This is a genomic window from Nonomuraea sp. B5E05 (assembly GCF_039880665.1).
Classification (GTDB): Bacteria; Actinomycetota; Actinomycetes; order Streptosporangiales; family Streptosporangiaceae; genus Nonomuraea.
Genome location: NZ_JBDPMJ010000008.1, coordinates 113,608 through 171,278, shown reverse-complemented (window position 1 = coordinate 171,278; position 57,671 = coordinate 113,608). Strand labels below are relative to the sequence as shown.

The window sequence follows — 57,671 nt, the reverse complement described above, 5'->3', positions numbered from 1 at the left end:
GGGTGGCCGCCGAACGTGTAGCCGTGCGCGAACATGGTGTCGCCGCCCTTGAACGGCTCGAACAGCCGCTCGTGCGCGATCATGGCGCCGATGGGCGAGTAGCCGCTGGTCAGGCCCTTGGCGCAGGTGATGATGTCCGGCACGTAGTCGAACTTCTGGCCGCCGAACATGGTGCCGAGCCGGCCGAACGCGCAGATGACCTCGTCGGAGACGAGCAGCACGTCGTACGCGTCGCAGATCTCGCGCAGGCGCTGGAAGTAGCCGGGGGCGGGAGGGAAGCAGCCGCCGGCGTTCTGCACGGGCTCCGCGAAGACGGCGGCCACCGTGTCGGGCCCCTCCATCTCGATGGCGCGGGCCACGCGCTCGGCGGCCCAGAAGCCGTACTCCTCGGGGGTCATGCCCTTGACGCCGGTGATCTCGTCGGCGCGGTAGTGGTTGGTGTTGGGCACCCTGATGGAGCCGGGCACGAGCGGCTCGAACATCTCCTTGAACGCCGGGATGCCGGTGATCGACAGGGCGCCCTGCGGGGTGCCGTGGTAGGCGATCTGGCGGCTGATGACCTTGTGCTTGAGCGGCTTGCCGACGAGCTTGAAGTACTGCTTGGCCAGCTTCCACGCGGATTCGACCGCTTCGCCGCCCCCGGTGGTGAAGAAGACGCGGTTGAGCTCGCCGGGGGTGTGGGAGGCCAGGCGCTGGGCCAGCTCCGCCGCCTTGGGGTGGGCGTAGGACCACAGCGGGAAGAACGCGAGCTCCTGGGCCTGCTTGGCGGCGGCCTCGGCGAGCTCCTGGCGCCCGTGCCCGGCCTGGACCACGAAAAGCCCGGCCAGACCGTCGAGATAGCGCTTGCCGTGGATGTCGTAGATGTAGGAGCCCTCACCGCGGACGATGGTCGGGATCTCGGACTGCTGGTAGGAGCTGTGCCTGGTGAAGTGCAACCACAGATGGTCTTGCGCGGCCTTGAGGACGTCGTTTTCCGGCTGCGTCATGGCTATCTTCCCTCGTGTCTGACTTCCCACAGTTTGCCTGTTCACTTGAGGCTTGCCAAGCGAATCGGTCGCGACACTCTGCAAGAAAATCGAGATCCGCAGAACCGCTCTGTAACGGCAACGAAATCCGCACGCCTGCCGCAGTGGCTCAGCGCGGTCAGCGTGTCACGGAACCTCGTATCCTCCTCCATGACGGCAAAGCGCCTGTCACCCTGTAGAACTGTTCGAGAATCTCTGTGAGAACGACCCCCGGGGGAACCGTCCGTGACTCCTGACCAGATCGAAAGCGCTGTCGCCGCCGCGATGCCCCAAGGCGTCGAGGAGCTCAAGCGGCTCGCGGCCATCCCCTCCGTGGCCTTCCCCGGGCATCCGGAGGAGCCGGTGCGCGCCGCCGCCGCGCTGACGGAGGAACTGCTGCGTTCCGCGGGTCTGCCGCGCGTCCAGCAGCTGCAGGTGGAGGGGAGCTTCCCCGCGGTCTACGGCGAGGCGCCCGCGCCGCCCGGCGCGCCCACCGTCCTGCTCTACGCGCACTACGACGTACAGCCCGCGGGCGACCTGAAGGCGTGGCGCACCCCGCCGTTCGAGCCCACCCTGATCGACGGCCGCCTGTACGGGCGCGGCTGCGCCGACGACAAGTCCGGCATCATCTCGCACGTCACCGCCCTGCGCGCCTTCCAGGGCCAGTTCCCGGTGGGCATCAAGGTCATCATCGAGGGCCAGGAGGAATACGCGGGCGAGCGCCTGGAGGCGTTCGTCGAGCAGAACCCCGAGCTGCTGCGGGCCGACGCCATCGTGGTGGCCGACACCGGCAACCCGCGCGTGGGCGACGCCGCGGTCACGACGTCGCTGCGCGGCATGGCCGCCTTCACCGTCGAGGTCCGCACGCTGCGCGAGGCTCTGCACAGCGGATCGTTCGGCGGCGCCGCCCCCGACGCGCTGGCGGCCCTGATGCGCATGCTGACCGCGCTGCACGGCGACAACGGCGACGTCCGGGTGCCGGGCCTGCCCAGGGGCAACTTCTTCGGCCAGGGGCCGTCGGAGGAGGAGTTCAGGCAGACCGCCGGGGTGCTCGACGGGGTCTCGCTGGTGGGCTCCGGCTCGCTGGCCGACCGCCTGTGGTCGTCCTACTCGATCACCGTGACCGGCATGGACGTGCCGACGGTGTCGGGCGCGGTCAACGCCGTGCAGCCGGTCGCCAGGGCCAGGGTGACGCTCCGTATCCCGCCGGCCGGCGACCCGAAGGCGACGGTCAGCGCGGTGACGGAGTTCCTGCGGCAGGTGGCGCCGTGGGGCGTGCAGGTGGCGTTCGGCGACGTCGTCGTGGGCTCCGGCTTCCAGGCCGACTCCGGCGGCAAGGCCAGGTCGGCGCTCAACCGGGCGATGGAGCGCGCCTTCGGCCGCCCGCCGCGCGACGTGGGCGCGGGCGGGTCGATCCCGCTGGTCAACACGCTGCTGAAGCAGTTCCCCGCGGCGGAGATCCTGCTGTTCGGCGCGGAGGACGAGGACGCCGCCATCCACGCGCCCAACGAGCGGGTCGACCTGGAGGAGCTCCGCCGCGTCGCCACCGCGGAGGCTCTGTTCCTGCACGAGCTGAGCCTCCCGTCGGCGCTCGGCGTCTAGGAGCGGTTCCCGCCGGTCGTTCCTAGGTCGGGGCGAACATGCGGGGGCGGGCGCGCAGGACCACGACGCTCGGCCCCGGCTCGGCCAGGGCGTCGGCGAGCTCCTGGGCCAGGGAGCCGGGCGTGGCGTCGCGGGCGGCGACCCCGAACGACGCGGCCAGGCCGGCGAAATCCGGCCTGGCCAGCTCCGTGCCGGTAGGCGTGCCGAACGCGCCGGTCATGTACTCCCGCAGGATGCCGTAGCCCCCGTCGTCGACGATCAGCCAGGTGACGTCCAGGCCGTGCTGGCGCATGGTGGCGAGTTCCGCCAGGCCGTACATCGCGCCGCCGTCGCCCGAGATCGCCAGCGTGCGCTGTCCCGAGGCCGCCGCGCCGACCGCGGCGGGCAGCGCGTACCCGAGGCCGCCCGCGCCCTGCGCCGACCACATGTGGCCGGGGAAGGCCGACCACGCCCAGTAGGTGAGGATGGTCATGTCCCAGAACGCCGGCACGCCGGACGGGATCGCCTCCAGCAGCGCGAACTCCCGCTCGTGGCCGGCGAGCCGGTCGCGCACCCGCCGCAGCACGTCCGCCACGGCCGCTTCCGCGCGCCCGTCGCCTTGCCTGGGCCGCACCGCCGCGGCGAGCGCGCCCAGCGTCGCCTTCGCGTCTCCGTGCACGGCGAGCGAGCCGCTCGTGTTGGCCTCCAGCTTTCCTGGATCGGCCTCGATGTGGACGACGCGCCCCCGAGGGCGCATCGTGTGGTAGTTGCTGGACAGCTCCCCCAGCCCCGAGCCCGCGACCAGCAGCACGTCCGCCTCCTCGAGGAACTCGGTGACGAAGCGGTCCTCCAGCCACGACTGCAGCGACAGCGGGTGCTCGCGGGGGAAGACACCTTTTGCGGCGAACGTGGTAGCCACCGGCGCGCGCAGCCGCTCGGCCAGGGCGAGGAGCTCCGGCCCTGCCCCTGACAGGTTGACCCCGCCGCCGGCCAGGATGACGGGGTTCGACGCGGAGTCGAGCGCCTGTACGGCCTGCCGTACCAGCTCGGCACGGGGCTGCGGCGTACGCGGGCACACGCTCAGGTCGGCCACCACCGGGACGTCCGTGGGCGCGAGCAGGACGTCCTGCGGGATCTCCACCCACGCGGGCCCCTGCGGCACGCTGAGCGCCGCCTCCCAGGCCTGGGCCAGGGCGGACGGGATCTGCGAGGGCGCCCGCACAATCTGGACCGACGTGGCCACGCCGCGGAAGGAGCCCGCCTGGTCGGGGAGCTCGTGGAGGTATCCCTTCCTGCGGCCGCCCAGCCCGTCGGACGGGATCTGGCTGGAGATCCCGACCACGGGGGCGCAGGCCAGGCGCGACTCCATCAGGGCGGGCAGGGTCGCCAGCGCACCGGGGCCGGTGGAGACCAGGAACGGGGTGACCGTCCCGGTGGCGCGGGCATGGCCGTCGGCGGCGAAGGCGACGCCCAGTTCGGTACGGCAGCCGACGTAGCGCAGCGGGGAACGGCGCAGGGCGTCGAACATGGCGAGCGCGTGCTGGCCCGGCTCGCCGAACACGGTGGTGGCGCCGAGCGCGGCCAGGGTCTCGGCGACCAGGTCTCCCCCGGTTCTCATGTCCGTCTCCCCAGCGCGAACAGGCTGATCAGGTCGTAGGCGACGTGCGCGGCGGCGACCGAGGTGATCTCGGCGTGGTCGTAGGCGGGGGCCACCTCCACGACGTCGGCGCCGACCAGGTTGCAGCCCGACAGCCCGCGCAGGATCTCCAGCAGTTCGCGGCTGGTCAGGCCGCCCGCCTCCGGGGTGCCCGTGCCCGGGGCGTGGGCGGGGTCGAGCGCGTCGATGTCGACGGAGATGTAGAGCGGCCGGTCGCCGATCCGCTGGCGCAGGGCGTCGGCGATCTCGTCGGGGCCGCGCCGCATGACGTCGGCCGCGGTGACGATGCCGAAGCCGAGCCTGCGGTCCTCGGCCAGGTCGGCCTTGCCGTACAGCGGTCCTCTGGTGCCGACGTGGCTGAGCGCCTCGGTGTCGAGAATGCCCTCCTCCACCGCGCGGCGGAACGGCGTGCCGTGCGTGTACTCGGCCCCGAAGTAGGTGTCCCAGGTGTCCAGGTGAGCGTCGAAGTGCAGCAGCGCCGGCGGCCCGTGCTTGCGGTGCACATCACGCAGGAGCGGCAGCGCGATGGTGTGGTCGCCCCCGATGGTGACCAGCTTGGCGTCGAACCCCCCGACGGCCTGCTCGATCGTGTCGATGGCCTGGCCGATGTCGAACGGGTTGCAGGCGATGTCCCCGGCGTCGGCGACCTGCAGGTCGGCGAACGGAGAGACGTCCAGCGCGGGGTTGTAGGGCCTGATCAGCTTGCTGCCCTGGCGTACCGCGGCCGGGCCGAAGCGGGCGCCGGAACGGTAGGAGACCCCGCTGTCGAACGGCACGCCCACGATCGCGACATCGGCCCGCTCCACCTGGTCGAGGCGGGGCAACCGGGCGTAGGTGTCGGGACCTGCGAAGCGTGGGACCTGCGAGGCGTCGACGGGTCCCTGAAACATGAAACTCCCTCGTTAACGGCATATTTCTGCTTAAGAGGTGCTATTGACACCCCTGGCAACGCAGACCACTATGTCGGAAAACTTCGTTTACCGGAAGGCAACCGCGTTGTCCGAACAGCTCTGGGGTGGACGCTTCCGCTCGCCCGCCGATCCGTCGCTGCTCGCTCTCTCCCGCGCGCCCGACAGCTACTTCCGCATGTCCGCCTACGATCTGGCGGGCTCGCGCTCCCACGTCCGTGAGCTGCTCAGAGCCGAGATCCTCGACGCCGCCGAGGCGGAGCGGCTGCTGGCGGAGATCGACACGCTGGACGAGGACGTACGCGCCGGGCGGGTCGGCCCGAACGGCTCCGACGAGGACGTGCACACCTTTCTGGAGCGGGTCCTCGTCGAGCGGCTGGGCGAGGTGGGCGGCAAGTTGCGCGCCGGTCGCTCGCGCAACGACCAGACGGCCAACGACCTGCGGCTGTACCTGCGCGATCATGCGAGGAAGCTGGTGCTGGCCCTGGCCGAGCTGCAGGACGGCCTTGTGCAGCAGGCCCGCGCGCACGTCCGCACCGCGGCGCCCGGCTTCACCCACCTGCAGCCCGCCCAGCCGATCGTGTTCGGGCACCAGCTGCTGGCCCACGCGCAGGCGTTCGCCCGCGACGCCGACCGGCTCGAGGACTGGGACCGGCGCACCGCCCGCTCCCCGCTGGGCTCGGCGGCGCTGGCCGGCTCGGCGATAGCCGTACACCCTGAGCTGTCGGCCGCGGAGCTGGGCTACGACGGGCCGTGCGAGAACTCCATCGACGCCGTCGCCGGTCGCGACCACGTGGCCGAGTTCCTGTTCGCCACCTCGATGCTGGGCGTGAACCTGTCGCGGCTGGCCGAGGAGATCTCCACCTGGGCCTCGCGCCAGTTCCGCTGGGTGGAGCTGCACGACTCCTTCGCCACCGGCAGCTCGATCATGCCGCAGAAGAAGAACCCCGACATCGCCGAGCTCACCAGGGGCAAGGCGGGCCGCCTGCTCGGCAATCTGGGCGGCCTGATGGCGACGCTGAAGGCGATGCCGCTGGCCTACAACAGGGATCTGTCCGAGGACAAGGCGGCCGTCTTCGACACCGTGGACACCCTGACGATCGTGCTGCCCGCGATGGCCGGGCTGGTGCGCACGCTGTCGGTGAACGTCGATGAGCTGCGCAGGCAGGCGACCGAGGGCTTCACGCTGGCCACCGAGGTGGCCGACTGGCTCTCGCGCCGCGGCGTGCCGTTCAGCGAGGCCCACGAGATCACCGGCGCGCTCGTGCGGATGTGCGAGGACAAGGGGCTGGACCTGCACGAGCTGCCGGACGAGGACCTGGCCGCGGTGGACGTGCGGCTGACCCCGGACGTGCGTCCGCACCTCACCGTCGAGGCGGCCCTCGCCGCGCGCACCGGCTACGGCGCCACCTCGCCGGACCGGGTCCTGGAGCAGATCGACCGCCTCACCGACCTGCTGGCGCGGCAGCGCGCCTGGGCCCGCGCCTACCGGGGACCCGAGACGTGATCTCGATCCCGGACTCCCCCAGCCTCGGACCGAGGGCCCGCGAACTGCGCCGCCGGAGCAGGCTCAGCCTGACCGAGACGGCCGAGCGGGCGGGACTCACCAAGGGTTTCCTATCCAGGTTCGAGCGCGGCCAGGTGTCCATCTCGGTCGCCTCGCTGCTGCGCCTGTGCAAGGCGCTCGACCTCGACGTGGCCGACCTGTTCGACGGCTCCAGCGGGCGGCTGGTCAGGTCGGAGAGCCGGGCCAGGCTCGAGTTCGGTGGCAGCGGCATGACCGAGTACCAGCTGACGCCGAAGGACGAGCGCAGGTTGCTGGTCCTGCTCAGCGAGATCGAGCCGGGCGGCGGGTCGGGCCACGAGCCGTACGCGCTTCCCGTCGACATCGAGTTCGTGCACATCCTCAAGGGGCTGTTCACGATCGAGGCCTCGGGCGAGCGGATCGAGATGCGCGAGGGCGACTCGTTCCTGTTCCCCGGCGACACTCCCCACACCTTCACCAACCCCGGCGACGAGATCACCCGAGTTCTGTGGGTGTTGTCACCCGCGCTGACCTCTCGCTCGTGAGGAGATCCACATGTCCACAGATGTCGCCCACCTGCCCCGGGTGGCGCGCAAGCACTACGGCCGCTACGTGGCGGCGATCGTCGTCGTGGCCGTCCTCGTGGCGATCGTCTCCTCGTTCGCCGGCGCGCAGATCGAGTGGAGCGTGGTCGGGCGGTATCTGACCGCGCAGGCCATCCTGACCGGCGTGGTCAACACGTTCGTCATGGCCGTGCTCGCCATGATCCTCGGGGTGGCCCTGGGCGTGTTGTTCGCGGTGATGCGGATGTCGCGGAACCCCGTCACCCGCGGCGTCTCGTACCTCTACACGTGGATCTTCCGCGGCACGCCGCAGCTGCTGCAGCTGTTCCTCTGGTTCAACCTGGCGCTGGTCTTCCCCTACGTCGTCATCCCCGGCATCGTCGAGGCGCGCATGGTCGATCTGATGACCCCGTTCGTGGCCGCGCTGCTCGGGCTGGGCATCTGCCAGGGCGCCTACACCTCCGAGGTGGTGCGCGGCGGCATCCTCTCGGTCGACCAGGGGCAGACCGAGGCCGCGCAGGCGGTCGGGATGACGCGCTTCCAGACGCTGCGCAGGATCGTGCTGCCGCAGGCCATGCGCGTCATCCTGCCTCCGATCGGCAACGAGTTCATCAGCATGGTCAAGCTCACGTCTCTGGCCAGCGCGATCCAGTACCAGGAGGTGCTGCACAGCTCCCAGAACATCTACTACGCCAACAACCGCGTCATGGAGCTGCTGTTCGTGGCGACGTTCTGGTACCTGATCGTGGTCACCATCCTCAGCCTGGGCCAGATGGTCATCGAGCGCCGCTTCTCCCGAGGGGTGAAGAAATGATCAAGGCAGTCGACGTCCACAAGCGCTTCGGCGCCAACCACGTGCTCAAGGGCATCTCGCTGGAGGTGGCCGCGGGTGAGGTGCTGTGCGTCATCGGGCCGTCCGGCTCGGGCAAGAGCACGTTCCTGCGCTGCGTCAACCAGTTGGAGACGATCGACGAGGGCGCCGTCTGGGTCGACGGCGAGCTGCTCGGCCACGTCGAGCGTGGCGGGAAGCTGCACCAGCTCAGCGACGCCCAGATCGCCCGGCAGCGGCGGCCGATCGGGATGGTGTTCCAGCGCTTCAACCTGTTCCCGCACATGACCGCGCTGGAGAACGTGATCGAGGGGCCGATCAGGGTGCTGCGCGAACCGCGCGACACCGCCAGGACGCAGGCGCTGGAGCTCCTGGAGCGGGTGGGGTTGAAGGACAAGGCCGGCGCCTACCCCACGACCCTGTCCGGCGGGCAGCAGCAGCGGGTCGCGATCGCCCGCGCGCTGGCGATGCGGCCGCGGCTCATGTTGTTCGACGAACCCACCTCGGCGCTCGACCCGGAGCTCGTCGGCGACGTGCTCGCGGTCATGCGCGACCTGGCCGCATCCGGCATGACCATGGTCGTCGTCACCCACGAGCTGGGCTTCGCCAAGGAGGTGGCGAACCAGGTCGTGTTCATGGACGACGGCCGCGTCATCGAGACGGGAACCCCCGACCAGGTCCTGGTCAACCCCTCCCACGAGCGTACGAAGACCTTTCTCTCAGCAGTTCTCTAGGAGTTCCGTTGTCCCGTCCCATGCTTCTGCTCACCTGCCTCGCCCTGGCCGCCACCGCCTGCACCGCGCAGGCGCCGAAGAACCTCGCGACCGCGTCGGACGGCGGGCTGCCCCCGAAGATCGCCGAGTCCAGGACCATCGTGGTCGGCAACGTCCCCAACTACCCGCCGCTGGAGTTCAAGGACCCCTCGACCAACCAGCTCACCGGCTTCGACATCGATCTCGGCAACGCCGTCGGCAAGCAGCTCGGAGTCACGGTCAAATGGCAGGAAACGTCCTTCGAACAGTTGCAGAGCGCGGTCACCACCGGGCGGATCGACATGATCCTTTCAGGGATGAGCGACCTGCCCGAGCGCCGCGAGACGCTCGACCTCGTCGGCTACCTGAGCTCGGGCGCGCAGTTCTTCTCCACGAGCAAGGTCGCCGATCCGAAGAGCCTGTGCGGCAAGGCCGTGGGGGCCAGCCGCCGCACCTCCTTCCCCGGCGAGATCAAGAAGTGGAGCAAGGAGAACTGCTCCGGCAAGCCGATCAAGGTCGTCGGCACGGAGGGCTCCGCGGACGCGCGTACCCAGCTCACCCAGGGCAGGGTCGACGCCGCCGTCCAGGGCAGCGAGACCCTCCCCTACATCTCTCAGCAGGACCCCGGCAAGTTCCACCTCATCGGCGAGCCGTTCACCAAGGTCAACCAGGCCATGGGATTCGCCAAGCAGGACCCGCGCCTGCGCGACGCGGTCGTCAAGGCACTGCGCGCCCTGCAGCAGGACGGCACCTACGCGAGCCTGCTCGACAAGTGGGGCCTCAAGGGCAACGCCATCAAGGAGGTCACCCTCAACGGGACCGCCGCCCCATGAGGACGCCGGCCGCCCACGTGACACCCCTTCGGGCGCTCGCCACCCTCGTCGCCGAGCCCCCGCCGCTGCCACGCGACGTGATCGAGCGGGCCAAGCGGCACCTCCTCGACACGCTGGGCGCCGCCCTGGCCGGCGCCTCCTCTCCCGCTCCCGGCCTGGCCGCTCCCGGGAACGCACCCGTCTGGGGGACCGGCCTGACCGTGGCGCCGCGCGACGCCGCACTGCTCAACGGCGTCGCGGCGCACGCGCTCGAACTCGACGACACCGGCGGCTGCGATCATTCCGGGGCCGTGGTGGTGCCCGCCGCGCTGGCCTGCCTGAGCCTCGCCGACCGCCCGGTCAGCGGCTCCGAGCTGCTGGAGGCGGTCGTGCTGGGGTATGACGTGGCCCGCCGTACGCTGGAGGCGTGTGGCGGGTACGCCGCGCACAACGAGGCCGGATGGCACTCGACGGGCACCTGCGGCACGTTCGGCGCGGCGGCGGCGAGCGCGAGGCTGCTGGGGTTGGACAGCGCGCGAGCCGCCCACGCGCTGGGGCTGGCGGCCGGCTTCTCCGGTGGCCTGTGGGCCTTCGTGCATGACGGCGCGGCGAGCAAGCGGCTGCACGCGGGCCGCGCCGCCGAGGGCGGGCTGACCGCCGCGCTGCTTGCCGCGTCCGGCACGAGCGGGCCCGGCCGGATCTTCGACGACGTGTGGGGCGGCTTCCTGCGGACCTACGCGGGCGCCGGCGCCGACCCCGGCGCCCTGACCCGCGGCCTCGGCACGGCGTGGCGGATCTCGCGCTGCTCCATCAAGCCGTACGCGTCCTGCCGCAGCACTCATTCCTCCATCGACGCGATCGGCGGCCTGGACCTGCATGTCAGCGAGATCGACCGCATCCACGTGCGCCTGAGCCCGCTCGTGGCCGGCATGTGCGGCGGCCGTGACGCCGCCACCCTGCCCCGCGCACAGCTGAGCCTGCCGTACGCCATCGCCGCCAGGATCCTGTACGGCGACGCCGACCTTGCCGCCTACTCTCCCGAACGACGCGGCGACCCCCGGGCGACCGAACTCATGGACCGCATCGACCTGGAGGTGGACCCGGAGATGGGCGGCATCGACGAGCCGGCCCTGACCGTCACCACGACCACGGGCGCAGTCCGGCGGGCAAGGGTGAGCGATCCGCTCGGCTCTCCCACCAACCCCCTCTCCGACGAGCGGCTGCTCGCCAAGTTCCACGGTCTCGCGCCGGGCCGGAGACGCCTGGCCGATCGGGTCATGGCCCTCGACACCGGCCCGGACGCGCGCGGCCTTCTCCCGCTCCTGTGACGATGTAGCCGCCCTGGAGCGGATGCGCCCGCGGCGAACGCCGGCCGCGCCGCCCTTGCTGCCGGGCCGCGTGTGCCGACGAGCCGACCAGCCGGCGAATGCCCGGCTTGAGCGGCCGGCCCTTGTACGTTGGGTACGTCACCTCAGCATCCGGCGTGACCGGGGCCGCGACCCCGATGCCGGGCACGCCCAAGAGGTCGACGTCCGGTGCCTCCCCGGCCGGCCACGTCCGTTAGCACTGTCTTGCCGCGCGGGCCACAGAGGGGTGTGGCGCCGAGTCCCTGGAGGGTCATGGAGAAGCCGGTGGAGCCGCGCGACAAGACGCCTGCGGTGCGGGTGCTGATCGCGCCCGTGGACGTCTGGCGCACCGGGCTCGGCATAGCGGCCGTCGTCGCCGTGGTGCTCTTCGTACGCTTTGTGCTCATTGACGCGGGGTCGCTGATCACCATGCTGGTGATCGCGTGGTTCCTCTCGCTGGCCATGGAACCCGCTGTGCGCCGCCTGTCGCGGCGAACCAGCCGCGGGAGGGCCACGCTGCTGATGATGACGCTGTTCATCCTGGCCGTGGTGATCTTTTTCGTCCTGTTCGGCAGCCTGTTCGTGCAGCAGGTCGCGGTACTGCTGCAGGCGCTGCCCGGGGTCATCACCGGCGTCGTGGAATGGCTCAACACCCGTCTCGGCACGCGCTATGACATCTCCGACATCCTCGCCTCCGTCAACCTGACCCCGCAGCAGGCGGCCGAGTACGCGCAGGGCGCGCTCAGCGGCGTGCTCGGCCTGCTGGGGACGGTGGTGGGGGCGGTGTTCAACATGTTCACCCTGCTGTTGCTGACGTTCTACTTCTCGGCCGACGGGCCTCGGCTGCGCCGATGGGTCGCACAGTTGCTGCCTGGCCGGTTCCAGGAGGTCTTCATCACCGTCTGGGACGTGTCCACGAGTAAGACCGGCGGGTACGTCTCTTCCCGGCTTGTCCTCGCCACCATCAACGGCACCGCCTCTGCCCTGGTGTTCCTGGCGCTCGGCATGCCGTCCTGGCTGGCGCTCGGGGCGTGGACGGGTCTGGTCGCCCAGTTGGTGCCCACCATCGGCACCTACATCTCCGTCGCCCTGCCGGTCGTGGTGGGGCTGGTCTCGCCCCGGCCCTGGATCGGCCTGGCGGCGCTGGGCTGGGGCCTGTTGTACCAGCAGGTGGAGAACCTGACGCTGGAGCCGAAGATCAGCTCACGGGCGGTGGACATCCATCCCGGGGTGTCGTTCGCGGCAGTGATCCTGGGGGCGTCGCTGTTCGGTGCGATCGGTGCGCTGCTGGCCGTGCCCCTGGTGGCGATGCTGCTCTCGCTGGTCGACACGTTCGTCACGCGCCAGGAGGTGCTGGAGGCCGCGGCGAAGAAGCCGCCCCCGCCGGCGGGCACGACAAAACCGGTGCCGCCGAAGTGACGCTGGGCACACCCGCGTCACTTCGGCGCTTGCACCGCGGAACTGCGGGCCCGGCGCGAAACCCCCTACAGGCCGCTTCTGTCGAAGGACTTCATCTCCCGGCCGTGGACCGCCAGCGCGTAGATGATGACGACGTCGAAGGCGATGACGATCATCGACCAGAACGGGTAGGCGGGGAACCAGGCGAAGTTGACGAGCGCCTGGAGGGAGGCGAGGACGATCCCGACCACCCGTCCCCAGGTCTTACCCGACATGATGGCGGCGCCGGCGAGGAGGACGACCACACCCATGATCAGGTGGAACCATCCCCAGGCCGTGTAGTTGACGGGAATCGCCAGGTTGTCGGCGGTGACGAGGTAGAAGTCCGTGTTGAAGATCCCTACCAGGCCCATCATCGCCTGGAAGCATCCCAGGATGATCATCCCGATGCCGGCGAAGATCACCCAGCCCACCCAACCGGTGGGCCGAGGCGCCTCTTCCGCGAGTGGCGTCTGCGTCCGGGCCGTCTCCGTGCGCGGCGGGGTCGCCTGCTCCGGAATCTGATCCCGGGATGGCTGCTGCGTGTGCGCGTGGCGCGGGTCTACCATGCTCGGCTCCCTCCGCACGGCGGAGCTTGGGAGGTGGTCCGCGTTCGCGGCCGCGCCTGCACGCCTGCTTCGTCCGTGCAATCTCCGAGAATGCGGCGGTCGAGTCGCTCAGGAGCACACTCGCCGCCGTTCTTTCGCCTCCTCTCTACCCCGCCTCGTCAGCACTCTCCGCGCGCTCTCTTAAAAGTGCGCAAATGAGGCGTGACCTCGCTTTGGGCCGACACGGCACGGGGCCCGTCCCGGGGGCGGTCCGCAGCCGCCCCACCATGCACGCAGAGCCAAGGACCCCGCGACTCCCTGTCATGGACCGCCCGGCGCTCCGCTCCGTAGGTTGATCAAACGTGACCGTTGCCGACCGCCGTCCGGTGGTGCGCCATTGATCGGCCCCGGCGCCGGCTGCGTCGTCGGAGGGCGGCGGCGCTCGTCGCATGGAAGTGATCGTCGTGACGCAATCTCTGTACTACGTGGGCGAACCCTCGCACCTGCGCTGGACCGAGCACGTGGGAACGCTGGACGTCGTACGGCCCGGCGAGCTGACCGCTGGGGCCCTCGCGGCGTGGCGGGCGATGCAGCGTGGCCGGCCGCAGCTGGACAACCCGTTCCTCAGCCCGGAGTTCGTCATCGCGGCGGGGAACGTCAGAGCCGACGTGCGGGTGGCGGTGCTCAGGGACGAGGCGGGCTTCGCCGCGTTCTTCCCGTTCGAGCGGGGCCGGGGCGGGGTCGGCAGCGCGGTCGCCCCGTGGGTGTCGCTCTGCCACGGAGTGGTGCACCGGCCGGAGGTTGGGGTCGACGCTGACAGGTTGCTGGCGGGCGCCGGCCTGCATGTATGGCGGTTCGGCTGCCTGACCGGCCGGCAGCCGTGGTTCTCCGGGTTCGCGGAGGCGCGGATGGAGACGGCGGCGATCGACCTGTCCGAAGGGTTTCCCGCCTATCTGGCGCAGCTGCGGGAAAGGGCTCCCAAGTTCCTCAAGTCGACCCTGTACAAGGAGCGGAAGCTGGGCCGGGATCTCGGCGTGGTGAGTCTCGATCTCGACGTGGCCGACGAGCAGCAGTTCAGCCTGCTGCGCCGGTGGAAGTCCGGGCAGTACCGGGCGAAGGGGCGTACCGACCGGTTCTCGAAGGCGTGGGTGGTCGAGCTCGTGGAGCAGCTGCACGCGGCCGGCGGCCCCGACTTCGCGGGACACCTGACGATGTTGTACGCCGGCGGCCGGCCGGTCGCCGGGCACTTCGGCATCCGTACGGCCACCACGCTGGTCGGCTGGTTCCCCGCGTACGACCCCGCCCTCGCCCGCTACTCCCCGGGCCTGATCCAGCACGTACGGATGGCCGAGGCCGCCGCGGCGGCCGGGGTGCGCACCATCGACCTCAGCGTGAAGGCGGACTCGGAGTACAAGGACGCGCTGAGCAACGCCACGGGCGCCATCGCGTCGGGGGCGGCGCGCCGCCCCACGGGCACCGCCCGCCTGCACCACCTGCGCGCCGCGCCGGCGAACCGGTTACGGCGGCTGGTCCTGGAGACACCCGCGCTGTATCGGCGGGCCGACCGGATGATGCGCTGGTTCGGCCGGTTGCGGGGTGCGGCGTGATGCTGCGGGCGGCGATGACCCGGCGGCTCGGCCAGCCGTGCGTGCACGTGCCCTCCGCCCGGCTCGGTCTCTACCTGGCGTTGCGCCACTGGACGCGGCCGGGCGACCGGGTCCTGATCGCGCCGACCAACTGCGAGACCGTGCTGTTCACCGCCCTGGCCGCCGGGCTGGAGCCGGTGATGGCCCCGATCAGCATCCGCGACGGCAACATCGACCCGGTCAGGGTCGACTACCGGGGGCTTGCCTGCGTCGTCACCACCCACCTGTACGGCCAGCCCGACCAGATCGCCGAGCTGGAGGCCGCCTGCAGGGAACGAGGCCTCGTGCTCGTCGACGACGCCGCCCACGCGCTGGGCGTACAGGTTGCGGGACGCCCGCTGGGCACCTTCGGCGACGTCGGGGTGCTGAGCCTGGCCAAGCACGGCCGCGCCATGTCGGGCGGCTTCCTGACCAGCACCGACACCGTCCGGCTCGCCGAGGCGGCCGGCACGCTGGACACGCTGCTGCGGCCAGGGACCTGGCACGGCCACCTGCGTGACCTGCTGCGGCCGATGGCCCGCGAAGCCGTCACCCGAGCCGGGCTCACCCGCCCCGTGTGGCAGGTGATGAAGGCGACCGGCCTGGCCCGGTGGGAGGGGCACCGCCTGGCCGCGCGCGAGCCCGAGCTGCGCGCCACGCTGGCCATGCCCTTGAGCGACGAGAACGCGCGGCTGTCGGCGCTCGACCGCTGGCTCCGCGTCGACCAGGCCGCCTGGCGTACGCGTCAGACCGCGGGGCTGCGCCGCTACCAGCTGACCCGCCTGCGCACGGCCGAACGTGAGCGCGGGCGCAGGATCGTCGGCGTCGAGAGGCTGCGGGCGACGCCCTGGGCCGCCGACGGCGTCAAGGAAGGGCTGGCCCTGCCCCTGCTCCGCGTCCCGCTGCTCGTCCGGCAGCGGGACGCGGTGGTGCGGGCGCTCGAACGGCGCGGAGTGGTGCCCGGCTACATCTACGACCCGCCGCTGAGCGACTATCTCGCCCTCGTGCGGCCGGGCCCCGCTCACGCGCACGCGCGCTGGTGGACCCGCCACGTCCTGCCCGTCGACCCCCTGCACGCCGAGCGCGTCGAAGCGCTGCTCACCGATCTCGGCGTGCACCCGGCCCCGGCGCTCCATGATGTCCTGGCGTGAGGCGGGCGCCGGTCAGGAGTGCGCGGGGCGGCGGTGCACGAGCCGCAGGCCCAGCTCGATCAGCACCCAGCCCAGGCGGATCTCCCAGCGGCGGGCGGCGTGGGCGGGTGTCCTGGCCAGGCGGCGGTGCTCTGCCTCGGCGCGCAGCTCAAGGGCGCGCACGCGCTCGACATACAGGAACAGGTCGGTGTTCATCGGCCCTCCCAGGGGTCGTTTCAGGCACGGAACGGGATCGCTTCAGGGCACGGAACGGGGTCGCTTCAGACGCGGAACGGGAAGCCGTTGACGTGCAGGGCGACATTTTCGCGGCCCTGCGTGTCGCCCGCCTCGCGGGCCGCCGTGCCGCGTTCGCGCCACTTCGCGACCAGCTCGCCGAGCTCACGGCCGAGGTCATGCAGCTCCTCTGCCGTGAGCGTCAGCAGGAATTCGGAGCTGAAGGCCGCGCCGCGCCAGTCGTCGGTCCAGGTCGGCTTGGTGTCGAGATATTCCTCGTACATCTCGATTCGCTGGCGGGCGTAGACGCGGGACACGGCATTGTGCACGGCGACCCGCTCGGGGGCGTCGCGCCAGTCCTCGTCTCTGGTGCTGACCACGGTGGAGACCGGCCGCCACCACCGCTCCCTGCCGTCGCCGCTGCCCGGCTCGGCCTCCTCGATGATGCCGTGCGCGGACAACTTGCGCAGGTGGTAGCTGACCAGCGACACGGCCTCGCCGACCCCGTCGGCCAGCTGCGAGGCCGTGGCCGTGCCCGCCATGTAGAGCGCGCGATAGAGCTTGATGCGCAGCGGGTGACCCAGCGCTTTGAGCGTGTCGATGTCCTTGACGCGGTGGTCCTTCTCGGCGGCCATGGCTCTACCGTAGAAGCGAAAGGAAATTTGCGCAATACAAGTTGCGCAAATTCCCTTTCCTATCCCGGGCGTGCCGGCCGTCGTTCCCCTACCGGACGGGCAGGGCGTAGACGCGGCGTACGCTGCTGCCGAGCCGGCTCACGTCGGCGCCGTACACGTGGAGCGACACCCCGACCTCGTCGCTGGTGTTGCGCACCATGTGGATGTCACCGGGCGGCGCGAACCCGCTGACCTCGCCAGGACGGTTGGCCGCGCGCCCGATCTCCACCAGGTGGTCGCCCATGTCGCGGTAGAGGGTTTCGTACTCGATGCCGCTGAGGATGCCGAACGTGCACCACGCCACATGGTCGTGGATCACCGTGAACTGGCCGGGCCGCCACACGACCGCCACCACCGAGAAGCGCTCCTGGGCGTGCAGCACGTGGGACACGTACCCGTCGGGTGAGCCCGCGCGCTCCTCCGGCGTGAGGATGTCGAGCCCGGGGAGGCCGTCGCGGAGCAGATCGGCGACGGCGTGCGCGGTGTCGCGGGGCGCCGGCTCGCGCGCCACGATCGCGGAGATGCCGGACACGAGCGAATCCAGCCCCGGACGGACGGCGGTGACGGTGCGCATGACGTACTCCCTGGAAAATCGCCTTCCCTTCTACCGTGTCCCACTTGGACCGATAGGTCCAACAGAAGTCTTCTGGTCTATCGATAGATACGATTAATAGATGCTCGACGTCACCCGGCTTCACGTCCTGGTCGCGGTCGCCCGCACGGGTTCGCTCACCGCTGCAGCCAGAGAACTCCACTACTCCCAGCCCTCGGTCAGCCATCACCTGGCCAAGCTGGAGGCGGAGACGGGGGCCAAGCTCATCCAGCGCGCCGGGCGCGGCATTCGGCTCACGGACGCCGGCCGGCTGCTCGCCGAGCGCGCCGCCGACATCATCGGCCGCCTCGACGCCACGTCCGAGGAACTCGCCGCCCACGTCGGGCTGCGCACCGGCCGCGTGCGGCTGGCCGCCTTCCCCTCCGCGCTCGGCACGTTCATCCCGAAGGCGGCCGGCCTGCTCGGCGCCGCCCACCCCGGGCTGCGCCTGGAGCTCATGGAGACCGAGCCGCCGGAGGCGCTCAGGCTGCTGCGGGCGGGCCGGGCGGACGTGGCGGTGATGTTCCGGTACGACGACACCGCGCCGGAGGACAACGGCCTGCACATGATCCACCTCTTCGACGACCTCAGCTACCTGGTGTCCAGCACCCCGGCCGGTGGGCTGGGGAGCGGGCTGGCCGAGTATGCCGGCTCGCCCTGGATCGCGGGCTGCGACCGGTGCCGCAGCCACCTGCTGGACATCTGCGACAAGGCCGGATTCACGCCGCGCATCTCGTTCACCAGCGACGACATCGTGGCCGTGCAGGCCCTCGTGGCGGCAGGGCTGGGCCTGACCCTGCTGCCCGGGCTGGCGCTCACCGCCCACCGCCACCCCGGCGTGCACGTGACCGAGGTGCCCGCCTCGACCCGGCACGTGTACGCCGCCGTCTACGGCGAACCACCCCACCCACCGGCCACGGAAGCACTCGTGAAGGCGCTGCGAGAAAGCCTTTGACGCCCTTCCTACGATGGCCGCATGCCAGACATCGCTACACTCGCTGTCTTCTGCGTGGCCGTCCTGGGGCTGCTGCTCGTGCCCGGACCGGCGGTCGTCTACATCGTCACCCGCAGCGTCGCGCAGGGCCGCGCCGCGGGCGTGATCTCCGTGCTCGGCGTGCACGCGGGCTCGCTGGTCCACATCGGCGCGGCGGCGCTGGGCATCAGCGCCCTGCTGGCGGCCTCGGCCACGGCGTTCACCGTGGTCAAATACGTGGGCGTGGCCTACCTTCTCTGGCTCGGCGTACGCAAGCTGATGCACGGGGAGGACGGCGCGGACACCGTCGAACTGCACGTGCAGTCGAAGCGGCGGCTGTTCTGGGAGGGGTTCGTGGTCAACGTGCTCAACCCGAAGACGGCCGTCTTCTTCGTGGCGTTCCTGCCGCAGTTCGCCGATCAGCAGGCCGGGCCGATCGGACCGCAGATCCTGCTGCTCGGCGCGATCTGGCTGGTGCTCGGGATGGCGTCGGACGGCACGTACGCGATGCTCTCCTCCGCGCTGGCCGGCCGGATCCGCGGGTCCGCCAGGGCGCGCCGGCGGCTCGACGTCGGGAGCGGCGTGGTCTATCTGGGTCTGGCGGCGTGGCTCACATCCGCGAAGGCATGACAAGAGCGGAAATTTCTTAGCCATAGTGCGATAGTTGAGATCACAGGCTCGTCGGGGGGACGACACGTCGCGACGTACCTAATGGGCGGACCCATGGACACGCCACCACACCGCCTCGCGCTCGAACGGGTCGTCGAGGTCTACTCCGGCCACGACGATCTCGTCGGCGTGACCGGATCCGGATACGTGATCGGCGCCGACCTGGTGCTGGCCTCCGGCCAGGTCGTCGGGCCCGACACGCCGTGCCAGGTGCGCGCGCCCTGGTCGGCCCGGTGGATCGCGGCCGAGCAGGTGTGGCGTGGACGCGGCGCGGCGAGCGCGGTGCTGCTGCGGGTGCCCGGCTCCCCGTGGGCCGAACTGCCCGGCATCGAACACGTGCGCTGGGCCAGGGCCGCCGCCCCCGGCCTACGGTGCCTGGCCAGAGGGTTTCCGCGCGCGGGGCAGCGGGCCGGGTTCCGCGACGCCGAGACGCTGGCCGGCGTGATGGACGCCCCGGCCGACGCGGCGTCGAAGGCGCTGACCGTCTCCGTGGGGAACCCCGGGAACCACGCGGTGCCGGGGTCGCTCTGGGGCGGCCTGCCGGGCGCCGCCCTGCTCGCCGAACCGGCCGGCCAGCTCATCGGCGTGATCACCTCGGGTACCGCCCCGCGGCTGGACGCCGTACCGGTGACCGCGCTGCTGAGCGACACGCGTTTTCGTGAGCTGGCCGGCGTGCCGCCCGGCCGGCTCGAGACCGTGACCGGCGACGAACCCTCCGTGCCACTCGCGGACCTGCTGGCGCCCGCCCGTGACGACCCGCCGCCGGACGGCCCCGGCTGGACGCTGCTGCCGGCCCGTCACGCCGTCGTGCCGTTCCTGGGGCGGGAGGAGGAGCTGGCTCGGCTGCGCGCCTGGGCCGCCGAACCGGCCCCGCTGTCGATCGCGGTGCTGACCGGCCGCGCGGGAACCGGCAAGTCACGCTTGGCCGGCGAGCTGTGCGCGGAGCTGGCGGGGTCCGGCTGGGACGCCGGCCTGCTCCCCCTGGACACGCTCCACGACCTGGACCCCGAACCGGACACGACCCCCCGGCCGAACGCGGATCCCGAACCGGACGTGGATGCCGGCTGCGCGGCGGTGGGCGGACGGGTCAGTGCCGCGCTGGATGCCGTCCGGCCGACGTTGCTCGTCGTCGAGCATCCCGAACCCTCCGCTCCCCTGGTGGGCGAGCTGATCCGGCGGCTGGCCAAGCATGGCCGCAACCCCCGCGTACGGCTCCTGCTCGTGGCCCGCGAGCCGGGCGAGCCCGGATGGTGGCGGCGCCTGGACACGGCGGCGGGCGGCTGGCTGCGTCGGCTGAACACCACGACGATCCAGCTCAACACCAGCCCGCTCACCCTGCCCGAGCGGACGGAGCACGCCCGCGCCGCCATGAAGGCGTTCGCCCCCAGCCGGGCCGCGCTGCCCGCCCCGCCCCATCTCGACGATCCCGAGTACGGCCTGCCGCTCCACGTCCACCTGGCCGCCCTGATGCGCCTGCGTGACGAGGGCGAGCACGCGCGCGGCGGGCTCCTGGAGCGGTTCGTCGCGCGGGAACTGGAGGAGTGGACACCGGCCTGGCCCGCCGGTCACCAGCAGGTGGACGGCGTGACGGCGCGCCAGGTTGTGACGGTGGACGCGGCGACCGCGCGCCAGGCCGTGGCGGTGGTCACGCTCACCGCGCCCGCACCCGTCGAACTGCCCGGCCTGCTCGCGGCCGTGCCGGGACTGCGCGACGCCGCGTCCAGCGGGCCCGGGCTCGACGGCCCCGTCCACGACGTGGTGGCCTGGCTCCGCCGGATACTCCCCGGCGGCGAACGGCTCGTCCCGCGGCTCGTTCCCCTGGGCCCTGACCTCGTGGCCGAACAACTCCTGTCCGGCACCGAGGACCTGGAATCGCTCGTGCTCGCCGTGCACGACCTCGACGGCCGGACGACCCGGCATCTCGTACGGATGCTGGACATCCTGCGGGTGTGCGCGGGTAGGGAGCGGGTCAGGTCGGCGCTGCGGACGCTCGTCACGGCCAGGGCCGGCGGCCTGGTCGAGGAGGCCGTGACCCATCCAGGGACGCGGCTCGGCGACCTGGTCAACGCCGTACTCGGGCTGTTTCCCGCCGAACCGGAGGTCATGGCCGGATTACCGGTACGGGCCGGGCGGGACCGGCTCGGCCTGCGGGCTCTCGACGTGACGCTCAGCGAACTGGCCGTGCACCGTCACCGGGCACGAGGCGAGCGGACCGCCCTGGCGGAGGCGCTGTCCACGGTGTCGGGCCGGCTGGCGGCCGCGGGGCGAGTGGGCGAGGCGGTCGCCGCGGCGGCCGAGGCCGTGGAGATCCACGCGGCCGCTCCCCCGTACGAGGAGGCGGCCGGACGGGCGGAAGCGCTGTTCGACCTGGGGGCCTGCCTGTTGCTGGCGGGCGAGGCCGGGAGCGCGCTCAAACCCACGCAGGAGGCGGCGGCCAGGTTCCGGCTTCTGGCCGAGCACGACCCCCGGCATGCGGATGAGGCCGCGCGGGCACACCACAACCTCGCGTGCGCGCTGCTGGAGACCGGGCGGCTGGGCGAGGCGGTCCGGGCGTACGGGGCGGCGGGCGGGGACGGCGAGTTCGCGGGGCACCTGGCTGCCCTCCTGTCCGTGCCCGCCGCACGTCACCCCGACACGACCGGGACGACCCGAGCAGGCACGGCGACGGACGCCGTCGCGGCACCCGCGCCGCTGATGCGGTTCGACGGGCCGGATCCCGCGGCGGTGCCCGAGCTGGCCGCCTGCCTGGCCAGGGCCGCCACCGCCGCCGTCGAGCACGTGGCCCCGGCGAGCAGGGACGTGGCCCACCGCCTCCGCCTTCTCGCCGCCTGGCTCGAAGCGCGGGACAAGCCGGCCGACGCCCTGGTCCCCGCGGGTGAGGCCGTCGTGCGGCTGCGCGGCCTGGCCGCCGAGGAGCCAGGGCTGCGGTCCATGCTGGCGGAGACCGCGAGCATGCTGGCCGGGCTCCATGCGCGGCTGGATGACCTGGACGCCGCCGCACGTTCCGCTGCGGAGGCCGTACGGAACCTGCGTGCCCTGGTCGCTCTCGACCCTGGCGGGCATCGCGCCCGCCTGGCCGGGCAGCTGCTGGTGCTGGGCGAGTTGCTGCTGGCGGACGATCGGCCCGAGGCGGCGCTCGGCCCGTTGCAGGAGGTCATGTGCGTGGCGGCGGAGCAGCACACCGCGACGCGGGCGAACGCCCGGCGGCTGCTCGGCCTCTGCCTGGACGAGCTCGGCAGGACCGCCGACGGCGCGGCGCAGCTGGAGGTCGCCGCCGAGCTGTACGACCTGGCCGGCGGCCACGCGCGGCAAGCGGCAGCGGTACGGGCGAGGCTGGAGCGGATGCGTACGGCGCCGGACGTTCGCGACGGCGAGCGGCCCTGGCTGCTGGCGATGGTCGCCCGCGATCCCGAGCAGGCCGTGGCCGGCGCGGAACAGCGCCTGGCGGAGTGCAGGCAGTCCTTCGAGAGCGCGGGCGTACCGGGGCTGGAGGAGATCCACGCCTACCTGGCCGCGCAGGCGACGCTCGCCCGCGCCTGGGCGGACGCCGGGCGGGCCGGGGACGGCCTCGCGCTCGCGATGCAGGCGGCCGAGCTGCTGCAGCGGTATCCCGTGCCGGATCGGCCGCACGCGATCGCCGTGGGCATGGTCGCGGCGGCGCTCGGGCGCTCGCTCGCCGGGCTCGGCCGCCACAAGGAGGCCCTTCCGCACCTGCGCACCGCGATCGAGTCCTACGAACCGCAGACCGGTACGAGCGCCGCCTTCCGTACGGAGCTGGCGGAGCTTGTCATCCTGGAGACCGTCGCGCTGTCCCGTGCCGGCCGCCCGTCGGACGCGGAGGCCGCCGCCGACCGGCTGGTCGGGCTGTACGAGGGGCTCGTGGCGGACGGGCTCCATGCTCCCCTGGCGCTCGCCGGGGCGCTGCGGCTCCAGGGCGGAATCCGCTTCGCCCGGCGAAACCCCGAGGGCGCGCTCCAGTCGGTCACCCGGGCACTCGACGTCACGGGAACGGCGTCCAGCGACGGGCTGCCGGCCGCCACCTGCCTGGAGCTGGGCGGGTTGTGCCTGGCCGAGCTCGGCCGGAGTGACGAGGCCAGGGCGAAGCTGGAGGAGGGGACGGTGTTGCCGGCGGAGCGTGTCCCGCCGGATCTCGTCGACGTGCACGTGCCGGCGCTGATCATGCTGGCCGGGCTGCGCGTGGCGGAGGAAGGGCCCGCCGCCGGCGTGGCTCTGTGGTCGCGGATTCTCGGCATGCGGCCGTTGCCGGGGGTGGACGTGCTGGAGGCCCTGGTCGAGTCCCTGGCCGGTTTCGTGGGCGACATATCGGATTTGGGGCCGGCGCTGGCGGCGTTCACCGACGCTCTGGAGCGGGAGGTGCCCCTGAGCGGCACCGGCGCCGAACTGCACGCGAAGTACGGGCGCTGCCTCGCGGGGTTCCGGGACACGGCAGCGCGGGCGGGAGACGACGGGACCACCCGCGTGCCCGCCGAACGCACCGCCGAACTGGCCGCCGAACCGGCCGCCGAACTGGCCGTCCGTGTCCACCGGAACCTCGCCGCCGCGTCAGGTGCGCACCGTACGGAGCTCGGCCTCGCGCTGGCCGCCCTGGCCAGGCTCGGCCACGCCGACGTCGCCGTCATGGAGCAGGCCATCGACCTCCTCACCGAACGACCGGACGACACACCCCACCGGCCCGGCGAACGACCGGACCACAGGCCCCGTTGGCCCGGCGAACGGCCGGACGACGCAACGGCCGCCACGCGACGCCGGCCCGGCGGCGTGCTGGTCGACGTGCTCGACCGTTATGCCGTCCGGCTGCTCGAAGAGGGCCGGGCCGTCGAGGCTCTCGCCCACTGCGAGCGCGCCGCCGATCTCTGCGACGAGCTGGACGACCCGGCCCTCGCCGCCGTCACCTACGCCCGGCTCGGCACCGGCCTGGCCGTGCTCGACCGTCCGCAGGCCGCGCTGGAGGCGATCACCTGGTCGCTGGCGGAGCTGGACCGGGCCGCGGCGGCCGGTCAGGAGCTGCCGCACGTGCGAGCCGAGGCCATCCGGGTGCGCGGGCAGGTGTTGCGGGCGTTCGGGAGGGAGCAGGAGGCGCTGGCGCATCTGGTGGAGGCGCTGGGACTGTTCGTCCGGCTGTCCGACGCGGCGGCCACCGCCGAGACCGCCGCGACGATCGCCGACGACCTGCTGGCGTCGGGTCGGGCCGAGGAGGCCGCCGGGTACGCCAGGACAGCCGCGACCGGGTACGCCCCCGGCACCGTCAAGCACGCGCTGGCCATCCAGCGGCAGGCCAGGTGCCACCTGGTGCTCGGCCGGCTCACCGAGGCCAACGCGCTCGTGGAACAGCTCATCCCGCTGGCCAGGCGTTCGCCGGACGACCTCACGCACCGGGCGATCCTCGCCGACTCGCTGGCGCAGAGCTCGGAGCTGCTGCCCCTGCTGGGGCTGGATGGCGGGACGGAGGCGGAGACGAGAGCGCGGGAGGCGATCGCGATCTACGACGAGCTGCTGACCGTGGGCATGGACGCGCAGGCTCTGCACACGGGCCGTGCGGGCGCCTGCCTGACGCTGGCCTCCGCGCTGAGGATGCGGGGCATGGCCGCCGACGCGATCCAGCCGCTGCGGGAGGCGGTCGCGGAGCTCGAACGCCACGGCCCCGGCCATCCCATGCTGCTGGGTCTGCTGTCCAGGGCGATGCTCATGCTGGGCGACGCCCTCATGGAGGCGGGCCGGGCGCTGGAGGCCGGGCTCGTCTTCCACCGGGCCACGCAGGTGACCCGGGACACGCTGTTCAGAGCCGTGGCGCACGCCAGGCTCGGCCTCTGCCAGGAGGAGCTGGCCAGGGACGACGCCGCCGACGCCGCGCTGCGGGTCTCCGCGGGGCTGCTGCGCGACCTGCTGGCCGACGGGCGCGGCGAGGGGCCGGCCGAGTTACTGCGTGACGTGCTGCACGGCCGGCTGCGGCTCATGGAGCGGGCCGGGCGGAACGACGAGGCGACGGCGATCCAGGACGAGTTACGCCGCCTCACCCGCGCGTAGGCGTGAGGGCCGGATCAGCCGGGCGATCCGCCCTCCGCGATCTCTCGTGCCCAGCGGTAGTCGGCCTTGCCTGCCGGTGAGCGCATCATCTCCGCCACGAAGGCGTACGAACGGGGCACCTTGTACCCCGACAGTAACGTCCTGCAGTGCGCGTCCAGCTCCTCCTCCGTGACCTCGACGCCCTCCCGAGGTTCGACCACGGCCGCCACCCTGCTCCCCCAGCGTTCGTCCGGCACCCCGGTCACCACCGCGTCGAACACCGCCGGATGCCCCTTGAGCACCGCCTCGACCTCTTCGGGGAACACCTTCTCCCCGCCGGTGTTGATGCACTGCGAGCCCCGGCCGAACACGTTCACCGTGCCGTCGGTCTCGACGGTCGCGAGGTCGCCGGTGAGCAGCCAGCGGGTGCCCTCCTCGTCGGTGACGAACGTGCGGACCGTCTTGGCGGGGTCGTTGTAGTAGCCGAACGCCACCCGGCCCGACCTGGCCACCGTCCCCATCTGCCCGGAGCCGGGCTCGACGGGCCTGAGCCGTTCGTCGAGCACGGCCAGCTTGACCACGGAGTTGGGCTGATAGCGCAGGCCCTTCTCCGGCGAGGAGCCGGCCACGCCCGACGCCGTGTAGCCGGACTCGGTGGAGCCGAAGTTGTCGAGGATCATGACGTTCGGGAGCAGCTCCTGCAGCCGATCGCGTACGGCGCCGGACAGGATGGCCCCGGTCGAGCTGACCACGATGAGCGAGGAGACGTCGTGGCCGCCGCCCTCCAGCGCGTCCGCCAGCGGCCTGGCCATGGCGTCGCCGGTGATGTTCAGGGTGAACACGCATTCCCGCTCGATCGTCCGCCACACCTCGGGGGCGTCGAACTTGCGCACGTACACCATGGCCGAGCCCATCCACCAGGCGATGAACGTGGCCATCTGCGCGGCCCCGTGCATGAGCGGGGGCGCGGCCATCATCACCATCGGGTTGGCCTTGACCGCCTCGTCGACGACCTCCTGCGGGGTGGCGCGCGGCTCGCCGTACGGATTGCCGCCGCCGAAGCCCATGAACAGGTCCTCGACGTGCCACATCGCGCCCTTGGGCAGTCCGGTGGTGCCGCCGGTGTAGATGATGTAGACGTCCTGGCCGGAGCGCGGCGGGAAGCCCCGTTCCGGCTTGCCGCGTTCGAGAGCCGTCGCGTACGGCACCGCCGAGCCGATCGACGACGGCCCGCCGACCGCGATCAGGTGCTCGAGCAACGGCGCCGCACCGGCCACCGCGCTCACCCTCGGGTCGAACTCCACGTCGTAGATCAGCGCCTTGATGTCGGAGTCGCGGTACAGGTAGAGCAGCTCGGCCTCGACGTAGCGGTAGTTGACGTTGATCGGCACGGCCCTGATCTTCAGCGTGGCCAGCATGCCCGCGACGTACGGGATGCCGTTGTAGAGCTGGATCCCGACGTGCTGGCCCGGCTGGACGCCCAGGTCCGCCAGGTAGTGGGCGAGCCGGTTGGCCTCGGCGTCGAGTTCGGCGTAGGTGCGCCGGTCCTGGCCGCAGACGACGGCCGTCCTGTCCCCGATCGTGTCCGCGAGCCCTTCGAACAGGTCAGCGTGGTTGAACTCCATGACGACCCTTCCTCTGTCCGGGGTATGCGGGGTGTCCCCGCAGGTCGGGGTATGCGGGGTGTCCCCGCAGGTCGGGGTGTCCCCGCAGGTTCAGGGCTTGTCGCGTCCGACGATCCACATCGCGAAGAACTGGGATCCTCCGCCGTAGGCGTGGCCGAGCGCCGTGCGGGCGCCGTCCACCTGGTGCTCGCCCGCCGTCCCGCGCACCTGCAGCGCGGCCTCGGCGAACCTGATCAGTCCGGACGCCCCGATCGGGTTGCTGGACAGCACGCCGCCCGAGGCGTTCCACGGGATGTCACCGTCGAGTGCCGTGGCGCCCGACTCGGTGAGCTTCCATCCCTCTCCTTCCGCCGCGAACCCCAGGTTCTCCAGCCACATCGGCTCGTACCAGGAGAACGGCACGTACACCTCGGCGACGTCGATGTCGCGGCGCGGGTCAGAGATGCCGGCCTGGCGGTAGACGTCGGCCGCGCAGTCCTTGCCCGCCTGCGGGCTGACCGTGTCGCGCCCGGCGCGGAAGATCGGCTCCGAGCGCATGGCCGTGCCGTGCACCCAGGCGGGAGTGCCGGTGGCCGCGGACTCGGACGACAGCACCATGGCGCAGGCGCCGTCGCTGGACGGGCAGGTCTCCAGGTAGCGGATGGGCTCCCAGAGCATGGGCGTGGACTCGACCATGGCCTGGTCGATGCCGGGGATCCTCAGGTGGGCGTACGGGTTCTTCAGCGCGTTCAGCCGGTCCTTGACCGCGACGAGCGTGCCGATGTGGCCGGGGGCGCCCGAGGTGCGCATGTACTCGCGGATGTGCGGCGCGAAGTAGCCGCCCGCGCCCACCACCAGCGACGCGCTGAACGGCAGGTGTGTGGACAGCGCCCAGGTGGCGTTGGACTCCGACTGTTTCTCGAACGCCACGACCAGCACCCGCTCGTGCACCCCGCCCTGGATGAGGGAGGCGCCGACGAGCGCCGTCGAGCCGCCGACGCTGCCCGCGGTGTGCACCCGCATCATCGGCTTGCCCGCCGCGCCGAGCGCGTCCGCCAGGTACGACTCGGGCATCATCACGCCCTCGAACAGGTCGGGCGCCTTGCCGATGACGACGGCGTCGATGTCCTTGAACGTCAGCCCGGCGTCCTCCAGCGCCCGCAGCGCCGCCTCGCGCACGAGCCCGGCGATCGACACGTCCGTGCGCCTGCTGCGGTAGCGCGTCTGCCCGATGCCGATGACAGCACAACGGTTTCCCATCACGCCTCCAACAGTGTGACGAGGTTCTGCTGCAGGCAGGGGCCGCTCGTGGCGTGCCCGACGGTGCGGCGGGCGGCGCCGTCGTGGATGCGCCGCGCGGCCTCGCCGATGCGGATGAGACCCGTGGCCATGACCGGGTTGGCGGCCAGCGGGCCGCCGGACGGGTTGATCTCGGTGTCGTCGTCCAGGCCGAGCGCCTCCCGCAGGATGATCTCCTCGTGCGGGAACTGGGCGTGCAGCTCCGCCACCTCGACGGGGCCCTTGCCGACCCCGGCGGCGCGTGCGGCGTCGGCGGCGGAGGCCGACCGCGCCAGGTCGCGCATGCCGAGGTAGTGGGGCTCCGTGCGGTGGGCGATGCCCCGGATGTAGGCGGGCCGGGGGCACAGCCGGCTCGCCAGGTCGCCCGCGGCGAGCACGATCGCGGCGGCGCCGTCCGTGATGGGCGGCACGTCGGTCGTCTTCAGCGGCCGGACGGCGACGTCCTCGCCTTCGGGGTCCGGCAGGTCGAGCGCGTACGGGTTGCGCCGCCCGTCGGCCCGGCTGCGCCTGACGATCTCGTCCAGCTCGGCCCGGTCGGCGCCGGCCGCGTTCGCCTGGAGCGCGGCGTAGGAGAGCTGGTCGAGCCCGAGCGGCGCCAGGTAGTACGGGTCGAGCTGGAGGGTCATGATCGTGCGCAGGTCGCCCAGCGACGACTTGCCGAAGCCGTAGACCAGGGCCGAGTCGATGTCGCCGTGCTGGAGGCGCACCCACGCTTCGTACAGGGCCCAGGCGCCGTCCATCTCCACGTGGCTTTCGGAGATGGGCGGCCAGGCGGCGATCGCGTCGAGGGCCGACACGAACGAGAAGGGGGCGCCCGCCAGGTAGTCGCAGCTGCCGGAGCAGGTGAAGCCGAACCGCTTGAGCCCGGTGCGCTCCTTGACCTCGCCGATCACGGGGCCGATGAGCTCGGGCTCGGTCAGTCCGGTGTCGTGGCCCGTGTGCCGCGTCTGGGCGAACGCGACGATCGCTACGTCTCTCATGGCCGCTCCACGTCGGGCTCGCCGGTGGGGGCGAACCAGCGGATGTTCGCCATGGACGCCGTCCGTTCGTGCTCGGGGACCCAGACGGCCCTGACGCGCATGCCCTGGCGTACCTCGTGTGCGGGTACGTCCCCGATCAGGGCGATCATGGGGATGTCGCTGCCGTCGAGCAGGATGTACGCCGACACGAACGGGACCTCGGGGGCCCGCGGGTCGGGCAGGTTGTTGATGGCGAACGTGGTGATCGTCCCGGTGTCGGGGAGTTCCAGCGTCTCCGGGATGGTGTCTCCGCATTCGGGGCAGGTCAGCCGGTACGGCACGTAGACCTTGGCGCAGGTGGCGCAGCGGCCGCCGAGGAAGACGCCGCGTTCGATGCCCTCCAGGAAGACGCGGAGGGCGCCGCCCGCCTGGAGGCGGTATTCGGTGCGTACGTTGGCCACGATGTCGGTGACCTCAGGAACGAAACACGAAATGTCGGTGATCTGGCCGGTGGGGTGGTCGTTCCAGACCGGCCACACCCGCATGCCCGCCCGCAGCCTCTTGGGATCACCCGCGTCCACGGCGTGCACGAGCGCGGTGTCCGCGCCGTCGAGCCTGATCAGCGCCCAGGCGAAGGGGCGGTCGAGCGGGTGGCCCGCGCCGGGCTCGGGCACGTAAGCCCATGTCGTCACCGTCCCCGCCGGGCCGACCTCGACGAACTCGCCGGTGACCGGTTCGCCGGTCGCGGGGTCGTACTCGAGGGGCGGCACGAGCACCTTGCCCTCTTTCGTGCGCACCCCGACGATGCGGCGGCCGCGTAATTCGCTGAGGAACCGGCCGATCACCGGGCCCGTGGTGCGCGTGTAACCGCCCGGGAACTCCAGAACGTGCTGGGCTACCAGCGGATCAGATGGCACGGTCGTGTCCCTCCCAGTACGGGTCGCGTAGCTTGCGTTTGAGCAGCTTGCCGTTGGGCTCGCGGGGCATCTCCGCGATGAAGTCGACGCTTCTGGGCCACTTCATCCTGGCCAGGCGGCCCTCCAGCGACGCGAGCAGCTCGGCGGCCAGCTCCGGCCCCGGCTCGATGCCGGGCGCGGGCTCGACCACGGCCTTGATCTGCTCGCCCCACTCCTCGTCCGGGATGCCGAACACGGCCACGTCCGCCACCTTGGGGTGGACCATGAGCTCGTTCTCGATCTCGGCCGGGTAGATGTTGGCGCCGCCCGAAATGATCATGTCGGCCTTGCGGTCGCAGAGGTAGAGGAAGCCCTCCTCGTCCAGGTATCCGATGTCCCCGACGGTGAAGAAGTCCTTGAGCCGGTTGGCGGCGGTCTTGGCGGGATCGCCCTTGTACTCGAACGGGACGCCCATCATCTTCATGTAGATCGTCCCTGGGGTGCCGGCCGGCACCGGCTCGCCCTGGTCGTCCACGATCAGCAGCTCGCTGATCGGCCAGGCCGAGCCCACCGTGCCCGGGTGCGCCTTCCATCCCTCGGGCGTGGCCAGGGTGCCGCCGCCCTCGGTGGCCGCGTAGTACTCGTACACGCAGTCGCCCCACCACTCGAACATCGCCCACTTCACCGGGACCGGGCAGGGAGCGGCGGCGTGGATCATCCACCGCAGCGAGGAGAGGTCGTACGCGTGCCTGGTCTCCTCAGGCAGTGCGAGGAGCCGCTTGAAGTGGGTCGGGACCATGTGGGAGCTGGTGACGCGGTGCCGCTCGCACAGCCGCAACATCTCCTCGGCGTCCCACCGGTCCATGTAGACGAGCGTGTGGCCCATGTGCAGGGCGGTCCCGCCGAACTGGGTGACCGCCGTGTGGTAGCCGGGCGAGGTCACCAGGTGGGCGTTGGGGCGGCCCGGCGTGATGCCGAACAACCCGAGCAGACCCGTCATCAGCTCGGCCGAGTCGTCGGGGTCGAGCCCGCTCAGGTGGCGCCTGACGCCCTTGGGCTTGCCGGTGGTGCCGGAGGTGTAGTGCATGGTGGCGCCGGCGGTGCGGTTCCCGGGCGCGGTGTCCGGCTGCCCGGCGGTCAGCTCGTCCACCGGGCGGAACCCGCCGGCCCGCTCGCCGAGCACGAACCGGCGCCCCGGCTCGATGGCCTCGGCGCCCCTCGCGCCCTCCTGGAGGAAGCGCGGGTGCACGAAGAACGCCTTCGCCTCGCTGTCGGAGACGATGTACGCGATCTCGGGGCCGGTCAGGTGCCAGTTGACCGGGGTGTAGTACCACCCGGCCTGCAGCGCGGCCAGGTAGAGCACGAGACCGTCGGCGCCGTTCGGAGCCAGCCCGCAGATGCCGTCGCCGGGCTCAAGCCCGAGGCCGCGCAGGCCGTGCACGAGCCGGTTCGAGCGGGCCAGCAGGTCGCCGGCGCGGTGCTCCGTACCGTCGGGATCCACGGCGGCGATCCACTCGGGGTCGGCCTGCGCGAGCCTCCAGAAACCGAGCGTGCCCATCTACTCCCCCTGCTCATGGCCTCCACTCCGTGGAGGCGGGTTCGGTCGCCCTTGATGCCGCCGCCTTCCCCGCTCTGGTCGCAAGGCTCCCGCCGCTCCTCCAGGCGACGGCGCTCCCTCACATCACGGGGGCCAGACAGGAACCTGTTCTCGTTTGATGGGGGGAGCGTATCCTGGGGCGAAAGTTCGTAGCAAGCGCTTGATTCAGCAATTCGGAGGCACCCGTGGAGCTCCTGCCGATCAGCACCCCCCACTGCCGGATCGAACGCGACGGCCACGTCCTGACCGTCACCATGAACCGGCCGGAGGCCCGCAACGCGCTCTCCTCCGACATGCTGGTCGGCCTGGCCTCGGCCTGGGCGTACGCGTCGGCGGAGCCGGAGATCCGGGTCGCGATCCTCACGGGCGCCGGGGGCACGTTCTGCTCCGGGGCCGACCTCAAGGCCATGGGCCAGCCGTCCACCGACCCCGAGGTCCAGGCCAGGGCCGCGCGGATTCCCAACTACCACTGGAAGGGGCTGCTGCGCGAGGACCTGCCCGCCAAGCCGGTCATCAGCGCGGTCGAGGGCTACGCGGTCGCGGGCGGCACGGAACTGCTGGTGGGCACCGACCTGAGGGTGGTGGCGGAGTCGGCCACGCTGGGCCTGTTCGAGGCCAGGCGCGCCCTGTTCCCCATGGGCGGCAGCGCCGTACGCCTGCCCCGGCAGATCCCGTACTGCCACGCCATGGACCTGCTGCTCACGGGCCGCGCGATCACGGCGGCCGAAGCGCTGTCCATGGGCCTGGTCAACCGGGTGGTCACCGACGGGCAGGCGCTCGCGACCGCCCGCGAGCTGGCCGAGGACGTCGCCGCCTCGGGCCCGCTGGCGGTCCAGGCGATCCTGCGCACCTACCGCGACACGCTCGGCCTGGCCGAGCCCGAGGCGCTGAAGGTCTCGGACGAGCTCGGCTGGCCGGTGATCGGCTCGGAGGACGCCAAGGAGGGCACCCGCGCCTTCCGCGAGAAACGCTCTCCCGTCTACCGCGCCCTCTAGTCGCCGGTGATGCGGCCGAGGCGTTCCAGCGCCTCGGCGTACTCCTCCACCAGCCCGAACACCACGTCCTTGGTCGACCTGACCTGGTTGGTGACGCCGATGATCTGACCGGCGGGGAACGTGGCCAGCTCCGACACGTCCGAGCGGCCGATGCGGCGCAGCGCGTCCGACACCAGCATGAACTGCAGCGGCATCGGCAGCGTCCCCGGCGACTCCTCCGACTCCCACGCCTCGGTCCACTCGTTCCTGAGCAGCCGCGCCGGCTTGCCGGTCCAGCTGCGCGAGCGCACCGTGTCGCGGGACGTGGCCGCCAGGATGCGCTGCTTGGCCATCTCCGGCGTGTCCGCCTCCTCGACCGTGAGCCACAGGGATCCGGTCCACACGCCCTCCGCCCCCAGCGCCATCCCCGCCGCCATCTGACGGCCGTTGCCGATGCCGCCCGCCGCCAGCACGGGCACGTCCACGGCGTCCACGACCTGCGGGATCAGCACCATCGTGGAGATCTCGCCGGTGTGCCCGCCGGCCTCCGTGCCCTGGGCGACGACGACGTCCACGCCCACCTCCACCTGCTTGAGCGCGTGGCGGGGCGTCGAGGCGAGCGCGGCGACCTTGACGCCCCGCGCGTGGGCGAGGTCCACCACGTCGGCGGGCGGCGGGCCGAGCGCGTTGGCCAGCAGCGCGATCGGGTGGCGCAGGGCCACCTCGACCTGCGGCCGGGCCGTGGCGTCCGTCCAGCCGAGCAGCACCCGCCCGGGGTCGGCGTCCGAGGACAACGCCGGCACTCCGTGCCTGGACAGCAGGTTCTCCACGAACGCGCGGTGCCCTTCGGGGATCATCGACTGGAGGCGGCCGACCAGCTCCTCGGGAGCGAAGTCCGCGCCCTCGTACGAGGCCGGCATGACGACGTCCACCCCGTACGGCCTGCCGTCCACGTGGTCGTCGATCCACTTGAGCTCCATCTCGAGCTCTTCCGGCGTGAAGTAGAGAGCCCCGAGCACCCCCATGCCGCCCGCGCGGCTGACGGCGGCCACCACGTCCCTGCAGTGGCTGAAGGCGAAGATCGGGAGCTCGATTCCGAACATGTCCGTGACCCGTGTCCGCATGGACTGACGATAAGTCCGGGAAAGCCACACTGCAACGCGTTCTACTCTAGAACGTTCGCTCGGTCAGCCTCATGGAATGCGTTCTAGCGAGGCAGCCTGCGCCAGAGGGGGCGGGGCAGCAGCCGCAGCAGGCCGAAGGCGGGCCCGAGCGCCCGCGGCACCCAGACGGAGGACGATCCGTCACGCAGCGCGGCCACCGTGGCCAGCGCCACCTGCCGCGGCGTCGAGGACATCGGCGCGGGCGCCAGCCCTTTCGTCATCCGCCCGATCACGAAGCCCGGCCGCACGATCAGCACCCTCGCGCCCGACCCGTGCAGGGCGTCGCCCAGCCCCTGCGCGAACCCGTCGAGCCCGGCCTTGGCCGAGCCGTACACGAAATTGGCCCTGCGCACGCGCGCGCCCGCCACCGACGACAGCACCACCAGCGTGCCGTGGCCCTGCTCGCGCAGCACCCTGGCCGCGTGCAGGCCCACCGACACGTGCGCGCCGTAGTTGACCGCCACGGCCTCGGCGGCGGCCACGGGATCGGCGTCGTAGCGCTCCTGGGTCCCCAGCACGCCGAACGCGGAGATCACCACGTCGAGATCGCCCACCAGCTCCGTCGCCCTGGCGAAGACGGCGCCGTGCCCGTGGACGTCCAGCGCGTCGAACGGCACGACGTGGACCTCCGCGCCGAGGTCAGGCGGGTCGAAGCCGCCCCGCGCGGCCAGCACCACCCGGCTCGCGCCCAGCCCTGCCAGCAGCCTGACGATCTCCAGCCCGATCTCGCTGCGCCCGCCGAGCAGCAGCACGGTGTCGACCCCGCCGAGAGCGTTCTTCACAACCGCAGCCTCCTGGCCAGGTCGGAGCGGAACAGCCCGGCGGGATCGGCCTCGTCCCTGATCCGCCGCCACCGCTCCAGCTCGGGATACATCTCCGCCATCATGGCAGCGCCCAGCCGCGCGTCCTTGGCGAGATAGACGCGCCCGCCCGCCTCGGCCACCCGCCGGTCGAAGCCGCGCAGCAGGCCGCTCAGCCCGCGCCCGCCGGCGGGCAGGTCCAGGGCCAGGGTCCAGCCGGGCATGGGGAACGACAGCAGGCCACCCGAGCCGGGCCCGAACCTCTTGAGCACCGTCAGGAACGACGGGCTGCCGTGCTCCGACAGGGTCGCGACGATGCCGCGCAGCGTCTCCTCCGCGCCGAAGGGCACCACGAACTGGTACTGGACGAACCCGCGCGGGCCGTACATGCGGTTCCAGCCCTCGACGCCGTCGAGCGGATGGAAGAACGGCGCGATGCCCTGCGTGAGGGTCCCGCGCCGCGGCGCCCTGCGGTACCAGACCTCGTTGAACGCGCGCAGGCTCAGCCCGTTGAGCAGCCCGCCGGGTACCCACGCGGGGGCCCGCGCCAGCGCGCCCGGCGCGAACGGCGGCGCCTGCTTCACCTCGGCGGCCGTCGCGTGGTCGCCCCTGGTGAGCACGCTGCGCCCCATCCGCCGGCCCCGGGCGAGCAGGTCGATCCAGGCCACCGAGTAGCGGCGGCGGTCGTCGGTGCCCGCCATGACCGCCATCGTCTCGTCCAGGTCCGCGGTGCGCTGGACGTCCACCCGCATCATGGACGTCTCGATCGGCACGCAGCCGAACGTGACCTCGGCGATCACCCCGGTCAGGCCCATGCCGCCGACCGTGGCCGAGAAGAGCGGGTGGCCGGGACGGAGGGTCAGGACCTCGCCGCCCGCGGCCACCAAGGTCAGCGAGCGGACGTGCGCGCCGAACGAGGAGTCGCGGTGGTGGTTCTTGCCGTGGACGTCGGCCGCGACGGCGCCGCCGACGGTGACGTGCCGCGTGCCGGGACTGACGGGGACGAACCAGCCCCTGGGGACGAGCGCCGTCATCAGCGTGTGCAGGCTCACCCCGCCGGAGGCGCTCACCAGGCCGCCGCCCTCGTCGAAGCGCCACGCGTCCAGGCCCGTGCAGTCGACGACAAGCCCGCCGGCGTTCTGCGCGGCGTCGCCGTACGAGCGGCCGAGGCCCCGCGCCACCACGCCCCGGCGCGGCGCGGAGGCGACCAGCTCGCGCAGCTGCCCGACGGTGCGGGGCCTGGCGAGCCGCGCGGGCGTGGGCGCCGTACGCCCCCAGCCGGTCAGGAACGTGGTCACGCGTAGATCCCCAGGCCGACGAGGACGACGAGCACGGCGGCGAAGAGCAGGGTCGGCCGGTCGCGCAGGGCGAGCTCCTCGGGCTCCTCACCTCCCCCGCGCTCGACCAGCAGGTTGTGCCGGAGCACGAGCAGCACGAAGGGGACGATGCTGAGCCCGTAGAACAGGTCGTCGTGCGCGTTGAGCGCCCACAGGCAGTACGTCACGATCATCGCGCCCGAGCACATGGTCCGCACCTGGGCGAGGTAGGCGGGCGAGTAGGCGGCCAGCGTCGCGCGTGTCCCCGTCGCCTCCACGAGCCGCAGCTCGGCCTCGCGCTTGCCCGCCACCAGTTGCAGCGCGGCCAGCGAGACGACCACCAGGAACCACCCGGTCACCGGCACGTCGACCGCCACGGCCCCGGCGTACGCCCTGATCACGTGGCACCCGGCGACCGCGATCAGGTCCACGACCTCCTGGTGCTTGAGCCACAGCGTGTACGACAGCGTCAGGACGAGGTAGCCGGCGACCACGGCGGGCGGCTTCCAGCTCCCGGTGAGCGCGGCGACGGCGGGCGCGAGGAGCAGCAGCACGACGCCGGTCACCCGGGCGGCCCGCACCGACACCGCCCCCGCCGCGACGGCCCGCCGCCGCTTGCGCGGATGCAGCCGGTCGGCCTCCACGTCGGAGGCGTCGTTGATCAGGTAGGAGCCGCTCGCGGCCAGGCAGAACGCGGCGAGCACCAGCAGCGCGGCGATCAGGTCGCGCGGCTCGCCCAGCACCCCGGCGGCCATGGGCGCGGCGAGGACGAGGACGTTCTTCAGCCATTGGCGGGGCCTGGCGGCCCTGACCAGCGCCAGCGCCGGCGTGGCCGCCCGGGGGCGAGCCACCACGCCCTGGCTCATGAGGTCCTGCGGCCGCGCAGGGTCAGCAGGAGGCCCGCCACGAACAGCACGACGCCCACCACGCCGAGCACGACGGGCAGCGTGACCCTGATCAGTTCGATCTGGCTCTTGCCCTCTCTCGCGTCCTTGACAAGCCCGTCGACGGTGTCGTCGGTCATCTTGGCCGTGGCCACGAACGCCTTGGAGCGCTCGACGCCGTCGTCGCTCTTGAGCACCTCGTCGCGCTGCTGCTCCTGGCGGACGGGGGCGCCGGTGGTGGGCTCGATCCAGAAGGTGTTGGTGCCGGAGTAGACGCGGTCGAGCTGCACGTCGCCCGACTCGCCCATGTCGAACCAGGCGGCGGGCGCGGTGAGCGTCTGCGTCTCGGTCTCGGGGACGACCTGCTCGAACTTGTACGTGTTCAGCCCGCCGACCTGCTCCTCGCCGACGAACTTGGCCTCGAACGCCTTGCCCGCCGTGGAGTTGAAGACCATGTAGCTCTTCTTCTCCACGTCGAACGGGAACTTGTAGATCTGCCCCTGCAGCTCCACCGGCTCCTTGTCGATGCTGACGCCGCAGCAGTTGAGCCCGACGCCGGAGCGCTTGTCGAAGGCGCTGCGCCGCTCGGTGAAGTCGATGCCGGGCTTGCCGTGGGTGACGTCGTTCACGGCGGTGAACTCGTCCCACACGACCCGGTCGCCGGACGCCTCCTTCACGTCGCCGCGCGTGGTGACGATGATGTCGAGGTCGGCGGTCAGCACCTTGCCGTCGGCGACGCTGAAGTATTGTGCGCCGGTCGCCCGGAGCTTGCTGATGCCGTACTGGTCGCCTGCGGCGCTCATGAGCGCGGGCGCCACCTGGAAGCGCACCAGGGGAGCCAGAACCACGAGGAATGCCCCGACGGCGATGAGGACGCTGCCAACGACGACCCGGTTCATCGACCCTCCATGTGCCAGGTGCACGGACGCCTGTCTGGGTGGTTAAGTACTGAAACCAAGTTTCTACTCGCCGGTATGTTATTGCGGGGAGTGACCATCGTCACCAGGGATGCGGAAACGTGACCGAAACAGGTTCTACATCGGCGCGGCTGCCGGTGATCTCCGGCCGCCAGGCCCCGCTCGACGGCATCCGCGCCGTGGCCGCCTTCTCCGTGCTGCTCTTCCACGTCGCGATGGAGGCGGGAACGGCGCTGGAGCCGGGGTTCCTGGGCGGTGTGCTGTCGAGGGGCGAGATCGGGGTGCCGATCTTCTTCACGCTCTCCGGCCTGCTGCTCTACCGCCCGTGGGCGGCGGAGGTGCTGACCGGCGAGCGGGCCCCTGACACGCGCCGCTACCTGTGGCGGCGCTTCTTCCGCATCATCCCCGCCTACTGGCTGGTGGTGGCCGTGGCCCTCCTGCTGTGGGGCGGGGCCCACCGGTCCGACCCGTGGACGTGGGCGCAGCTGGCCTTCCTCGTGCACATCTACGACCTGACCCCGTGGTGGTACGGCCTCGGGCCCAAGGGCCTCGGCCAGATGTGGAGCCTCGCGGTCGAGCTGACCTTCTACCTCACGCTCCCGCTGATGGCGGCGGCGCTGCGCTGGTTCGCGCTGCGCGCGGGAGCCGACCTGCGAGCCAGGGCCAGGCGCCTGCTGATCGGGCTGGCCGCCTTCGGCGCCCTGTCGTACGTCTACACGATCTTCGAGTACTTCCCCGAGTACCGCCCCTGGATGAACGTGTGGTTGCCGCGCTCGTGGACGTTCTTCGTGCCCGGCATGGCCCTCGCGGTCCTGACCGTCTGGGCCAGGGCGGAGGACGGGCGGGTGCGCCGCCTGTGCGCGGCCCTGGCCGGCTCGTGGGGCACGCTGTGGCTGATCGCCGGGCTCGCCTACCTGATCGCCTCCACCCCGGTGACCGGGCCGCGCTTCGTCGGCCTGGGCGGCATCTGGACGGCCTTCTCCGAGCAGGCGCTCTACACGCTCGTCGCGTTCTGTCTCGTCGCGCCCGCGGCGCTGGAGGCCCGGCGGCCCACCCGGCTGGGCGAGCTGCTCGGCGGCCGGTTCATGAGCTATCTCGGCCGCATCTCGTACGGGGTCTTCCTCTGGCAGTTCGTGGTCATCTACCTCTGGTACGACTTCACGGGCCAGCGCCCGTGGACCGGCAACCTCTTCCTCAACCTCGTCGCGATCAGCGCCCTGACCGTCGCCCTCGCCGGGCTCACGCACCGTTACGTGGAGGAGCCCGCCCGGCGGCTGATCCGGTTCGTCCCTCACGCGGCAGGCGGGGCGGGCCCCGGCTCCCCGAAGGCCGCGGCCCTCAGGCAGAACGCCTGACCCTGGCCGCCCGCCGCGCTGATCCGCATGCCCTTGCCGGCCCCGTCGTGCGGCACGTAGTAGAGCGCGCCCGTCTCCCCGGTCGCCGGCAGCGTGGCCGCCCGCTCGGTGCCGCCGAGATCCACCACCACGTGCACCTGCCGGGGGCTGGTGTAGGCCAGGGCCACCACCATGCCGGGGCCGCCGGGGGACTCGACGGGGAAGACCTTGTCCTTCGCGTAGCACTTCTCACCCTTCATCGCGTCGAAGAACGGCGCCACCCGGCCCACCGGGACGAGCTTGCCCGTGGAGTCGAAGACGTACGGCTTCGCCGAGGGCCGCGGGTCGCGCATACGCTGCCGGAGGCCGGGATCGGCCAGCGGCGCGAGCACGTACGACGTCAGCCTGCGGGCGCCGTTCCACGGCAGGACGACCTCCGGCGGCACGGGACGCGGGTAGACGTCGGTCTCCGGCGCGGCGGTGGCCAGCGAGGCCCGCGCGTTGTCCAGATATTTCCTGACCTTGTCGCCGCTGAGGGTGTCGCCGTAGGCGTTGATCGAGACCAGCGACGCGGCGAGCACGGCCACGGTCAGCACGCTCGCGGCCATGGACAGGCCGCCGCCCACCGGCCGGCGGCGGGCGTCCCGCTCGCCCTCGACCGGATGCCAGGCCAGCGCCAGGCAGAGGGCGAACACCACCGCGGCGTCGGCGACGTACCGGGTCTCCGCGCCGACGAGGTCCCAGGCGGTCGCCCGCGCGATCGTGGTGGGGATCGCGTCGGCCACGATGACGTACGCGGCCAGGATCGCCCACGCCCGCCACGCCCGCCTGCGGTACACGCACGTGACCACGACCAGCAGCGCGAGCAGCACCCATGCCGCGATCACGGTGGCCTGGACCGGATCGGCCAGCCCGCCGGTGGAGGTCAGCCCGCCCCAGCGCAGCGGGCCGCCGACGGCGCCCGTGGGAAAGGTCTCCCCCAGTAATCTGCGCAGCAGCCCCGGCACCACCTCGGCCTTCGGCCCGGTCAGCGCGTCGGAGCCGGCGGTGTCGCGGCGCAGCAGGTAGAGCACGGCGTACCCGGCCAGCAGCACGCCGTGCGCCCACCAGACCGGCCTGCTCAGCTCGGCCCCCAGCGCCCGCAGCCACAGGCCCCTTCCGAGGTAGGCGCTGGTGACTCCCAGCACGACGAAGGGAATGAACACCCCCTTCGTGGAGCAGGCCATCCCGGCGGCGGTCCAGATCAGGGCGTGCCACCGGCCCTTGCCCTCGCGGACGTACCTGACGTGCGCCGCGAGCGCGGCGACCAGCGCGAGCTGCAGCGGCACCGCGTTGAGCGCCGCCGACCACCAGCTCATCGCGGGCACGGTGAGCGGCGCGAACGCGTAGACGGCCAGGGCGGCCGGCACCACGGCGCGGTCGCCGAAGAGCCGCCGCAGCAACACCAGGAACACGATCGAGGCGGCCGCCTGGAGCGCGAGCGTCACGAACGACACCAGCGCCCAGCTGTACGGCGCCACCCAGGTGAGCAGCCACACCAGGGCCAGCGAGCCGGGCATGAGATGCCCCTTGTGCACGCGGGTCAGGTAGTCCCAGGTGAACCCGCTGTCGGCGGCCCCGGCCACGAAGAGGAAGTCGTCCTCGACGAAGTACGCCTTACTGAGGACGTGGGCCCTGAAGATCAACGAGACCAGGACGAGCAGCAGGCCGACACCCACGATCGGCCCGGTGCGGATCGAGGGCAGCGTGATCCGCACGGGCTCGGAGCTCCTGGCGCCTTCCGTCATCGTCGATTCCTTCCGCTGCGTCAGAGATCCCCCGAGTGGACTGCCGTGCCGGCCCTGCCTCGCACGTCCGCGGCAGGCCAGAAGGCGGGTTCGGTGTTGGTAGGCTCCGCGCCGTGGACACCCCCGTACCGTTCCGAGCGGATCTCGGCAGGTCCGTCCGGCTGCTGCGCGCCTTCCGCCTGGAGCAACGCGACCCCGACTTCTTCTACGGCACCCTGGCCATGGACACCGTCGCCCAGCTCGGCACGTACACGGAGCTGGCCGGCGCCACGGTGGCCGACGTCGGAGGCGGGCCCGGCTACTTCGCCGACGCGCTGCGCGCGGCAGGGGCGCGCCCGGTGTGCGTCGACTGCGACGCGGGCGAGATGCGCCTGCGCGACGGCAGGCCGCCGCGCGACGCCGTGCTGGGCAGCGCGCTCGACCTGCCGCTGGCCACCGGCTCGGTGGACGTGTGCTTCTCGTCCAACGTGCTGGAACACGTCCCCGACCCGCTCAGGATGGCCGCCGAGATGGTCAGGGTCACCCGGCCCGGCGGGATCGTCTACCTGTCGTACACGGTGTGGCTCTCGCTGTGGGGCGGCCACGAGACCTCCCCCTGGCACTACCTGGGCGGCCACTACGCCGCCCGGCGGTACACGCGAAGGCACGGCAGGCGGCCGAAGAACGTCTACGGCGAGAGCATGTTCGCCGTCGGGGTGGCCCGCCCGCTGGCCTGGGCCAGGCGCTGCCCCGACGCCGAGCTGCTGGACGCGGTCCCCCGCTACCATCCCCGCTGGGCCCGGCATGTCGTCCACCTACCTGGCGTCCGCGAGCTGGTCACCTGGAACCTGCTCCTCGTCCTGCGCCGCAGGTGAGCGCCGCCGCATGAGCAGCAGCGCGGCCACGACGCAGCCCGCGCCCGCCACGCCGCCGCCCACCGGCGCGACCGTGCCCAGCAGCAGGATCCAGCGGCGGTAGGCCGCCGCCGTGTCCAGCGCCGCCACGACGTCGGCCTCGCTGGTGCGGAACGTCGCGTCCAGCGCGGTCAGCCGGCCCCGCTCGTCGGCCGTGACCAGCGTCTCCTTCACCTCTTCCACCGTCCTGACCGGCTGCCCGCTGACCGGCTCGACCCAGTACGTACGCCGGATCTCGGCGTAGCGGCCCAGCCCGACGTCGCCCTTGCCGGGCAGCCCGACCAGGCGGCGCGGCAGCGGCGCCGTCTCGCCCGGCACCAGCCGGCGCGGCGTGCGCTGGACGTAGCGGTAGGTCTCGACGCCGCCTATCCGCTCGACCCCGTCGAAGGCGGCCGTGACCGGCACGCGCAGCCGCAGGTCGAACAGCGTGTAGTCGCGGCGCTCGGCGTTGAAGGGCCAGCGGAACGCCTGGCCGGACTGCCGGATCGTGGTGTCCTCGTCCAGGTACTCGCCGCAGCAGTTGACGATCGCGCCCGTGCGGCGGTCGAAGGCCAGGCGCCGCTCGTGGTAGTCGAGCCGCTCCTCCTCCCGCGTGGCCAGGGAGACCGACTCGCCCCACACCGCGCGGTCCTCGTCGCCGGCCAGCACGTCGCCGATCAGCCAGCGGGTCTGGACCAGCTCTCCCACCACCGGCCGCATCGTGGCCGGGTCGAGGTAGGTCGCCGATTCCGCCACCGACCGGGTCATGCTCTGCTGCTCCAGCGGCGCCTTGAGCACCTGGGCGGCCACGTACAGGCGGGACAGAGGGATGAGGGTCAGCAGGAAGGCGCCCACGCCGGCCAGCACCAGCGCGAGGTTCCTGCGGCTCATGACGATCATGGTCGCGGCACCGCCTGCCCCGGTGTCACGTCTCCGATGCACACGCCCGGCGGCAGGTCGTCGATGACGATGCGGTCGGCGCCCGGCTCCGCGAGCACGAACACCCGGCCGAGGCCGGCCCGCAGCGCCACGTCCGTGGCGCGGTCGGCCATCCACAGGGTGACCCTCGTGTCCGCGCGGGCGGCGTACCCGAGCCTGACCAGGGTGCCCTCCGCGCGGGTGACGCGGTTGTCCAGCGGCACCTGGACGGTTCCGCCGGTGACCGGCCAGCACCGGTCCCGGGTGCGCGGAGCGAGCGGGACGCCCCGCACGTCCACGGGCCGCAGGCGGCCCTGGTCGTCGAAGACCATGCCGTCGAGCGCCGCGGGCGGCGCCTGCATCGTGGCCCTGAGCCGCGGCGGGGCCAGCGCGCCCAGCACCTTCGACGTCAGGCTGTAGGCGCCGTAGCTGCTCGGCAGCACGTCGGGCGGCACGAGCCGGTCGTAGATCACCGTGCCGGGCGCGGCTCCGGCCAGCTCGGCGCGTGCCGTCTCGATGTAGCGGTGGCGCCGCTCCGCGCCCAGGTGCCCGGCGAAGACCGAGACCGACACCAGCGACGCGCCCACGAACAGCCCGAGCGCCACGCCGCAGACCCCGCTCACCCGTTCCCTGGCGGGCAGCGCCCGCCGGTACGGCTCCGCCTCTCCCGGGAGCGGCAGCAGCACCAGCCCGGCGACGAGGGCGACCAGCGGGACGGCGTCGGCGACGTAGCGCGTGTCCGTGCCGGCGAACGAGCCGAACAGGTGGACCCGGCCCCAGAGCACCGGAAGGGCGTCGGCGACGAGCACGTAACCGAGCAGCAGCGCCCACGCCAGGCCGGCGCGCCTGCGATAGTACGTGGTGACCGCCACCATGGCCGCGAGGGTCACGAGGGAGGCGATCACGACGGGCAGCGGTGGCGAGGCGACCCCCCAGTCGTTGCCGGCGAACCACCGCCACGGGCCACCCAGCACGGTCGTGGCGAAGGTCCTGCCGAGCAGCTCCCACAGGAAGCCCGCCGCCTGGTCGAAGATCGGCAGTGCCCCGGTGCCGGGCGCCGACGCCGACCGCTGGACGTAGAGCGCGCCGAAGCCCGCCAGCACGGCCAGCTGCATCGACCAGGCCGCCAGGTGCCCGCGCAGCGCGCGGCGGAGACCGCCGTGATAGATCGCCGTGAGGGCGAACAACACCAGCGGCAGCGCGAAGCCCTTGACGAAGCCCAGCAGCCCGAACAACACCCACAGCGCGGCGGCCACGGCGTGCCGCAGCCGGCCGGTCCTCAGGTGGTGCCAGTGCGAGGCGACCGCCATGGGCAGGGCGATCTGCAGGAAGACGGTGTTGAGCCCCGCCGCCCACCACACGAGCACGGGCACGGTGACGGGTGCGACGAGGAAGACGAGGAGCGGCGCGAGGATCGCGGGCCGCGCGCCGAACACGACGCGAAGCATGCGCAGCACGGCCAGGGCGGCGCAGGCGTGCAGCGCCAGGACCATGCCCGCCGCGTACCCCCAGCCGAAGGGCTCCAGCCTGGCCGACAACCAGGCGAGCAGGAAACCGCCCGGCATGAACTGCCCGAAGTGCACGCGGGTCAGGTAGTCGAAGGAGAGATCGTTCTCCACCGCCCTGGCCACGAACTCGAAGTCGTCCTCCTTGAAGTAGGCGTGCTGGGCGATGGCCGCCTTCCACGCCATGGCCGCGCCGACGAGCACGAGCGCGGCCAGCAGCACCCCGTGCCGCCCGGCCCACCGGGACGCCGCCGCAGCGGTGCGGGCGATCGGGGCCGGGACGGTGATGACCATCCCGGTGCGCGGCTCGGCCGTCCGGCTCACGGAACGCTCGTCATGGCCGGGCCGCCCGCGGCGACGGGTACGGAAAGTTCGGACGTCCGCGCGGTCCGCCTGGCGGGGATCTCGGCGAACAACTGCGCGAGGAAGGGCAGGCAGAGGAGCTGCGGCCAGAAACCGCCGGCGCCGGCGGCCACCAGGACCGCGGCGGCCATGAAGAGGGCGACGCCGCCCGGCGGCCCGATCAGCAGGCGCCGCCACCGCGGCACGCGCGCGTGCTCGGCCGTGCGCAGCGACCGCGACCACGCCCCCAGCGCGTAGGCGGCGCCCGCGACGCCGGCGCCCACCGGCCCGCCGACCCAGAAGCCCAGCCCGACGGCGAACGGCGCGAGGTGCGCGGCGCGCAGGCGTGCGGGACGGACCAGAGCCCGGTGGCGCGCGGGCGGTGCCGTCCTGACCAGGGCCAGCAGCACGACCAGCAGCGCCAGAGCGCCGCCCGCGGCCAGCCCCGCGCGGTAGCGGGAGTCGGGCTCGTACGTGAGCGTGACCGCGCCCGCGACGTGCGACGGGAGGAACCACGCCTGCCGCCAGCCGTCGAGCCGGACCGGCTTGAGCTCGACGGCGCCCAGCCTGGCCCGCCAACCGGGGTTGAAGTTCTCGTTGACGACCAGGTAGGAGTCCTTCGTGACGCCGACCTGGACCACCCGCTCCCCGTCCTCCCACGACGTCACGGCCACCTCGCTCATCTCCACGGGCGCGACCTCCCGGCCGCCGTCCTCGTGGCGGACGATCGCCGACTCGACGCGGTAGGCGTCGCCCGGCCGCAGGGACAGCCGCGCCTGGCCGGACTCCAGCCGCAGCGGCTCGCAACTCTCGAACGCGACGGGCCTGCCGGTGACCACGTCGTTCAGCGAGCCGTCGACGATCCTGGTGTGCACGGTCTCGCCACCGGCGGTGAACGTCGGCCCGAACCCGCAGGGCACGCGGAGCGGGAAGCCGTTCAGCGCGCCGAGCGGGCGTACCCCGGGGAAGGAGACGTCGGTGATCTCGACGGGACGGCCGCCCGACGCGCCGAACTCCAACTCGACCTTCTTCGCCTCCAAGGCGGGGAAGCGGATGATGCCGCCCTGGCCCACCCAGCTCTGCCTGACGCCGCCCTCGGCGCGGATCGTCACGCGGACAGGAGGCGCCCCGAGGTAGGAGTCGGGCGTGACGACGCGGATGTGCGACAACCGCGTCCTACGGGCCAGCTCGACGCTCAGCGTGGGCTTCGGGTCGAGCGGGTCGGCGAACCACGCGGTCTTCGGGTCTCCGTCGAACGCCCACCGGCCGGACGCCGCGCCGTGCTCGACCACCGTCGAGGACGCCCGCACCTTCACGGCGTCGCCGGGCAGCGTGGTCAGCCGCTCGATGGCCGTGCGCTCGGTGAGCACGGTACGGCCGGAGAGCTCGTACGAGCCGCCCTTCCTGACGGTGAAGGAGCGGTCGAATCCGTGCCCGTCGTCGCCCAGGACCTCGTGGCCCTCGGCGCAACTCCAGGCGAGCGAGCCCCTGACGCAGCCGGGAACGTCACCGGTCCTGCTGAACGCGACCGTCGCCGGCTCGCCGGCACCCGAGGCCGTGCCCGGGTCCGGCACGGTGATCGAGCGGGTGGGGTGCACCCCCGGAATGGTCAGCTCCGTGATCCCGACCCGGCCGCCGGGCCCGCGCTCCGGCTCGCCGGCGGTGGACACCACCTTCAGGCGCAACCGGTCGGCCGGGCCCGCCGGCACCACCAGCTCCTGGGCGTCCGACGTGGCGCGGACCTTCTGGCGCAGCGCGCCGTTGCCGGTCTCCACCACCACCTCGGCGGGCGCGGGGCTGATGGGCGAGTGCTCGAAGGAGACCTGGAACGTCGTGACGTCCAGCGGCTCGGTGAAGGCGACCTCGATCCACTCGCCGGCCGCGCCGTTCCAGCCGGTGGAGCGCCAGCTGGTGCGCCGGTCGCCGTCGAGCGCGGCGAACGGCTGGTGGCCGGGCTCCCTGCTGCGCGGGGCCGCCGTGACGTCCGCCTCGGAGCTGGACGCCGTGACGCTCGCGATCCCGGTGAACGTGGCCGTGGCGAGGTACCGCTCCCACCCCGGGTCCAGGATGTCGTTCGACGGCGAGGCGCCGCGGAACGGCTCCGCCGCGGTGAGCGTGGCGCTGGCGTTGCCGCGCAGGTCGGGGTAGGCGAGCTCGCGCCGGCGCAGCGTGTCGGTCAGCACGGTGTCGCGCCCCGGCACCTCGACGCGCCCGTCGTCGTCGTTGAGCAGCACGGGCCTGTCGTCGTCCAGGAGTCCCTGCTCGGCCAGGTCGAGCACGGCCTCCGGGGCTCCTCCGACGCGCAGCGGGCGGGTGGCGTCGACGGTGCCGACGAGCGGCGCGGCCCCGGGCACCCGGTAGATCTCGACCGCGGGGTAGGGCTGGTCCAGCCAGGCGGCGGCCTTGCCGTACTGGCCGATGCCCACGCCCGGGCCCATCCGGGCGGCGAGCTCGATGCCGGGCGAGTCCTCCAGCGCCTGGTGCACGCGGGCCGGCCAGGCCGTGCCGATGGTGGCGCGGTCCAGGTCGTTACGGACCACCAGGTACGTCACCCCCATGCGGCGCAGCGTGGCCGTGAGCCCCGCGGACCCCACGCCGGCGGACAGGCGCTCGTCGACGGCCGCCATCAGCCGCGAGATGCCGGCCGACCCCCACGGCACGATGGTGTGCGTGGCCCAGCGGACCTGCGAGAGCGCCTGCAGCGGCTCATCGAGCGGGCGGCCCCAGAGGTACTCGCCGCGTTTGGCCCCCGGCACGGCCAGCACCATCCCGTCGCCGGCGTTGCGGCCGACCCAGGAGATGGCCTGCTTCCAGTAGTCGGGGATCGTGGTGAAGCCGCCGGCCGGCGCGAGGCCCGCGTACAGGATGGGCAGGCCCGACAGCGTCACGAGCCCGGCCGTGGCCGCGGTGAGGGGCACGCGCAGGCGCGGGCGCGCCGTCGCGAGGAGACCGGCGACCCCGAGCGCGACGGGCAGCCTGATCAGCGCGTCGAACTTGTGCAGGTTGCGGAAGGCGGCGAGCGGGCCGTCCAGCAGCTGCACCATGAGCTCGTGGTGGGGGGTTCCGGGATGGCCCGTGGTGATGACGGCGACCCCGCACAGCAGGCTGATGAGGAGGAAGGGGCGCTCCGGCATCCTGCGGGAGGCGAGACCCGCCATGCCCGCCGCCGCCACGGCGGCGGTGACCACGATCAACCACGGGACCGTGGACTGCTGGTGGGCGTCCGGCAGCCAGGTCTGCCCGTCCACGGTGAGGAAGCTGAGCCAGCTCGACGTCCCGCGCAACGTGTTGACCAGCGAGGTGACGCCGGTCGTCGCGCTGGCTGTCTCGATGTAGGGCAGGAAGGAGAAGATGTAGCCGCCGAGCGTCAGCAGCGGGGCGAGCCACCACATCGAGGCGAACACGATGAGCGGCAACCACCAGGCGACGAGCCGCCGTTTGTCCGGCCCGCCGCGCCGCGTCAGCAGGTAGAGCAGCGGCACGGCGAGCACGGCGTACTCGGCGACGGCGTTGACGCCCCCGCAGAAGAGGAAGGCGAGCGCCGACAACCCGGCCGCCCGGCGGGGCTGCAGCTCGCCGTTGGCGCCCTTGACCAGGGGGAGAACGATCCACGGCAGGACCGCGCTGGGCAGGAACTCCGAGGAGTTGATGCCGATGAGCGCCTGCGCGTGCGGTGCGAGCGCGTACACGAAGCCGGCGATCACGCGGGTGTACGGGCCGCCGATGCGCAGGGCCCGGGCGAGCTGCACCACGCCGAGGAAGGCGGTGCAGAGGACCAGGGACATCCACAATCGCTGGACCATCCAGGAGTCCATGCCCAGCTTGAGGCAGAGCGCGTAGAACGGTCCCATGGGAAAGAGGTAGCCGTAGGCCTGGTTCTGCAGGTGGCCGAAGTACGCGCCGTCCCACAGGTGCAGGGCCCGGCCGAGGAATCCCAGCGGGTTGACCGCCATGTCGAGCTTGGTCTCGGGGATGATCTTCTCGGTCGCGGTGTTGAACGCGATGGCGCCGAGCAGGAGGCAGGAGGCGAGGAGCCGCAGCCTGTGCCTGACCCGGATCTCGTAGCTCTCGGCGGCGGACTCCGCGAGCTCTTCGTGGAGTCCAGGCGAGGCTTGGGTCACTGATGGGCTCCGCCGCGATCTTGGAGTTTCGCCAGGATAAGTGCGGTTATGCTAGCCCCAGTTCGGGCCCACGTAAATTCGCGCGCCCACGCCCGGCAGGCGTCGGCCACCTCGGCCCTGCGGCACGGGTCCGACAGTTCCTTCAGCGCCCGTTCGACCACGTCGGCCAGGCACTCGTCCTCGCTCACGAGCCATCCGGTGACGCCGTGGCGCACGGAGTCGCGCAGGCCCGCCACGTCATAGGCCACCGTCGGGACCCCGAGGGCGGCGGCCTCGATCACGGTCAGCCCCCAGCCTTCGAACTCCGAGGCCGTCACGTTGAGGTGCGCGGCGCCGAGCAGCGCGTTCTTGCGCGCCGCCGGCAGGTATCCGTGCAGCACGGCCCGCCCGTGGAGCCCGCGGTCCGCGATCCGCCGGGCCAGCGGACCCTGTTCCGGACCGCGCCCGACGACGTGCACGGTCAGTCCCGGCCACGACGCGTCGAGGCGGGCGGCCAGGTCGACGACCCGCTCGATGCGCTTGTGCCCGACGAGCCGCCCCGCGTAAACGATCGTGGGCTCGCCCTGTCCCGGCTCCGGCGCGACCGTCCCGGGCTCGGCGCAGCCGTTGGGCACGACGGTGATCGGGGCGAGCCAGCGCAGCTTCCCGGCCAGCTCCTGCTTGGACGACTCCGAGACGGTGACGGTCAGGCAGCGGCGGTAGAGCAGCCGGGCGACCGGCCCTTCGACGAAGCAGCCGATCCTGGCCAGCCAGCGCGGCAGGAAGGCGTGGAACTGCCGGTCGTGGACGTGGTGGACGAGGCAGAGCACGGGTGTGCGGCGGCGTACGACGAGGGGGGAGAAGAAGGGGATGCCGTTCATCGTGTCGATGACGGCGTCGACCCGGCGCCGGTGGAACAACAACCAGAGCGGCACCAGCACGTAGACCAGGTAGGGGTTGCCCATCCTGCGCAGCCGGATGCCCTCCAGGACCTCGGCGCGCCGCTGTCCCCGCTGGCGGCCGGTCACGAAGGTCACCACGGCCCCCTGGGCCAGCAGGAACCGGCTGACCTGCCAGGCGTACTCCTCGGCGCCGCCGGCGGTGGACTGCCGGGGCTCGCGGAAGTTGAGCATGGCCACGCGGATTCCCGCGAGCGGCCGCTCTCCCCCTTCGCCGCCGGCGCGCGGCGCGGGCGGGGCCGCCGCCTCTGGCTCACCGGTAAAGACCACCGTCACTCCTCACAGCGGGCGTGCGGGCACGGCGAAGCCAGCCCCTGTGCTGTTGAGCTGGTACGACGCCGTCAAGCAGGGACGACCCGTCAAAGGGCCAGGATCACCTGGTGCCGTAGTTGTAGAGCGGCTGGTTCGGCGGAGTCAGGGCGGGTGACGCCACATTGACCACGGCGACGGAGGCTCCGACCGCCAGCAGAGCTCCGATGGCCAGGGCCACGAGAAGTCGCAACAACAGAGCACTCCTTCCTGTCAGTGGCGCAGTGTGCCGAGACTAGAACCTGTTCCGCCTTGAAGCCACAACATTGGTCAAACCGTGATAAAGCAAGTTACCCTCCGGTATATCATGAAATAGCCGGTCAACGCCGCAACAAGTGGAGCTCATCGCCGCGGAAAACGGTCTTCCAGCCGGCCGCCTCAAGGGAGAACTCGTTCTGGCTCGCCACCACCAGGACGTACCTGGCGGGCAGGCCCGCGTAGTCTCCTGCGGCCAGCAGCCCGGCGACGCGCCGGTTGAGCGGGTCCTCTCCGCGCACCCGCAGCCGGCCACCGTCCGGCAGGCCGACGAAGAGGGTGTCGTCCGCGATCACCCGGCGCTCGAAGAGCTTGGTCGCCGGATCGAGCACGACCCGGCCGCCGTTCCAGGCGAAGGCCCGGTGCGCGCCCCAGGGCAACGAAACCAGCGCGCCGGGGGCCGGGTCGTCGTTGACGATCCGCTGCACGGCCCGCCACTCGGGCGGGTACGCGGCCACCGCCAGCCGCCCGAAGGCCCCGTACGCCAGCGTGGGCAGCACCAGCACCGGCGCCATGACCCCCACGAGCGCCGGCGCGCCCGACCGCAGGGCCGCGGCCAGGCCGACCGCCGTCACCAGGACGAGCGGCGCCAGGTAGACCTGGCCGTCGCGCAGCGGCCCGAATCCCGGCCACACCGCGATGAGCCCTTTGAGCGCCTCCCGCCCCGCCGGGAACGCCCCCAGCGCGGCGACGCAGAACCCGGCCACGGCCGCCACGGCGAGCCCGCCCCACCACGCGGGCCGGTCGGGGCGGGAGCGGAGCCGGGCGTACCCGAGGACGCCGGCCGCGACCAGGAGCAGGCGCGTGGTGGCGGACCACCACGACTCCTGGCCGGGCAGCCCCGCGTCGGCGCTCCAGATGCCGCCCAGCGAGAAGAGGCTGGCCAGCACGCCGAAGGGACCGTCGGCGCGGGCCGCGAACGCGTCCACCCCCGCCGGATCCGTCACCGCGCCCGCGCCGAGCGCGGGAAGCGCCCACGGCAGGCTGTACACGACCAGGATCCCGGCCACCACGGGCACCCTACGGCGCGCGACGGCGATCGGCAGCAGCGTCAGCGCCGAAACCAGCATCGCCTGGAACCCGCCGACCGCCGCGGGGAGCAGCGCCGCCGCCAGGCGGGTCCAGCGCAGGCCCGTGGCCCGCACCGCCCACGGCAGCCCGGCCACGCCGATCAGCAGCGCCCACTGGCCGAGCATGAGCCGCTGCGCGAGATAGATGTTCCAGGCGAAGCAGGCCGCGGCGACCAGCCGGGCCAGCCTGCGCTCCGGCGGCACCAGCGCCGCCGCGCCGGTCGCGGCCAGCACGAAGATCCCGGCCAGCAGCCCCTTCTGCACGATCTCCACGGGCAGCACCCGGGACAGGAGCGCCACGACCAGGTCGCTGGGCACGGCGCGGGGGAAACCGCCGCGGTCCGGCAGCAGGGGCGCGTCGGGCACGAAGAGCAGGTCGTACCGGAGCACCAGGCCCGAGCCCAGCGCGGGCCCCAGGGCCAGCGCCGCCAGAGCCGCGCCGAGCAGCGCGGGCGCCATCCGCGCGAGCGTCGGACGCGCCCTCGTCCGCGCCCTCATCCGCGCGAGCGTCAGGCGCGCGCGGACGGGTGCCGGGGGCACGGGCGACGACCGCTCGACGTCCACCGCGGCACCGCCTCTCCCCCGTCCTCGGACATTCCAGGCACAGGGGAGAGTAGCCGCCACAGACTCACATGCGTTACTTTCCGGGCTCCGGGTCTCGCGGCAGGCCCTTTCCCACCGGTTCCACCGCCTTGCTCGTCGCGCAGGTCGTCAGTCGAGCGCTCACCAGCCGGCCATGAAGTCGCTGCCGTTGGCACGCTTGTAGTCGCGTACGAGGCGGCGGCCGACCATCGTCTCGTGGATCTCGCTGGTGCCGTCGAAGATCTGGGTCGCCTTGGCATCACGGTGGAGGCGCTCGACGCGGCTGCCGATCACCATTCCGGAGGCACCGAAGAGCTGCATGGCCTGGTCGGTGTGTTCGCGGGCAAGGTCGCTTGCGGTCATTTTGGCCACCGAGATCAGGTCCTGGTCGCCGCCCGGCCTCGCCATGTAGCTCTCGGTCGCTCGGAGCGTGAGCTCTCGTGCGGCCTGGTAGGCGGCCCGCATCCGGCCCAGCTTGATCTGGATGCTGGGGAGGTCGCCGATCTTGCCTCCGAACGCCTCGCGGTGGGCGGCCCGCGCGACGCTCTCCTGGAGGGCGGCGCGGAGCAGGCCGCAGGCGTAGGCGGCCGCGTCGATCCGCGCCATGTTGAGGCCGTCCATCATCCCGGCGAAGCCCTCGACCTCAAGGGCGTGGTCGGCGGGCACGCGTACGCCATCGAAGGTGAGGATCCCGCTCGGCAGCCCGCGGTAGCCCGACAACCGGGGGCCCCACTCGCCGGAGGCGCCCCCGGAGGCCATGTCGACGACCAGAGCCAGGGTCTTGGCGTCCCGGGCGTCGGTCTCGGCCTTGCACAACACGATCGCGTAGTCCGCCACCGGAGCGAAGCCGACCCAGCACTTACCCCCGTCAAGGACGTAGTGGTCACCGTCGCGGCGGGCCACGGTGGTCATGCCTCGCAGGTCGGTGCCGGCCTCGGGCTCGGAGAGGGCGAAGGACCCGTAGGCCCTGCCGGCCACGGTCAGCGGCAGCCAGCGGTCCCGGACCGGAGCCGGCGCGAAGCGCGCCAGCAGGTAGGAGACCAGCCGCAGCACGCCGACCTCCATCGCGAGCGGCGCGCACACCGCCGTGAGCCGTTCGCTCATCTCGTGGGCCAGCGGCATCCGGGAAAGGTCGAGACGGAGATCGTCATCGAAGATCAGCCGGACCAGCCCGAGGCCGGCCGCCTGGTCGAGCAGGTCCTTGTCGAACTCCCCCGTCGCATCCATCCGGGCGCCACGCTCGCGGACCGTGGTTTCGAGGAACTCCTCGACCGCCTCGCGTGTCGCCGGGCCCGGCGCGATGGTCTGGTTGGTCATGCCTCTCCCTCTGGTTCCTTCTGGTCGTGGAGGTCGCGGTCGGGCTTCGTCCGATCGCGGGAGCGGAACTGGTGGTACCAGTACGGGGCGAGCTCCGGCGCCATCCGGTCCGCGAGCCGGGACCGCTGGATCTTGCCGACCGACGTGGTCGGCAACTCCTCACCGAAGAAGACGACCTTCGGGCTGGCGTCGAAACCGAGTCGCTCGATGCACCAGGTCCGGAGCTCCTCCTCGGTCACCGGCGCATGGGCCATCACGAACGCCGCCACCTCCTCGCCGTACCAGCGGTTGGCGAAGCCGAACGTCGCCGCCCTGGTCACGGAGGGATGGGCGGCGAGCACGTCGTCGACGGACTGCGGGAGAACGGTCGAGCCACCTCGGGAGATCGAGTCGCTGAGCCGCCCCTCGAGGAAGAACCAGGGCCGTCCGTCCGGTCCGGTGGTGCGGTAGCCGCGGTCGCCGGTGTGGAACCAGCCCTGGGCGAAAGCCGCGGCGGTCGCCTCCGGGTTGCGGGCGTAGCCGAGCATGAGCATGCTGCCGCGCGCCACGATCTCGCCGCGCTTCTCGTCCGCGCACTCCCGGCCCTCGGGGTCGACGACGCGGACCTCGGCATGCCGCACTGGCGTGCCGATCGAGCCACGCATCCGGCCGGCCAGCGCGCCGACGGGCTGCGGAGTCGTCATCGTCAGCACCGACGTGGTCTCGGACAGGCCGTAGAGCTGCCGCACGGGAATGCCGAAGCGCTGCTCGAACTGTTCCGCGGCCTCCGGGCGTAGAGGGCCGCTGCCCGACACCACGTGGCACAGCCCGTGCCCGGGCTCGGGCGTCGACGGATCGGCGAGCAGGTACTCCAGCACTGTCGGTACGAGGCTGCAGGCGTTGGCGCCCGATCTGGCGACGGTCGACCAGAAGCGGTCGCTGCGGAAGCGGTCCATCAGCACCGTCGAGCCGCCCGCGAACCAGGGCAGGAACGAGCAGATGACCAGCCCGTTGGCGTGGCTGATCGGCAGGACGTTGATCAACCTGGTGTCCGGTGTCCAGCCGAGCGCGGCGCGCATCGCGTCGCAGTTGACGAACAGGCCGCGCATCGACAGCAGAATCGGCTTCGGCGTACCACTGGTGCCGCTGGTGTGGAGGCGAAGCGCCGGCGAGTCCAGGTCGGGCTCCGGACCCTCATCCCCGAGCACTTCGACCGGGGACGGCACCCCGGCCGAAGGCAGCACCTCGGCGGGCGGGAGCAACCGGCCCGGGCCGTCCGGGTCGTCGGTGACCAGCCATGGCTCCTCGCAGGCGGCGAGCAGGGCCGCGTGACGCTCCCGCCCGTCGCGCGGGTCGAGCGGGACGAAGCAGGCGCCGACCCACCAGGCGGCGAACGCCACGAGCAACGTCTCGGGGCGGTTGATCGCGACCAGGGCGAGGTCGTCGCCGGGGCGCACCCCCAGGGCACGGAGCCGGGCGGCGACGGACCGCACGTCCGCGGTCCAAGCGGCGCCGGTCCAGGTTCGCGCCCCGGCACGCGAGGGGTCCTCGACCAGGTAGGTGGTGTGGTCGGCGCGGCGCTCGAGAAGGAGCCCGCGATACGACGTCCAAGGCGCGACGTGGTCGTCGACGGGCGCACGAGCCGCGTCCATGTCGCTCTCTCTGGTCGGCCGGGCTTCCATGGTGAGCATCACTCCTCCGACGTGCTCATGCGACCTCCTCGGGTCGGTCAGCGCCCGACATGCACGTGCCCGCGGGAGCGGGCGAGGTAGTAGACGACGACACTGACGAGCGCGACGATCGCGCCGTACACCGCGAACAGCCAGAAGTTGCCGTTGGAGCGCAACCAGACCAGCAAGTACGACGAGGTGCCGCCGAAGATCGAGACTCCGAGGGCGTAGCCGAGCGCGACGCCGGTGGTGCGGATCTCGCGCGGCATCAGCGTGACCGCGACGTAGTTGTAGAGGCTCATGTTGAGGCCGACCACCACACCGCCGAGCACCATGACAAGCCCGAACATCGCAAGGTTCTGCTCGCTGTAGAGCAGCATGAAGAAGAACGTCGGCACCAGCGCCAGTCGCATCGCGGTGAACGCACGCGCGGTGCCGATCCGGTCCGCCAGGCCACCGACGATCGGCCCGGACACGATCCAGATGACTCCCATGACCGTGGTCAGCGCGAAGACCCACGTGCTGTTCTCGGAGTACGTCGAGTTCGCCAGGTTAGGGAGACCGGTGATCCAGGCGTAGTTGGCGATCTGGATGGACCCGATGACGAGCACGACCCCTACCAGAGCGAGACGGGCCCGCCACAGCGTCTTCCACAGCGAGGCCACGCCGCGCCGCTCGGGGCCGTCGTAGCTGCGGCTGACCGCACGGGTGACCAGCGTCTCGGGCAGAGTCTTGCGCAGGTAGAGGACCGCGATGCCGGCCAGCCCGGCGATCGCGAACGGCACTCGCCAGGCCCAGTCCGCCATCGCGGCGGGCGAGACGATCGCGCTGACGACGAACGCCACCGCGCTGGCGCTGAAGATCCCGATCTGGATGAATGTCCCGCTGATCAGGCCGAGATAACGGCCCTCCTCACCGCGAGGGGCGAGCTCCGCGCCGATGGCGTTGGCCACGCCGGCCTCGGCCCCGGTGACCAGCCCCTGGACCAGGCGCAGCACCAGGAGCATCACGCCGGCACCGGCGCCCAGCGTCTGGTAGGTGGGTATCACGGCCACGGCCAGCGAGGTGGCCGACATCGCCGCGACCGAGATCAGCATCACCCGCTTGTGGCTGATCAGGTCCGCGACCGGCCCGAGCAGCGCCGCCCCGATCGGCCGCGCGAAGAAGCCGGCCCCGAAGACGGCCAGCGCGCTCAGCAGGGCGGTGGCCGGATCCTCTGACGGGAAGAAGTGCGGCGCGAGGAAGGCGGCCATCAGGCCGTACATGTTCCAGTCGAACCACTCCAGCGCGACGCCGCCACCGAGGCCCGCCGTCATCCGCCGGTCGGGCCGTGCCACGTTCGCGGGGGCCTCGACGGGCGCCTGCTGCTCCGGGTGCATCGGTTCTCCGTTCGTGCGAGCCGCTCCAACATCATCCGATATTTTGGACGGTCTCCGATATTTGGAGCACGTTGACACACGACCTCGAAGTCGGTCAAGCCCTCGGCTTTCAACCTGCCGCGCCTTGACGCCACGAACCCGAGTGGGATAGGCGTTTAACAGAGCAGACATCGTCTGAAATTTCAAACAGAAGGGTTGGGTTCATGGCCGATTGGACGGTCACCGGCTCGCCCGCGGTCCGGACGCTCGTGGAGGACGGCCTCCTCGGCGCCCCGCCGCCGGAGGCGCCCACGTCGCCTGTCGCGTTTCCCGACGGCGGTTCGTGGCGGGTCGAGCTGCCCAGCGTGGAGGGGCCGGCCGCGGCACGGACCGCCCTGGAGGAGGCGGAGTCGCTCGGCGTACCCGTGCATCGGATCTCGCAGGGCTCAGGCGTGACGATGCTCAGCGATCGCGAGATCACTGACATGGTGCAGCTGTGCCGGGAGCGATCGGTGGAGCTGTGCCTGTTCGCCCGGCCCGGGGCGAACTGGGACGTCGGAGCCTCGCACCTCAGCCCTGCCGGCTCCCCCGGGACACGCGCGCGCGGGACCAACCAGCTCCGAGCCGCCGTCGAGGAGATCATGCGGGCCGGCGCCCTGGGCGTCACCTCGTTCCTCGTCGCGGACGAGGGAGTGCTGTGGGCGGCCCACCGGCTGCGCGCGACCGGCAAACTCCCGGCCGGCACGCAGCTCAAGGTGTCGGTGATGGCCGCGCCCGCCAATCCGGTCGCCTTCGCCGTGCAGGCGGGCCTCGGCGCCGACACGATCAACCTTTCTTCGGACCTCTCGCTGACCCAACTGGCCGAGATGCGGGGTGCGAGCGACGCCACGATCGACTTCTACGTCGAAACACCGGACAACATCGGCGGCTTCGTCCGGTACGGCGAGATCGGCGACATCGTGCGGGTCGCGGCCCCGGTCTACCTGAAGTTCGGACTGCGCAACGCGCCGGACGTCTACCCGGCCGGCGCCCAGCTGGACACGGTCACTCTCGCGTCGACCCGGGAGCGAGTACGTCGGGCGCGGCTCGGGCTCGACCAGCTCGCGCGCACCCCCGGCATACCCCCCATGTCGCCGCTCGGCGAGCGCGACCAACCCGCACTGCCGCGTTTCGCAGCACCGGACATCTCCACGACCCAGACCGCCCATCACGCAGGGAGCAACCGATGAGAGCAGCCGTCCTCCGCAGGCCGGGGTCACCACTGACGATCGAGGACGTTGACCTGGCCGCGCCGCAGCGCGGCGAGGTGCACGTCCGCGTGGAGGCCGCGGGCGTGTGCCACAGCGACCTGCACTACATGACCGGCGACCTCCAGGGGCGGCTGCCCGCTGTGCTCGGCCACGAAGGTGTCGGCATCGTCGAGGACGTCGGATCGGGAGTCACCCGCGTCGCCCCGGGCGACCGGGTGGTGATGACCTGGCGACCGCGCTGCGGCGAGTGCGAGTTCTGCACCAACGGCCGTCCCGCCCTGTGCGTGCTCGGCCGCGTCCAGGGCACCACCGGAGGCCTGCCCGACGGCACCACCCGCCTGAGCGCCGGCGACGAAACCGTCCACCACCTCATGGGCGTCTCGTGCTTCGCCGAGCGCTGCGTGGTCTCCGACCGGTCCGTGGTCGTCATCCCCAAGGACGTTCCCGCCGAGGTCGCGGCAATCGTCGGCTGCGCGGTCGTGACCGGCGTCGGCGCCGTTCTCAACGTGATGTCCACGGCCACGGCCGGCCCGGTCGTGGTGATCGGCGCCGGCGGTGTCGGCCTGAGCACGGTCATGGGCCTGGCCCTGGTCGGCGCCGGTCCGATCGTCGCGGTCGACACCGTGGACGCCCGGCTCCGGCTCGCCCGCGCACTCGGCGCTACACACACGGTCAACGCGACGACCGACGACCTCACCGCCGTCCTCGACGAGGTCGCTCCCGGCGGTGCGCGCTGGGCCGTCGACGCCGTCGGTGCGCCCGCCACGATGGA

45 protein-coding genes (2 of these 45 only partly in view) are annotated in these 57,671 nt (G+C 72.2%); 18 read left to right on the top strand and 27 right to left on the bottom strand.

Annotated features, from left to right (window positions below):
* Positions 1–986, bottom strand: partial view of an aspartate aminotransferase family protein gene (locus tag ABGB01_RS17270; protein WP_347774398.1) — the 5' portion only. 397 nt of this gene lie to the left of the window's left edge; 986 of the gene's 1,383 nt are visible here — the first part of the coding sequence; it begins with the start codon at positions 984–986; its stop codon lies off the left edge, out of view.
* A gap of 264 nt (positions 987–1,250) precedes the next feature.
* On the opposite strand from ABGB01_RS17270, the gene ABGB01_RS17265 reads away from it, so the two are divergent.
* Positions 1,251–2,606, top strand: coding sequence for a dipeptidase (locus ABGB01_RS17265; protein ID WP_347774397.1), 1,356 nt, complete (start codon positions 1,251–1,253; stop codon positions 2,604–2,606).
* A 22-nt stretch (positions 2,607–2,628) separates the two neighbouring features.
* Here the strand turns inward: ABGB01_RS17265 and ABGB01_RS17260 are convergent, their stop codons facing one another.
* Together ABGB01_RS17260 and speB are read right to left on the bottom strand one after the other, a co-directional pair.
* Positions 2,629–4,203, bottom strand: a complete 1,575-nt coding sequence (locus ABGB01_RS17260; protein WP_347774396.1) for a thiamine pyrophosphate-binding protein — start codon at positions 4,201–4,203, stop codon at positions 2,629–2,631.
* On the bottom strand, positions 4,200–5,132 hold the full coding sequence (gene speB / locus ABGB01_RS17255; RefSeq protein WP_347774395.1) for an agmatinase: 933 nt from the start codon (positions 5,130–5,132) through the stop codon (positions 4,200–4,202). Before speB ends, ABGB01_RS17260 begins: the two co-directional genes overlap by 4 nt.
* Before the next feature lie 106 nt (positions 5,133–5,238).
* Here speB and argH point away from each other — a divergent pair, with 106 nt between their 5' ends.
* The 7 genes from argH (at position 5,239) to ABGB01_RS17220 (ending at position 12,396) form a co-directional block, all read left to right on the top strand.
* On the top strand, positions 5,239–6,657 hold the full coding sequence (gene argH / locus ABGB01_RS17250; RefSeq protein WP_347774393.1) for an argininosuccinate lyase: 1,419 nt from the start codon (positions 5,239–5,241) through the stop codon (positions 6,655–6,657).
* Complete coding sequence (locus ABGB01_RS17245) at positions 6,654–7,220, top strand: XRE family transcriptional regulator (protein ID WP_347774392.1); 567 nt, start codon at positions 6,654–6,656, stop codon at positions 7,218–7,220. Before argH ends, ABGB01_RS17245 begins: the two co-directional genes overlap by 4 nt.
* 10 nt (positions 7,221–7,230) lie before the next feature.
* Entirely contained in the window at positions 7,231–8,052 is an 822-nt protein-coding gene (locus tag ABGB01_RS17240; protein ID WP_347643384.1) for an amino acid ABC transporter permease, read from the top strand.
* Positions 8,049–8,801 (top strand): amino acid ABC transporter ATP-binding protein, encoded by a 753-nt coding sequence (locus ABGB01_RS17235; RefSeq protein ID WP_347774391.1) that lies wholly within the window; start codon positions 8,049–8,051, stop codon positions 8,799–8,801. The genes ABGB01_RS17240 and ABGB01_RS17235 overlap by 4 nt, the downstream gene beginning before the upstream one ends.
* Before the next feature lie 8 nt (positions 8,802–8,809).
* Positions 8,810–9,652, top strand: a complete 843-nt coding sequence (locus ABGB01_RS17230) for an ABC transporter substrate-binding protein (protein WP_347774390.1) — start codon at positions 8,810–8,812, stop codon at positions 9,650–9,652.
* A gap of 17 nt (positions 9,653–9,669) precedes the next feature.
* A complete protein-coding gene (locus ABGB01_RS17225; RefSeq protein ID WP_347774389.1) occupies positions 9,670–10,959 on the top strand; it encodes an MmgE/PrpD family protein in 1,290 nt (429 codons plus the stop codon).
* Between the two features lie 291 nt (positions 10,960–11,250).
* The gene (locus tag ABGB01_RS17220; RefSeq protein ID WP_347774388.1) at positions 11,251–12,396 is read left to right on the top strand and encodes an AI-2E family transporter; all 1,146 of its coding nucleotides are present in this window, start codon (positions 11,251–11,253) and stop codon (positions 12,394–12,396) included.
* Positions 12,397–12,461: 65 nt separating this feature from the next.
* On the opposite strand, the gene ABGB01_RS17215 is transcribed toward ABGB01_RS17220, so the two are convergent.
* Positions 12,462–12,983 carry a hypothetical protein gene (locus tag ABGB01_RS17215; protein WP_347774386.1) on the bottom strand — a complete coding sequence of 174 codons (522 nt, stop codon included), beginning with the start codon at positions 12,981–12,983 and terminating at the stop codon, positions 12,462–12,464.
* 443 nt (positions 12,984–13,426) lie between these two features.
* Between ABGB01_RS17215 and ABGB01_RS17210 the strand changes: the two genes are divergently transcribed.
* Entirely contained in the window at positions 13,427–14,569 is a 1,143-nt protein-coding gene (locus ABGB01_RS17210; RefSeq protein ID WP_347774385.1) for a GNAT family N-acetyltransferase, read from the top strand.
* The gene (locus ABGB01_RS17205) at positions 14,569–15,738 is read left to right on the top strand and encodes a DegT/DnrJ/EryC1/StrS family aminotransferase (RefSeq protein ID WP_347774383.1); all 1,170 of its coding nucleotides are present in this window, start codon (positions 14,569–14,571) and stop codon (positions 15,736–15,738) included. Before ABGB01_RS17210 ends, ABGB01_RS17205 begins: the two co-directional genes overlap by 1 nt.
* Positions 15,739–15,750: 12 nt before the next feature.
* Here the strand turns inward: ABGB01_RS17205 and ABGB01_RS17200 are convergent, their stop codons facing one another.
* The 3 genes from ABGB01_RS17200 to ABGB01_RS17190 all read right to left on the bottom strand — a co-directional run bounded on the left by ABGB01_RS17200 (position 15,751) and on the right by ABGB01_RS17190 (position 17,199).
* Entirely contained in the window at positions 15,751–15,933 is a 183-nt protein-coding gene (locus ABGB01_RS17200) for a hypothetical protein (protein ID WP_347774382.1), read from the bottom strand.
* Between the two features lie 65 nt (positions 15,934–15,998).
* Positions 15,999–16,586, bottom strand: a complete 588-nt coding sequence (locus ABGB01_RS17195) for a helix-turn-helix domain-containing protein (RefSeq protein WP_347774381.1) — start codon at positions 16,584–16,586, stop codon at positions 15,999–16,001.
* A gap of 88 nt (positions 16,587–16,674) precedes the next feature.
* Positions 16,675–17,199, bottom strand: a complete 525-nt coding sequence (locus tag ABGB01_RS17190) for a cysteine dioxygenase family protein (protein WP_347774379.1) — start codon at positions 17,197–17,199, stop codon at positions 16,675–16,677.
* Positions 17,200–17,299: 100 nt separating this feature from the next.
* Between ABGB01_RS17190 and ABGB01_RS17185 the strand changes: the two genes are divergently transcribed.
* The 3 genes from ABGB01_RS17185 to ABGB01_RS17175 all read left to right on the top strand — a co-directional run bounded on the left by ABGB01_RS17185 (position 17,300) and on the right by ABGB01_RS17175 (position 24,904).
* Positions 17,300–18,172 (top strand): LysR family transcriptional regulator, encoded by an 873-nt coding sequence (locus ABGB01_RS17185; RefSeq protein WP_347774378.1) that lies wholly within the window; start codon positions 17,300–17,302, stop codon positions 18,170–18,172.
* 21 nt (positions 18,173–18,193) lie between these two features.
* Positions 18,194–18,820: a LysE family translocator gene (locus tag ABGB01_RS17180; RefSeq protein WP_347774377.1), complete on the top strand. Its 627-nt coding sequence runs from the start codon at positions 18,194–18,196 to the stop codon at positions 18,818–18,820.
* A gap of 93 nt (positions 18,821–18,913) precedes the next feature.
* Positions 18,914–24,904 carry a tetratricopeptide repeat protein gene (locus ABGB01_RS17175; protein WP_347774376.1) on the top strand — a complete coding sequence of 1,997 codons (5,991 nt, stop codon included), beginning with the start codon at positions 18,914–18,916 and terminating at the stop codon, positions 24,902–24,904.
* Positions 24,905–24,918: 14 nt separating this feature from the next.
* Here the strand turns inward: ABGB01_RS17175 and ABGB01_RS17170 are convergent, their stop codons facing one another.
* The 5 genes from ABGB01_RS17170 to ABGB01_RS17150 all read right to left on the bottom strand — a co-directional run bounded on the left by ABGB01_RS17170 (position 24,919) and on the right by ABGB01_RS17150 (position 31,199).
* Positions 24,919–26,508, bottom strand: coding sequence for an acyl-CoA synthetase (locus ABGB01_RS17170; RefSeq protein ID WP_347774374.1), 1,590 nt, complete (start codon positions 26,506–26,508; stop codon positions 24,919–24,921).
* Between the two features lie 90 nt (positions 26,509–26,598).
* Positions 26,599–27,747, bottom strand: a complete 1,149-nt coding sequence (locus ABGB01_RS17165; protein WP_347774373.1) for a thiolase domain-containing protein — start codon at positions 27,745–27,747, stop codon at positions 26,599–26,601.
* Complete coding sequence (locus ABGB01_RS17160) at positions 27,747–28,766, bottom strand: thiolase domain-containing protein (protein ID WP_347774372.1); 1,020 nt, start codon at positions 28,764–28,766, stop codon at positions 27,747–27,749. The genes ABGB01_RS17165 and ABGB01_RS17160 overlap by 1 nt, the downstream gene beginning before the upstream one ends.
* Positions 28,763–29,662, bottom strand: a complete 900-nt coding sequence (locus ABGB01_RS17155; RefSeq protein ID WP_347774371.1) for an OB-fold domain-containing protein — start codon at positions 29,660–29,662, stop codon at positions 28,763–28,765. Before ABGB01_RS17155 ends, ABGB01_RS17160 begins: the two co-directional genes overlap by 4 nt.
* Positions 29,652–31,199: an acyl-CoA synthetase gene (locus ABGB01_RS17150; protein WP_347774370.1), complete on the bottom strand. Its 1,548-nt coding sequence runs from the start codon at positions 31,197–31,199 to the stop codon at positions 29,652–29,654. Before ABGB01_RS17150 ends, ABGB01_RS17155 begins: the two co-directional genes overlap by 11 nt.
* 224 nt (positions 31,200–31,423) lie before the next feature.
* Between ABGB01_RS17150 and ABGB01_RS17145 the strand changes: the two genes are divergently transcribed.
* Positions 31,424–32,233 carry a crotonase/enoyl-CoA hydratase family protein gene (locus ABGB01_RS17145; protein ID WP_347774369.1) on the top strand — a complete coding sequence of 270 codons (810 nt, stop codon included), beginning with the start codon at positions 31,424–31,426 and terminating at the stop codon, positions 32,231–32,233.
* Here ABGB01_RS17145 and ABGB01_RS17140 read toward each other — a convergent pair.
* From ABGB01_RS17140 to ABGB01_RS17120, 5 genes are all read right to left on the bottom strand, one after another.
* Positions 32,230–33,336, bottom strand: a complete 1,107-nt coding sequence (locus ABGB01_RS17140) for a nitronate monooxygenase family protein (RefSeq protein WP_347774368.1) — start codon at positions 33,334–33,336, stop codon at positions 32,230–32,232. The genes ABGB01_RS17145 and ABGB01_RS17140 overlap by 4 nt on opposite strands.
* Before the next feature lie 83 nt (positions 33,337–33,419).
* Positions 33,420–34,157, bottom strand: a complete 738-nt coding sequence (locus ABGB01_RS17135) for an SDR family NAD(P)-dependent oxidoreductase (protein ID WP_347616359.1) — start codon at positions 34,155–34,157, stop codon at positions 33,420–33,422.
* Positions 34,154–35,473 carry an FAD-binding oxidoreductase gene (locus ABGB01_RS17130; RefSeq protein ID WP_347774367.1) on the bottom strand — a complete coding sequence of 440 codons (1,320 nt, stop codon included), beginning with the start codon at positions 35,471–35,473 and terminating at the stop codon, positions 34,154–34,156. The genes ABGB01_RS17135 and ABGB01_RS17130 overlap by 4 nt, the downstream gene beginning before the upstream one ends.
* Entirely contained in the window at positions 35,470–36,345 is an 876-nt protein-coding gene (locus ABGB01_RS17125; protein WP_347774365.1) for a decaprenyl-phosphate phosphoribosyltransferase, read from the bottom strand. The genes ABGB01_RS17130 and ABGB01_RS17125 overlap by 4 nt, the downstream gene beginning before the upstream one ends.
* Positions 36,346–36,353: 8 nt before the next feature.
* Positions 36,354–37,274 carry a DUF3068 domain-containing protein gene (locus ABGB01_RS17120; RefSeq protein ID WP_347774363.1) on the bottom strand — a complete coding sequence of 307 codons (921 nt, stop codon included), beginning with the start codon at positions 37,272–37,274 and terminating at the stop codon, positions 36,354–36,356.
* Between the two features lie 119 nt (positions 37,275–37,393).
* Here ABGB01_RS17120 and ABGB01_RS17115 point away from each other — a divergent pair, with 119 nt between their 5' ends.
* Positions 37,394–38,647, top strand: a complete 1,254-nt coding sequence (locus ABGB01_RS17115) for an acyltransferase (RefSeq protein WP_347774361.1) — start codon at positions 37,394–37,396, stop codon at positions 38,645–38,647.
* Here the strand turns inward: ABGB01_RS17115 and ABGB01_RS17110 are convergent.
* Complete coding sequence (locus ABGB01_RS17110; protein ID WP_347774360.1) at positions 38,584–40,413, bottom strand: hypothetical protein; 1,830 nt, start codon at positions 40,411–40,413, stop codon at positions 38,584–38,586. The genes ABGB01_RS17115 and ABGB01_RS17110 overlap by 64 nt on opposite strands.
* A 113-nt stretch (positions 40,414–40,526) precedes the next feature.
* On the opposite strand from ABGB01_RS17110, the gene ABGB01_RS17105 reads away from it, so the two are divergent.
* Positions 40,527–41,267 carry a class I SAM-dependent methyltransferase gene (locus tag ABGB01_RS17105; protein WP_347774359.1) on the top strand — a complete coding sequence of 247 codons (741 nt, stop codon included), beginning with the start codon at positions 40,527–40,529 and terminating at the stop codon, positions 41,265–41,267.
* Here ABGB01_RS17105 and ABGB01_RS17100 read toward each other — a convergent pair.
* The 9 genes from ABGB01_RS17100 to ABGB01_RS17060 all read right to left on the bottom strand — a co-directional run bounded on the left by ABGB01_RS17100 (position 41,208) and on the right by ABGB01_RS17060 (position 55,670).
* Complete coding sequence (locus ABGB01_RS17100; RefSeq protein WP_347774358.1) at positions 41,208–42,176, bottom strand: DUF3068 domain-containing protein; 969 nt, start codon at positions 42,174–42,176, stop codon at positions 41,208–41,210. The two genes, ABGB01_RS17105 and ABGB01_RS17100, sit on opposite strands and share 60 nt — an antisense overlap.
* 5 nt (positions 42,177–42,181) lie before the next feature.
* On the bottom strand, positions 42,182–44,032 hold the full coding sequence (locus ABGB01_RS17095; protein ID WP_347774357.1) for a hypothetical protein: 1,851 nt from the start codon (positions 44,030–44,032) through the stop codon (positions 42,182–42,184).
* Positions 44,029–48,171, bottom strand: a complete 4,143-nt coding sequence (locus tag ABGB01_RS17090) for an alpha-(1->3)-arabinofuranosyltransferase (RefSeq protein ID WP_347774355.1) — start codon at positions 48,169–48,171, stop codon at positions 44,029–44,031. The genes ABGB01_RS17095 and ABGB01_RS17090 overlap by 4 nt, the downstream gene beginning before the upstream one ends.
* Positions 48,168–49,379: a glycosyltransferase family 4 protein gene (locus ABGB01_RS17085; RefSeq protein WP_347774353.1), complete on the bottom strand. Its 1,212-nt coding sequence runs from the start codon at positions 49,377–49,379 to the stop codon at positions 48,168–48,170. Before ABGB01_RS17085 ends, ABGB01_RS17090 begins: the two co-directional genes overlap by 4 nt.
* 103 nt (positions 49,380–49,482) lie before the next feature.
* Complete coding sequence (locus ABGB01_RS17080) at positions 49,483–49,614, bottom strand: hypothetical protein (RefSeq protein ID WP_281284010.1); 132 nt, start codon at positions 49,612–49,614, stop codon at positions 49,483–49,485.
* A 124-nt stretch (positions 49,615–49,738) separates the two neighbouring features.
* The gene (locus tag ABGB01_RS17075; RefSeq protein ID WP_347774352.1) at positions 49,739–51,241 is read right to left on the bottom strand and encodes a hypothetical protein; all 1,503 of its coding nucleotides are present in this window, start codon (positions 51,239–51,241) and stop codon (positions 49,739–49,741) included.
* A gap of 225 nt (positions 51,242–51,466) precedes the next feature.
* The gene (locus tag ABGB01_RS17070; RefSeq protein ID WP_347774351.1) at positions 51,467–52,642 is read right to left on the bottom strand and encodes an acyl-CoA dehydrogenase family protein; all 1,176 of its coding nucleotides are present in this window, start codon (positions 52,640–52,642) and stop codon (positions 51,467–51,469) included.
* Entirely contained in the window at positions 52,639–54,312 is a 1,674-nt protein-coding gene (locus ABGB01_RS17065; protein ID WP_347774350.1) for a class I adenylate-forming enzyme family protein, read from the bottom strand. Before ABGB01_RS17065 ends, ABGB01_RS17070 begins: the two co-directional genes overlap by 4 nt.
* A 38-nt stretch (positions 54,313–54,350) precedes the next feature.
* Complete coding sequence (locus ABGB01_RS17060) at positions 54,351–55,670, bottom strand: MFS transporter (protein WP_347774349.1); 1,320 nt, start codon at positions 55,668–55,670, stop codon at positions 54,351–54,353.
* A gap of 203 nt (positions 55,671–55,873) precedes the next feature.
* On the opposite strand from ABGB01_RS17060, the gene ABGB01_RS17055 reads away from it, so the two are divergent.
* Positions 55,874–56,878, top strand: coding sequence for a hypothetical protein (locus ABGB01_RS17055; protein WP_347774348.1), 1,005 nt, complete (start codon positions 55,874–55,876; stop codon positions 56,876–56,878).
* Positions 56,875–57,671, top strand: the 5' portion of a protein-coding gene (locus ABGB01_RS17050; protein ID WP_347774347.1) for an alcohol dehydrogenase catalytic domain-containing protein. Its footprint extends 304 nt past the window's final position; only the first 797 of its 1,101 coding nucleotides appear in the window; it begins with the start codon at positions 56,875–56,877; its stop codon lies off the right edge, out of view. Before ABGB01_RS17055 ends, ABGB01_RS17050 begins: the two co-directional genes overlap by 4 nt.

Coding starts and splice junctions, on each gene's coding strand:
- ABGB01_RS17260 (WP_347774396.1), bottom strand. CDS start 4,203: ATGAGAACCGGGGGAGACCTGGTCGCCGAGACCCTGGCCGCGCTCGGC.
- speB (WP_347774395.1), bottom strand. CDS start 5,132: ATGTTTCAGGGACCCGTCGACGCCTCGCAGGTCCCACGCTTCGCAGGT.
- ABGB01_RS17240 (WP_347643384.1), top strand. CDS start 7,231: ATGTCCACAGATGTCGCCCACCTGCCCCGGGTGGCGCGCAAGCACTAC.
- ABGB01_RS17235 (WP_347774391.1), top strand. CDS start 8,049: ATGATCAAGGCAGTCGACGTCCACAAGCGCTTCGGCGCCAACCACGTG.
- ABGB01_RS17220 (WP_347774388.1), top strand. CDS start 11,251: ATGGAGAAGCCGGTGGAGCCGCGCGACAAGACGCCTGCGGTGCGGGTG.
- ABGB01_RS17215 (WP_347774386.1), bottom strand. CDS start 12,983: ATGGTAGACCCGCGCCACGCGCACACGCAGCAGCCATCCCGGGATCAG.
- ABGB01_RS17205 (WP_347774383.1), top strand. CDS start 14,569: ATGCTGCGGGCGGCGATGACCCGGCGGCTCGGCCAGCCGTGCGTGCAC.
- ABGB01_RS17200 (WP_347774382.1), bottom strand. CDS start 15,933: ATGAACACCGACCTGTTCCTGTATGTCGAGCGCGTGCGCGCCCTTGAG.
- ABGB01_RS17195 (WP_347774381.1), bottom strand. CDS start 16,586: ATGGCCGCCGAGAAGGACCACCGCGTCAAGGACATCGACACGCTCAAA.
- ABGB01_RS17190 (WP_347774379.1), bottom strand. CDS start 17,199: ATGCGCACCGTCACCGCCGTCCGTCCGGGGCTGGATTCGCTCGTGTCC.
- ABGB01_RS17185 (WP_347774378.1), top strand. CDS start 17,300: ATGCTCGACGTCACCCGGCTTCACGTCCTGGTCGCGGTCGCCCGCACG.
- ABGB01_RS17180 (WP_347774377.1), top strand. CDS start 18,194: ATGCCAGACATCGCTACACTCGCTGTCTTCTGCGTGGCCGTCCTGGGG.
- ABGB01_RS17175 (WP_347774376.1), top strand. CDS start 18,914: ATGGACACGCCACCACACCGCCTCGCGCTCGAACGGGTCGTCGAGGTC.
- ABGB01_RS17170 (WP_347774374.1), bottom strand. CDS start 26,508: ATGGAGTTCAACCACGCTGACCTGTTCGAAGGGCTCGCGGACACGATC.
- ABGB01_RS17165 (WP_347774373.1), bottom strand. CDS start 27,747: ATGGGAAACCGTTGTGCTGTCATCGGCATCGGGCAGACGCGCTACCGC.
- ABGB01_RS17160 (WP_347774372.1), bottom strand. CDS start 28,766: ATGAGAGACGTAGCGATCGTCGCGTTCGCCCAGACGCGGCACACGGGC.
- ABGB01_RS17150 (WP_347774370.1), bottom strand. CDS start 31,199: ATGGGCACGCTCGGTTTCTGGAGGCTCGCGCAGGCCGACCCCGAGTGG.
- ABGB01_RS17140 (WP_347774368.1), bottom strand. CDS start 33,336: ATGCGGACACGGGTCACGGACATGTTCGGAATCGAGCTCCCGATCTTC.
- ABGB01_RS17120 (WP_347774363.1), bottom strand. CDS start 37,274: ATGAACCGGGTCGTCGTTGGCAGCGTCCTCATCGCCGTCGGGGCATTC.
- ABGB01_RS17110 (WP_347774360.1), bottom strand. CDS start 40,413: ATGACGGAAGGCGCCAGGAGCTCCGAGCCCGTGCGGATCACGCTGCCC.
- ABGB01_RS17100 (WP_347774358.1), bottom strand. CDS start 42,176: ATGAGCCGCAGGAACCTCGCGCTGGTGCTGGCCGGCGTGGGCGCCTTC.
- ABGB01_RS17075 (WP_347774352.1), bottom strand. CDS start 51,241: ATGAGGGCGCGGACGAGGGCGCGTCCGACGCTCGCGCGGATGGCGCCC.
- ABGB01_RS17070 (WP_347774351.1), bottom strand. CDS start 52,642: ATGACCAACCAGACCATCGCGCCGGGCCCGGCGACACGCGAGGCGGTC.
- ABGB01_RS17065 (WP_347774350.1), bottom strand. CDS start 54,312: ATGCTCACCATGGAAGCCCGGCCGACCAGAGAGAGCGACATGGACGCG.
- ABGB01_RS17060 (WP_347774349.1), bottom strand. CDS start 55,670: ATGCACCCGGAGCAGCAGGCGCCCGTCGAGGCCCCCGCGAACGTGGCA.
- ABGB01_RS17055 (WP_347774348.1), top strand. CDS start 55,874: ATGGCCGATTGGACGGTCACCGGCTCGCCCGCGGTCCGGACGCTCGTG.